General features: G+C 63.7%; 57 protein-coding genes and 1 pseudogene (1 of these 58 only partly in view). 26 read left to right on the forward strand and 32 right to left on the reverse strand.

Annotation, left to right across the window (positions count from 1 at the left end):
• Positions 1–182: 182 nt before the first annotated feature.
• Positions 183–2,348, reverse strand: coding sequence for an MMPL family transporter (locus ACFU4Z_RS22560; protein ID WP_379066052.1), 2,166 nt, complete (start codon positions 2,346–2,348; stop codon positions 183–185).
• A gap of 31 nt (positions 2,349–2,379) precedes the next feature.
• The gene (locus ACFU4Z_RS22565; RefSeq protein WP_379066054.1) at positions 2,380–2,769 is read right to left on the reverse strand and encodes a VOC family protein; all 390 of its coding nucleotides are present in this window, start codon (positions 2,767–2,769) and stop codon (positions 2,380–2,382) included.
• A gap of 211 nt (positions 2,770–2,980) precedes the next feature.
• Between ACFU4Z_RS22565 and ACFU4Z_RS22570 the strand changes: the two genes are divergently transcribed.
• The gene (locus ACFU4Z_RS22570; RefSeq protein ID WP_379066057.1) at positions 2,981–3,895 is read left to right on the forward strand and encodes a LysR family transcriptional regulator; all 915 of its coding nucleotides are present in this window, start codon (positions 2,981–2,983) and stop codon (positions 3,893–3,895) included.
• Positions 3,896–3,950: 55 nt separating this feature from the next.
• Here ACFU4Z_RS22570 and ACFU4Z_RS22575 read toward each other — a convergent pair whose 3' ends face one another.
• Positions 3,951–4,469: an ArsI/CadI family heavy metal resistance metalloenzyme gene (locus tag ACFU4Z_RS22575; RefSeq protein WP_379066060.1), complete on the reverse strand. Its 519-nt coding sequence runs from the start codon at positions 4,467–4,469 to the stop codon at positions 3,951–3,953.
• 98 nt (positions 4,470–4,567) lie between these two features.
• Between ACFU4Z_RS22575 and ACFU4Z_RS22580 the strand changes: the two genes are divergently transcribed.
• From ACFU4Z_RS22580 to ACFU4Z_RS22605, 6 genes are all read left to right on the forward strand, one after another.
• A complete protein-coding gene (locus ACFU4Z_RS22580) occupies positions 4,568–4,921 on the forward strand; it encodes an Rv2640c family ArsR-like transcriptional regulator (RefSeq protein WP_379066063.1) in 354 nt (117 codons plus the stop codon).
• Between the two features lie 207 nt (positions 4,922–5,128).
• Positions 5,129–5,296 carry a hypothetical protein gene (locus ACFU4Z_RS22585; protein WP_379066066.1) on the forward strand — a complete coding sequence of 56 codons (168 nt, stop codon included), beginning with the start codon at positions 5,129–5,131 and terminating at the stop codon, positions 5,294–5,296.
• Between the two features lie 31 nt (positions 5,297–5,327).
• On the forward strand, positions 5,328–6,215 hold the full coding sequence (locus tag ACFU4Z_RS22590) for a GNAT family N-acetyltransferase (RefSeq protein WP_379066069.1): 888 nt from the start codon (positions 5,328–5,330) through the stop codon (positions 6,213–6,215).
• Positions 6,216–7,717: 1,502 nt separating this feature from the next.
• Entirely contained in the window at positions 7,718–8,032 is a 315-nt protein-coding gene (locus tag ACFU4Z_RS22595; RefSeq protein WP_379066073.1) for a type VII secretion target, read from the forward strand.
• Between the two features lie 14 nt (positions 8,033–8,046).
• On the forward strand, positions 8,047–8,913 hold the full coding sequence (locus ACFU4Z_RS22600; protein ID WP_379066076.1) for a hypothetical protein: 867 nt from the start codon (positions 8,047–8,049) through the stop codon (positions 8,911–8,913).
• Between the two features lie 293 nt (positions 8,914–9,206).
• On the forward strand, positions 9,207–9,494 hold the full coding sequence (locus ACFU4Z_RS22605) for a hypothetical protein (RefSeq protein ID WP_379066079.1): 288 nt from the start codon (positions 9,207–9,209) through the stop codon (positions 9,492–9,494).
• Positions 9,495–9,997: 503 nt separating this feature from the next.
• Here the strand turns inward: ACFU4Z_RS22605 and ACFU4Z_RS22610 are convergent.
• From ACFU4Z_RS22610 to ACFU4Z_RS22625, 4 genes are all read right to left on the reverse strand, one after another.
• On the reverse strand, positions 9,998–10,768 hold the full coding sequence (locus ACFU4Z_RS22610; protein WP_379066082.1) for an ESX secretion-associated protein EspG: 771 nt from the start codon (positions 10,766–10,768) through the stop codon (positions 9,998–10,000).
• A gap of 179 nt (positions 10,769–10,947) precedes the next feature.
• A complete protein-coding gene (locus ACFU4Z_RS22615; RefSeq protein ID WP_379066085.1) occupies positions 10,948–12,105 on the reverse strand; it encodes a WXG100 family type VII secretion target in 1,158 nt (385 codons plus the stop codon).
• A 14-nt stretch (positions 12,106–12,119) separates the two neighbouring features.
• Entirely contained in the window at positions 12,120–12,599 is a 480-nt protein-coding gene (locus ACFU4Z_RS22620; RefSeq protein ID WP_379066088.1) for a hypothetical protein, read from the reverse strand.
• 36 nt (positions 12,600–12,635) lie between these two features.
• Positions 12,636–13,208 carry a DUF3558 domain-containing protein gene (locus ACFU4Z_RS22625; RefSeq protein WP_379066091.1) on the reverse strand — a complete coding sequence of 191 codons (573 nt, stop codon included), beginning with the start codon at positions 13,206–13,208 and terminating at the stop codon, positions 12,636–12,638.
• A 1,134-nt stretch (positions 13,209–14,342) separates the two neighbouring features.
• On the opposite strand from ACFU4Z_RS22625, the gene ACFU4Z_RS22630 reads away from it, so the two are divergent.
• The gene (locus ACFU4Z_RS22630) at positions 14,343–14,897 is read left to right on the forward strand and encodes a hypothetical protein (protein WP_379066094.1); all 555 of its coding nucleotides are present in this window, start codon (positions 14,343–14,345) and stop codon (positions 14,895–14,897) included.
• An 832-nt stretch (positions 14,898–15,729) separates the two neighbouring features.
• Here the strand turns inward: ACFU4Z_RS22630 and ACFU4Z_RS22635 are convergent.
• The 12 genes from ACFU4Z_RS22635 to ACFU4Z_RS22690 form a co-directional block, all read right to left on the reverse strand.
• Complete coding sequence (locus tag ACFU4Z_RS22635) at positions 15,730–16,242, reverse strand: hypothetical protein (RefSeq protein ID WP_379066097.1); 513 nt, start codon at positions 16,240–16,242, stop codon at positions 15,730–15,732.
• A gap of 5 nt (positions 16,243–16,247) precedes the next feature.
• On the reverse strand, positions 16,248–16,967 hold the full coding sequence (locus ACFU4Z_RS22640) for a WXG100 family type VII secretion target (RefSeq protein ID WP_379066100.1): 720 nt from the start codon (positions 16,965–16,967) through the stop codon (positions 16,248–16,250).
• Positions 16,967–17,284, reverse strand: a complete 318-nt coding sequence (locus ACFU4Z_RS22645) for a hypothetical protein (protein ID WP_379066103.1) — start codon at positions 17,282–17,284, stop codon at positions 16,967–16,969. The genes ACFU4Z_RS22640 and ACFU4Z_RS22645 overlap by 1 nt, the downstream gene beginning before the upstream one ends.
• 230 nt (positions 17,285–17,514) lie before the next feature.
• On the reverse strand, positions 17,515–17,817 hold the full coding sequence (locus ACFU4Z_RS22650) for a hypothetical protein (protein WP_379066106.1): 303 nt from the start codon (positions 17,815–17,817) through the stop codon (positions 17,515–17,517).
• Positions 17,818–18,090: 273 nt separating this feature from the next.
• Positions 18,091–19,017: an alpha/beta hydrolase gene (locus ACFU4Z_RS22655; protein ID WP_379066109.1), complete on the reverse strand. Its 927-nt coding sequence runs from the start codon at positions 19,015–19,017 to the stop codon at positions 18,091–18,093.
• Positions 19,018–19,715: 698 nt separating this feature from the next.
• A complete protein-coding gene (locus tag ACFU4Z_RS22660; RefSeq protein ID WP_379066112.1) occupies positions 19,716–20,273 on the reverse strand; it encodes a hypothetical protein in 558 nt (185 codons plus the stop codon).
• A 484-nt stretch (positions 20,274–20,757) separates the two neighbouring features.
• The gene (locus ACFU4Z_RS22665; protein WP_379066114.1) at positions 20,758–20,967 is read right to left on the reverse strand and encodes a hypothetical protein; all 210 of its coding nucleotides are present in this window, start codon (positions 20,965–20,967) and stop codon (positions 20,758–20,760) included.
• Between the two features lie 750 nt (positions 20,968–21,717).
• Positions 21,718–22,110 (reverse strand): hypothetical protein, encoded by a 393-nt coding sequence (locus ACFU4Z_RS22670; protein WP_379066522.1) that lies wholly within the window; start codon positions 22,108–22,110, stop codon positions 21,718–21,720.
• A gap of 117 nt (positions 22,111–22,227) precedes the next feature.
• The gene (locus ACFU4Z_RS22675; protein WP_379066117.1) at positions 22,228–22,797 is read right to left on the reverse strand and encodes a DUF3558 domain-containing protein; all 570 of its coding nucleotides are present in this window, start codon (positions 22,795–22,797) and stop codon (positions 22,228–22,230) included.
• A gap of 380 nt (positions 22,798–23,177) precedes the next feature.
• Positions 23,178–23,390, reverse strand: coding sequence for a DUF397 domain-containing protein (locus ACFU4Z_RS22680; protein ID WP_379066119.1), 213 nt, complete (start codon positions 23,388–23,390; stop codon positions 23,178–23,180).
• Between the two features lie 58 nt (positions 23,391–23,448).
• On the reverse strand, positions 23,449–23,658 hold the full coding sequence (locus ACFU4Z_RS22685; RefSeq protein WP_379066122.1) for a DUF397 domain-containing protein: 210 nt from the start codon (positions 23,656–23,658) through the stop codon (positions 23,449–23,451).
• Positions 23,645–24,559: a helix-turn-helix domain-containing protein gene (locus ACFU4Z_RS22690; RefSeq protein ID WP_379066125.1), complete on the reverse strand. Its 915-nt coding sequence runs from the start codon at positions 24,557–24,559 to the stop codon at positions 23,645–23,647. The genes ACFU4Z_RS22685 and ACFU4Z_RS22690 overlap by 14 nt, the downstream gene beginning before the upstream one ends.
• A gap of 335 nt (positions 24,560–24,894) precedes the next feature.
• Between ACFU4Z_RS22690 and ACFU4Z_RS22695 the strand changes: the two genes are divergently transcribed.
• The 4 genes from ACFU4Z_RS22695 to ACFU4Z_RS22710 all read left to right on the forward strand — a co-directional run bounded on the left by ACFU4Z_RS22695 (position 24,895) and on the right by ACFU4Z_RS22710 (position 29,361).
• Positions 24,895–25,269 (forward strand): hypothetical protein, encoded by a 375-nt coding sequence (locus ACFU4Z_RS22695; protein WP_379066128.1) that lies wholly within the window; start codon positions 24,895–24,897, stop codon positions 25,267–25,269.
• Entirely contained in the window at positions 25,269–25,607 is a 339-nt protein-coding gene (locus ACFU4Z_RS22700; protein ID WP_379066131.1) for a hypothetical protein, read from the forward strand. Before ACFU4Z_RS22695 ends, ACFU4Z_RS22700 begins: the two co-directional genes overlap by 1 nt.
• 369 nt (positions 25,608–25,976) lie before the next feature.
• Positions 25,977–26,162, forward strand: a complete 186-nt coding sequence (locus tag ACFU4Z_RS22705; RefSeq protein WP_379066133.1) for a hypothetical protein — start codon at positions 25,977–25,979, stop codon at positions 26,160–26,162.
• Between the two features lie 226 nt (positions 26,163–26,388).
• Positions 26,389–29,361 (forward strand): Helicase associated domain protein, encoded by a 2,973-nt coding sequence (locus ACFU4Z_RS22710; RefSeq protein WP_379066135.1) that lies wholly within the window; start codon positions 26,389–26,391, stop codon positions 29,359–29,361.
• A 127-nt stretch (positions 29,362–29,488) separates the two neighbouring features.
• Here ACFU4Z_RS22710 and ACFU4Z_RS22715 read toward each other — a convergent pair whose 3' ends face one another.
• A complete protein-coding gene (locus tag ACFU4Z_RS22715; protein WP_379066138.1) occupies positions 29,489–29,920 on the reverse strand; it encodes a hypothetical protein in 432 nt (143 codons plus the stop codon).
• A 68-nt stretch (positions 29,921–29,988) separates the two neighbouring features.
• On the opposite strand from ACFU4Z_RS22715, the gene ACFU4Z_RS22720 reads away from it, so the two are divergent.
• From ACFU4Z_RS22720 to ACFU4Z_RS22745, 6 genes are all read left to right on the forward strand, one after another.
• On the forward strand, positions 29,989–30,294 hold the full coding sequence (locus ACFU4Z_RS22720; protein WP_379066141.1) for a hypothetical protein: 306 nt from the start codon (positions 29,989–29,991) through the stop codon (positions 30,292–30,294).
• Between the two features lie 203 nt (positions 30,295–30,497).
• Complete coding sequence (locus tag ACFU4Z_RS22725; RefSeq protein WP_379066144.1) at positions 30,498–31,472, forward strand: DUF6973 domain-containing protein; 975 nt, start codon at positions 30,498–30,500, stop codon at positions 31,470–31,472.
• Positions 31,473–31,510: 38 nt separating this feature from the next.
• Positions 31,511–32,029: a hypothetical protein gene (locus ACFU4Z_RS22730; RefSeq protein ID WP_379066147.1), complete on the forward strand. Its 519-nt coding sequence runs from the start codon at positions 31,511–31,513 to the stop codon at positions 32,027–32,029.
• 88 nt (positions 32,030–32,117) lie between these two features.
• On the forward strand, positions 32,118–32,564 hold the full coding sequence (locus ACFU4Z_RS22735) for a hypothetical protein (protein WP_379066150.1): 447 nt from the start codon (positions 32,118–32,120) through the stop codon (positions 32,562–32,564).
• A 255-nt stretch (positions 32,565–32,819) separates the two neighbouring features.
• Complete coding sequence (locus tag ACFU4Z_RS22740) at positions 32,820–34,064, forward strand: NAD(P)/FAD-dependent oxidoreductase (RefSeq protein ID WP_379066524.1); 1,245 nt, start codon at positions 32,820–32,822, stop codon at positions 34,062–34,064.
• A 320-nt stretch (positions 34,065–34,384) separates the two neighbouring features.
• Positions 34,385–35,083, forward strand: coding sequence for a DNA polymerase beta superfamily protein (locus ACFU4Z_RS22745; protein WP_379066153.1), 699 nt, complete (start codon positions 34,385–34,387; stop codon positions 35,081–35,083).
• A gap of 44 nt (positions 35,084–35,127) precedes the next feature.
• Here the strand turns inward: ACFU4Z_RS22745 and ACFU4Z_RS22750 are convergent.
• Both ACFU4Z_RS22750 and ACFU4Z_RS22755 read right to left on the reverse strand, forming a co-directional pair.
• Positions 35,128–35,247, reverse strand: a pseudogene (locus tag ACFU4Z_RS22750) (UTRA domain-containing protein); the annotation flags it as partial.
• A gap of 158 nt (positions 35,248–35,405) precedes the next feature.
• Complete coding sequence (locus tag ACFU4Z_RS22755) at positions 35,406–36,335, reverse strand: RNA polymerase sigma-70 factor (protein ID WP_379066156.1); 930 nt, start codon at positions 36,333–36,335, stop codon at positions 35,406–35,408.
• Positions 36,336–36,501: 166 nt separating this feature from the next.
• Here ACFU4Z_RS22755 and ACFU4Z_RS22760 point away from each other — a divergent pair, with 166 nt between their 5' ends.
• Both ACFU4Z_RS22760 and ACFU4Z_RS22765 read left to right on the forward strand, forming a co-directional pair.
• Positions 36,502–37,581, forward strand: a complete 1,080-nt coding sequence (locus ACFU4Z_RS22760) for an NAD(P)/FAD-dependent oxidoreductase (protein WP_379066159.1) — start codon at positions 36,502–36,504, stop codon at positions 37,579–37,581.
• A 33-nt stretch (positions 37,582–37,614) separates the two neighbouring features.
• Positions 37,615–38,349: an NAD(P)-dependent oxidoreductase gene (locus tag ACFU4Z_RS22765; RefSeq protein WP_379066162.1), complete on the forward strand. Its 735-nt coding sequence runs from the start codon at positions 37,615–37,617 to the stop codon at positions 38,347–38,349.
• Between the two features lie 84 nt (positions 38,350–38,433).
• Here the strand turns inward: ACFU4Z_RS22765 and ACFU4Z_RS22770 are convergent, their stop codons facing one another.
• Positions 38,434–39,240, reverse strand: coding sequence for a TetR/AcrR family transcriptional regulator (locus ACFU4Z_RS22770; protein WP_379066165.1), 807 nt, complete (start codon positions 39,238–39,240; stop codon positions 38,434–38,436).
• Positions 39,241–39,310: 70 nt separating this feature from the next.
• Between ACFU4Z_RS22770 and ACFU4Z_RS22775 the strand changes: the two genes are divergently transcribed.
• Positions 39,311–40,036: a hypothetical protein gene (locus ACFU4Z_RS22775; RefSeq protein ID WP_379066169.1), complete on the forward strand. Its 726-nt coding sequence runs from the start codon at positions 39,311–39,313 to the stop codon at positions 40,034–40,036.
• A 99-nt stretch (positions 40,037–40,135) separates the two neighbouring features.
• Here ACFU4Z_RS22775 and hutC read toward each other — a convergent pair whose 3' ends face one another.
• A complete protein-coding gene (gene hutC / locus ACFU4Z_RS22780) occupies positions 40,136–40,888 on the reverse strand; it encodes a histidine utilization repressor (RefSeq protein WP_379066172.1) in 753 nt (250 codons plus the stop codon).
• A gap of 203 nt (positions 40,889–41,091) precedes the next feature.
• Between hutC and ACFU4Z_RS22785 the strand changes: the two genes are divergently transcribed.
• The 4 genes from ACFU4Z_RS22785 to hutG are packed head-to-tail and all read left to right on the forward strand — an operon-like array spanning position 41,092 to position 46,404.
• Positions 41,092–42,528, forward strand: coding sequence for a purine-cytosine permease family protein (locus tag ACFU4Z_RS22785; protein WP_379066175.1), 1,437 nt, complete (start codon positions 41,092–41,094; stop codon positions 42,526–42,528).
• A complete protein-coding gene (hutU, locus tag ACFU4Z_RS22790) occupies positions 42,525–44,225 on the forward strand; it encodes a urocanate hydratase (protein ID WP_379066178.1) in 1,701 nt (566 codons plus the stop codon). Before ACFU4Z_RS22785 ends, hutU begins: the two co-directional genes overlap by 4 nt.
• 5 nt (positions 44,226–44,230) lie before the next feature.
• Positions 44,231–45,412, forward strand: a complete 1,182-nt coding sequence (gene hutI / locus ACFU4Z_RS22795; RefSeq protein WP_379066183.1) for an imidazolonepropionase — start codon at positions 44,231–44,233, stop codon at positions 45,410–45,412.
• Entirely contained in the window at positions 45,409–46,404 is a 996-nt protein-coding gene (hutG, locus tag ACFU4Z_RS22800; protein WP_379066185.1) for a formimidoylglutamase, read from the forward strand. Before hutI ends, hutG begins: the two co-directional genes overlap by 4 nt.
• 333 nt (positions 46,405–46,737) lie before the next feature.
• Here the strand turns inward: hutG and ACFU4Z_RS22805 are convergent, their stop codons facing one another.
• The 8 genes from ACFU4Z_RS22805 to ACFU4Z_RS22840 form a co-directional block, all read right to left on the reverse strand.
• Positions 46,738–48,384: an endonuclease/exonuclease/phosphatase family protein gene (locus tag ACFU4Z_RS22805; protein WP_379066187.1), complete on the reverse strand. Its 1,647-nt coding sequence runs from the start codon at positions 48,382–48,384 to the stop codon at positions 46,738–46,740.
• Positions 48,385–48,813: 429 nt separating this feature from the next.
• Entirely contained in the window at positions 48,814–49,767 is a 954-nt protein-coding gene (locus tag ACFU4Z_RS22810) for a hypothetical protein (RefSeq protein ID WP_379066189.1), read from the reverse strand.
• A 398-nt stretch (positions 49,768–50,165) separates the two neighbouring features.
• Positions 50,166–50,375, reverse strand: a complete 210-nt coding sequence (locus ACFU4Z_RS22815) for a molybdopterin-binding protein (protein ID WP_379066191.1) — start codon at positions 50,373–50,375, stop codon at positions 50,166–50,168.
• 371 nt (positions 50,376–50,746) lie between these two features.
• On the reverse strand, positions 50,747–51,460 hold the full coding sequence (locus ACFU4Z_RS22820) for a M24 family metallopeptidase (protein ID WP_379066193.1): 714 nt from the start codon (positions 51,458–51,460) through the stop codon (positions 50,747–50,749).
• A 247-nt stretch (positions 51,461–51,707) separates the two neighbouring features.
• Positions 51,708–52,334 (reverse strand): MBL fold metallo-hydrolase, encoded by a 627-nt coding sequence (locus ACFU4Z_RS22825; protein WP_379066195.1) that lies wholly within the window; start codon positions 52,332–52,334, stop codon positions 51,708–51,710.
• Positions 52,331–53,416: an S-(hydroxymethyl)mycothiol dehydrogenase gene (locus ACFU4Z_RS22830; RefSeq protein WP_379066197.1), complete on the reverse strand. Its 1,086-nt coding sequence runs from the start codon at positions 53,414–53,416 to the stop codon at positions 52,331–52,333. The genes ACFU4Z_RS22825 and ACFU4Z_RS22830 overlap by 4 nt, the downstream gene beginning before the upstream one ends.
• 9 nt (positions 53,417–53,425) lie before the next feature.
• On the reverse strand, positions 53,426–54,595 hold the full coding sequence (locus tag ACFU4Z_RS22835; protein WP_379066199.1) for an NAD(P)/FAD-dependent oxidoreductase: 1,170 nt from the start codon (positions 54,593–54,595) through the stop codon (positions 53,426–53,428).
• Positions 54,596–54,657: 62 nt separating this feature from the next.
• Positions 54,658–55,008 (reverse strand): bifunctional 3-phenylpropionate/cinnamic acid dioxygenase ferredoxin subunit, encoded by a 351-nt coding sequence (locus ACFU4Z_RS22840; protein ID WP_379066201.1) that lies wholly within the window; start codon positions 55,006–55,008, stop codon positions 54,658–54,660.
• Positions 55,009–55,201: 193 nt separating this feature from the next.
• Between ACFU4Z_RS22840 and ACFU4Z_RS22845 the strand changes: the two genes are divergently transcribed.
• Positions 55,202–56,797: the 5' portion of an FAD-dependent oxidoreductase gene (locus ACFU4Z_RS22845; protein WP_379066203.1), read on the forward strand. Its footprint extends 858 nt past the window's final position; the window shows 1,596 of its 2,454 coding nt (coding positions 1–1,596); the start codon lies at positions 55,202–55,204; its stop codon lies off the right edge, out of view.

The raw sequence follows: 56,797 nt of genomic DNA on the forward strand, positions 1-56,797 counted from the left end.
CGCGCGGCGGCGCCCGTGGGGCGGCCACAACACGGCCCGAGTCGCCCCCCCGCCCCCCCCGGCGGGGGGGGGTGGCCCGCCTGGAGGAACCCCCCCCCCCGAGGCGACGGAGATTCTGCTCCACTGCGTCCCATCCACGCGGTCTTCGAGAAGAAGTCGTGGCGGAGCGCTGTGGGCAACGATCAGCGGCGGTTCGTGAGCTGAGGTGTTCTCCAGGTGGATTCGTCGACCCACTCGGCGTCCTCGGTCGGGTACGTCGACTCATCGCCTATCCGGCTCGGCCACCACACCCGGCGGCCCAGCAGTGCCGTGACAGCGGGCGTGAAGAACGTCGCCATGACGAAGGCGGCGATAGCGACGCCCACCGAGATGGCGAAGCCGATCTGTGACAGAACGGTGTTGCCCGCCAACATCATCGATGCGAACGACCCGGCGAGGATGAGGCCCGCCGCCGCGATGGTCGGACCCGTATGCCGCACGGCCAGCGCTGCCGCCTGCTTCGGGTCGTGCCCCTCCTTCGCCTCTTCGCGCAGTCGGGCCACCATCAGGATGTTGTAGTCGGTGCCGAGCGCGACCACGAACATGTACATGATCACCGGGAGCGAGAAGATCAGGCCCGAATTCCCTTGCGCCTGCTGGAAAACCAGCACCGCGGAACCGAGCGTGGCCGCGAAGCCGAGACCGACCGACACCATGAGGTACCACGGTGCGATCGCGCTGCGCAGCAGCAGTGCCAGCACGATCGCGATCAGGATCGCGGCCACCGGGAACACGACGGTGTAGTCATGGTTCATCGCGTCCTTGAAATCGACGAAGACCGAGGTCATTCCGCCGACCACTGCGGTGGCTCCTGCGGGTGCGGCCGCATGCGCGGTGTCGCGCAATGGCCCGCGTACGGTGGCCAGCGCCGCATCAGAGTCGGGTTGTGCGGTAAGGGTCACCTGGAATTCGGCTACCCCGCGATCGCTCGACAGGCGCGGCTCACCCACCTGCCCGACGCCGGGCGTCGCGGCCAGCTCGGTGCGGTAGACGCCCAGCTGCTCATCGGTGAGCCCGGACCCGGATTGCAGGTACACCAGCGACGGCTGGGTCGCCCCCGCGGGCATGCCCTTGAGCAATTCCTTTCCATAGACCGCGGATTCGGAGGTATCCGAGGTCGAACCCGAGGTCAGATCGAAGGTCGGGTGGAAACCGAAGGCGGCCACACCCAGCGTGACGAGCACGCCACCGGAGGCGACGGCGAACCAGGCGGGACGACGTCCGAGCGCTGCGCCGAGCGCGCCGAACAGCAGTCCGCGCGGCTCGCGCTGCCACGACTTCGACGGCCAGAACACCTTCGTACCCAGCAGCGACACGATGGCCGGGACCAGGGTGATTCCAGCCAGCATGGCGACTGCCACCGCAATGGCCAGCGCCGGGCCGAGCGCCCGGAACATGCCGAGCGTGGACAGCGTCAGCGCGAGGAAGGCGATGATCACGACGCCGGCGGCGGAGGTGATGGCCTCGCCGACCCGGGTGACCGCGCTGATCATGGCGGTCTTGGGATCCTCGCCGGCGCGCAGCCGCTCCCGGTACCGGAACATCAGGAACAGGATGTAATCGGTTCCGACACCGAACAGTACGACGGTCAGCAGTGAGTTGACCGAGCTGTCCATCTTCAGATCGAATGCCTCAGCCGCCATGGCGATCAGTCCGCCGACAGTGCTGGAGACCGCGCCGATGGTGATGATCGGCAGCAGCGCGATCACCGGGCTGCGGAAGATGATCAGCAGCAGCACCAGGATCAGCGCGATGGTGGCCGCGCCGATAATGGCCATACCCTTCTCGCTGGACTCGGTCTGATCCAGCAGCTGGGCGGCCGTACCGGTGATCCCGGCTTTCAGGTCGGTACCGTCCACCCGTTCACCCAACGTCTCACGCAGCTTCTTCACCGCGTCGGACTGCGTTTTGTCGGTCGGGTCGGTGACCTTGGCCATCTGCACAGCGATGACCTGGATCATCCTGTTCTCGGCGGGCGGTGTGGCCTGAATGCCGTTGATGCCCTTGATATTCGCGCCGGACAGCTCCCCAGCGATCGCGGTGACGATCGCCGAGTCGGCGGCGGTCAGGGCTGTGTCGTCGGCGCGCTCCACCACGATGAGCGCGGCAGGTGTCACGTCGTTCGGAAATGCCTTCTGCTGGAGGTTCATTGCCTGAACCGATTCGTAATGTGACGGCAGGAAGGCGGATTGATCTGTGGTGGCAGTGAGTGTCGGCGCTGCCGATACGACCGCGATGGCGGCGAGTATCCAGACGGCTATCACCTTCCACGGGTGACGGACGGCAATGCGCCCGAGCCGAGCGAACATGAGGTGAGTCCTTTCGAAGAAATTGGGAAAATCAATGAGTGGTGCCGGCCGGTGGCGACCACTCGGTCAGCTGCACTTCCACACCGTTGGGGTCGGTGAGCTGCAGAATCCATTGCCCGCCGGGCTCACGGCGCAGGGGAACGGTGATCGGTGCGTGCGCTCGAAGCAGCCGGTTCTGCTCGGTGACGATGTCGGTGACCGCGAACGACATCAGCACCCCGGTCGGTCCAGGGCTTGCCGACGGCGGAAGCTCTGGATCGCGCTGCAGCAAAACGACTTCGACGGCGCCATCGTCGCGTTCGAGGCAGGCGAAGTCCTCGCTTGCCACCAGTTCGCGAAAGCCGAGATGGGTCGTGAAAAACCGACAGGATGCCGCGAGGTCGACGACACTCAGCGCGATCGCCGAGCCGACGATATTCATTCCATGGTGCCCTCCTGTGTGAACTGCGTCCGTACGTCCGGACCGCCGCCCGAATCGTCCGACTAGGAAAGTCTCGCGAATTGCGCAGGTCAGAACAATGACGAAGTGCGAATGGTCGGTTAACCCAGAGGTTTACGAACGCACACAGAAGCGCTCGCGCGAACACTGTGCGCATATGTGCGCACAGTGTTGGGCTAGGCTCTCGGCTGCCGTGAGCGAGGAGGATGCGGTGGAGTTGCGTGATATCGAGATTTTTCTCACGCTCGCCGAGGAACTGCATTTCGGCCGCACCGCCGAGCGGTTGCACGTATCGCCCGCGCGGATCAGTCAGGCAATCAAGAAGCAGGAGCGCAGCGTCGGCGCGGATCTATTCGAACGCACCAGCCGCACTGTGAAACTGACGGTCGTGGGGGAGCAGCTTCGCAACGATTTGCGCCCGGTCTATCGAAGTCTGCACGAGAGTGTGGCGCGGGCGCGACTGGCGGCCCAGGGCAAGACCGATGTACTGCGCGTCGGCACGATCAATTCGAACGCATACGAGCTGCGGGCGTTCTGGGAGGCATTCAGAGCCCGGTTTCCGCAGTGGGGCTTGCGGATTCGGCACAACGACTGGTCTGGTCCCTTCGGTCCACTCCGCAACGGGGATATCGACGCGCTGATTGTCTGGCTGCCGGTGGAGGAACCGGATATCGCCATCGGACCTGTGCTGTTCACCGAGCCCAAGGTGCTGCTCATGCCGGTCGGACACCAACTGGCCGACCGTGATTCGGTGTCGATCGAGGAACTGGGCAACTATTCGACCATCACTCGAGGGCTGAGTGTGCCCGACTACTGGGAGAACGAGTATCTACCGTTCTACACGCCCTCAGGTCGAACGGTGGAGAAGGTAGTGACCATCGTCAATCGGGAAGACATGCTGGCCGCGGTCAGTCACGACGGCGTGATCAACACTGCCGCCGAGCACGTCGCCCGCTATTCGACGCGCACCCGCCCCGATGTCGTCGACCTGCCGATCCACGACTCCCCGCTACTGCACTGGGCGCTGGTGTGGCGTTCGGACGCCGAGAACGAGCGGATTCGCGCGCTGGCCAACGTGATTCGCGAGCTCGGTCCGATGGCGTTGTGAGCGAAATCAGCAGAACGGCCCGCTCTGCGGGGACCGGGCCTTTCTGCTGGTGATGTCAGCCGCAGCAACCGGAGCCTGAGGCTACGGCCGCACTCTTAGCCCGGCTGCCGCAGCATGCGCCCTCTTCGGCCGCCTCCTGCGCGGTTCCGCAACACGGGCCTTGCGCGGCTTCTGTATTCGCGGTGGTTTGTGGTGCGGTGCCGAAGGTTTCGCTGTCTGCGAGCACTGTGTAGACCTCCCATCGCTCGCCACCGGGCGCGGTCACCCAGACCTTGTCCTGAGTGGCGAAGCAACATGTCGACGCCATCTCCTCCTCGGTGAACACCCCTGCTTCCGACAGCCGGGCGATCTCGCCGTGCACCTGCTCGCTGGACTCGACTTCGACGCCGAGGTGGTTGATGCTGCCGCCCTTGCCTGGGTTCTCCAGCAGCACCAGCTTCAGCGGCGGCTGCGCGATCGCGAAGTTCGCGTAGCCCGGCTTGCGCTTGGCGGGTTCGACGCCGAACAGCGTCGAGTAGAACTTCACTGCCACGTCTACATCATCGACATTGAGGGCGAGCTGAACACGGGACATGATGACCTCCACCTTTGAGATGTATATCGAATTGGTTGGGATATGACGATCGTGCCCACCTTTTCGACATATGTCAAGACCCTCGGTAGTGTGGGGTTATGCCGAAAGCATTGCCTGTCATCGATATGACCGCGCCCATCTGCTGCGCCCCTGTCGCGGCCGGACCGGTCGACGACCAGGCCGCCCTCGAAGTAGCCCTGCGCCTCAAAGCCTTGGCCGACCCCGCGCGGGTCAAACTCATGTCACTGCTGCTGGCGAAGGGTGAGCAAGCCACCGGACAGCTGGCTGAGGTCGTCGGGCTGGCGGAATCAACGGTCAGCCATCACCTGGGCCAACTCCGCGCGGCCGGGCTGATCGAATCGACTCGGAACGGCATGAGCGTTCAGCATCGGCCACTGCGGAATGCGTTGTCCGCTTTGTGCATTGTGCTCGATCCGAACTGCTGCACCTGACGGGCACTGTCGAGTTCGTTGGTGTGGTCAGGCGGTGGCGGGCAGGCTGTTGACACTATTGATCAAGGCCCGGCCCCCTGTTCGGCGGGGTCGACCGTGCCTGGCCGGTTTGTCGGCCTGCAAGGCATCCGGTGGGTGGGTGTGCGCCGAGCGGTTGCGGTATGTCGGTACTTTCGGCGTGGATTTCGCCGCGACTATCGTGGGGGGATGGGCGTCATGGGCGAGCTGTTTCCGGGCCAAAAGCTGACCGACGAGGGCAGCGAGGACAGCGACGGGCAGACGCATCGTCCTCGATTCGACATAGATCTGGACACCGGCGTGGCGAGGTTGCCGGGGCCGGTTGCGCCGCAACACGCGGACGAAACAACCGAGTAGCCGGGGACCGAGCCCTGGTGGGGAGGCATCCATGTCGCCTGAACTGGGTTTGTTTGCCAGTGCGGTTCTGTCGGCCCGTATCGAGCGCGCTGAACGGTCGCTGATCGAGGAAGGCGCTCGTGCGGCCGCACACCGAGATCCGGGGGAGCGGGTTCTTGTGGTTCCGCTCGGCAGCGGACTCGCGGTGTGGGCGGGTCCGGGTTCGCCTCTGGACAAGGTCGTCGGAGTCGGTATAGCCGACGAATTCACCGACACCGAGTTGGATGCCGTGGAACAGGCTTTCGCCGAGCGTGCCGCGGCGGTGCAATTCGAGGTCTCGACCCTGGCCGATCCCAGCGTTGTCGAACGTCTGACGCGTCGCGGCTATGTGCTGTTCGGCTTCGAAAATGTGCTGGGCCTGCGGTTGGACCAGGGCAGGCAGGCGCACTTTGCCGACCGGGTAGTGGTCTCCGATGTCGGGCCGGAGGAGTTCGAGACATGGTTGAACGTCATCGTCGACGGCTTCGCCGTACCCGATACCCAGGGCATCGCGTCCCACGAGGAGTATCCGCGCGATGCGATCGAACACTCAGTGCGCGACGTCAGCTCGTCGAGTGGCTTCGTGGGTTCGCTCGCGCGGATCGATGGAGTGCCCGCCGGTGGTGCGAGCCTGCGCCTCAGTGACGGCGTCGCCCAACTCTGCGGAGCGGCGACACTGCCGCGGTTCCGTCGCCGCGGCGTGCAGGGCACGTTGCTGGCGAAGCGGCTCGCTGCCGCCGCGGCGGCGGGCTGTGACCTCGCCGTCGTCACCACCCTGCCCGGTTCGAGGTCACAGCAGAATGTGCAGAGGCTGGGCTTCCAGTTGCTTTATGTCCGTGCCATTCTCGTGCATTCGGCGCCGACGGACCGCGATACCGAGGGTGGCGAACCGGCGGGGTAGTCCACGCCGGACCAGGCAGATGGCCACGATGATGGTCCATATCGCCTTGCCGAGGTAGCCGAGGGTTTCACCGCCAGTCGGTTTGCACGACCTCGAACGTGCCCCTGGGGCCGGCTCCGGGCAATTGACTGATTCCGATGGAACCGATCGAGCCGCTGTTGCGTCGAAGACCTATGACGGACAGGTTCGTTGGGTGTCGATGCTGGCACTTCGAAATCGGTTGATGGCCCGGAACACCGGATGAGGAAAAGGAGGGAGACAACTGGCGATTCCAATCCGGGGATCGAGCACCACCTCCAGCAACCCCTGGGGCGCCAGTGAATCCGGTGCGGCCAGGGTACCGGACACCCCGGCGGTGGCGCCGAGTCGACGAACGGGTATGGGCAGGAGAGGATGAGAATGTCTGCACAGCAACGACTTTCACGACGATCGGCCAGTGGTATCTCGATCATGGATGCGCTGAAGCCGTGCCCGCTCCAGCGAAACGTCGACACCCCAGGTCGCACCATCAGGCGGCGGACTTTGACTCCGCCCTGTAGGTCATCCCGGTTGACAATGCGAATAGCAGCCGACAAGATAATCGCTTGCCGGGCCTAGGCCGGGCCGTTCTATCAAACGGGGGTGTTATGTCGAGTCCGACGAATAGTTCGCTGCCCACACCGGCAGTCCGTTTCTGTCGCGAGGTGTTGTCATGACGAACGGGGGATGGTTCAACCATTACGACGACCCAGACGAGTTCTGGGACGACGAGCCTGTGCAGAGTAAGAGGACACCGCCCAATCCCTCCCCTTCTCCGTCGCCTCCACAGAATCCTTCTTCGCCTCCGCGGAAGGTAGTTCCGGCTTCAAAGCCTGTTGAGGCGCAGCCCTGGACTGCAGGTCCGATGTCGAAGTCTGCTGGCGCGGATCAGCCGCAGAGCGAGGCGGGTTCCTCATTTGTCACTGTGCGGGTCGATGGGGGACTCTTGCCGGTACATATACAGCTGAGCCCCCAGTGGCACCGCCATGTGGACGGAAGTGAGGCTGGTGCTGAATTGATGCGCGCATATCAAAAGGCGATTGGGATCTACCTGGGTGAAGCCATCAAATCCGGGAAATATTTTAGCGGAGAATTTCGGCACCCGTCCGCACCTCCTGATCGACGGACTGTCTTGATGCTTTTGCTCGAAACAGCAAGCTGGGCTGATTACCGCGAAACTCAAACTCGCATCTACGCTCGGAACGGTTTCGAGGTGCACGGTCAGGCGCAGATTCAGGGCGCGCCAGTTACCTCGATGCACGCGAACTGGTTTCAAGTACAGTCTATGCGGATATGGCCAGAATGGGCGCGACGGGCCGATCCTATCCAGATTGTCGATGAGGTTCTCTGCTGTGCGAATCGAGTCCGCGAACTTCGCCCGACTTTCAAAATCCGGGGAGACTACTCGAGATATTCAGACGAGGACCTTGAATATCAACATCTTCACCATCGTGAAAATCTAATAGAGGAGCTGGGGGTCTAACATGGCTGCACCGTCGAAGGACGCGATCTCGGTCGCGGTAGCGCAAGTGCGTAGCGCTGCAACCAACTGGGACGAAGCGGCGGCTGCCTTGGAAGAGGCGCGAAAAGCAACCGAGAAAGCAAAATTTGAAAAGCTCGAGGCGGGTGTATTTGCACTTGCCTATGACAAATACAAAGACGCTCCGGATTTTATACGCGATCGCATGGTGGAGGGTATAGCGGTATTCAATGAGATTGCTCAGACTCTGCGCCAGGTGGCAGACACCTATCAAGCCGAGGATGAGCGGTTTGAGCACGAGATCCGTAATCTCTACTGAGGTAGCGCCGAATAATGAGTGAAGATAAGAACCCTCAGACACGTACGGACCTGGGTACGAATATCGAATCTATCAAAACCAAGGCGGCGGAACTTGGTACAAAACCCGATTCGGTCAACGATGCCTTCGGGGATATCGTAAAGTCTGTTCGCATTTCCGGCTGGGGATTCTTCGGTATCGCTGGTGGGCTCAGCGCCGAAGCGGTCGTCGATAGACTTTGGGATGAACGGGATGAAGTACAGAAACACATCAAAGATGCTGGCATCAAACTAGAGGAGCTAATCAAAGGTATTGCAATTCCCGTAACATTCATAGACTACGCCAACACGTGGCGCGATATTGGAAGTGCCATCACTAACGCCGGAACGCAGATCGGTGAGACTTCGCTGAAAGCTCATTGGTCCGGCATTGCCGCTGAATCGTATGATAATTCCCGAACGAGGCAAGAAAGGCCCTGTACGCCGGCGGCGATCCCGGCATCATGTGAAACAATAGCGGCGGCACTGGAGGACGTTGCCGTAAAGACGCTTGAGCTTTATCGTGAGATAGTTGAAGCGATTCTCTCGCTGATCTCCAGTATCGGGGAAATAATTGCTGCCGCCGAGACGGGTCCTGCGGCAGTGTTCCAGACTGCGGCTATCGTGTCGGCCATCGGCAATGCATACAATGCGATTGCCCTGGCCATTGGAAGTATAGCCTCGTCGGCCCAGAACAGCATTATCAATGGAAACAAGATAGCTCAGGCTAGCTCGGACATCGATGGCCTACCGGACAATAAGTGGCCGCCAATGGCCGTCAACGATTCCGCCAAGTTCGATGACGCGACCGTCACTGACGGCTCGAACAAGTGGTCGGTAAATACGGATAGACGGACCCAGTAACCGATATTCACTGAAGATGGGAGCGGCGATTGAGCCAGGCTTCATGGTGCTCGATTTGCACAACCGCAGGACTGATATCCATCGTGCTCATATCTGGGTGCGGAATAACAAACAAAAATCCTGCACAACAAAGCTCTAGCCACACCCTTCGTGAGCAGTGTGATACTACGCTCGGCTTCTTTGGAAAAGACCTCGGAATAACCGATGTAAGTATCGAATATGGGTCCGACAAACCTGAAGGGATAATAGAGCGAGGAGCTACATGCACCATAACGCAGGCATCCTTGGTGGGGGTGGGCCAAACGCGGCTTCGACTGATGTTGCCGAGTGAGACGGACCCTCCTCTGCTCAAAGACGACCCGAGCTATATTCCCCAAACTGGGTACGACGAGAAAGTATGGCTGAAGCGCACCGACGATGCGGTTCGTATCGCCGCCAAGGTTGACGGTTGGCAGGGCACACTCACCATCAACACGGGTTTGATCAAGGCTAAAAACGGTGAACCAAAGTTCAAAATCACCGACCAGCAGATCCGCAACGCATCACAATTCCTCATTGGTTTGACCAGGGACTTTGGGTAGTGAGCCCTTTCATCCTCAGCTGAGAGTCGTTGTCGCCATTGGGGATTGGCGCAGCGTGTCGCCAGCGTGAATGGCGAAGCCCCTAGTAAGCCAGCTGTCGACCGAGACTACTGAACGCCAAGGGCTTCAAATGCTGTCCTACCGGTCCGTGCTGCCGTTGTCATGAACCGAACGACGGGTTCGATCCCCGGCAGCTCCACTCGGAAGGCCCAGTTCATTGGACTGGGCCTTCGCCGTTTCCATCCGTCGGCTGCTGTACGGCCTGCGGGCTGGATGGTCGATGAAGCGCACTATGTTGATCGGATCAGCCAGTCGGGCGCTCAGGCGTGCATTTGATAGCTTCTCCGGTGGAGCTGTTTCCGGGGCAGAAGCTGACCGATGAGGGCAGTGTCGGGCAGGTGCATAGGCCTCGGTTCGACATTGATCTGGATACATACGGGTGGACCGGTCGGCGGAGCGGGGTGGCCGACTAGGGGTTTGTATCCCGATCGGGTGAGTGCCGGTTACCAGCGGTCTTCTTCGGCTTCCCGGATTCGTTGGGTGACGCGGTCGATCCAGTCGCCGAAGTGGGCAGTGAGGTCGCTAGGAGTGGTGGGGCGGACGGTGATGTGTTGGCCGCGGTATTCGGTGTAGCGCCCGTCGTCGCTGATGTCGTGCCATTGCACGGTGTTCAGTGGGTTGGTGAGTTTGTTGACCGGGCCGGTGTAGAGGAGTGCGGATCCGCCGCCGTCCGCGGGGCGATGGAGCAGGCGTTGGTAGCGGTCGCGAGGGGTGTTCCGGCTGATGCTTTCGAGGTGGCCGTTGGGGCGGCCGTACAGGTCGTCAGGGTGGAAGGTGTCCGGTGGTTGCGTGCCGGGTTTGCAGGGTGGCAGGGCACTGGACAGCTGCGCGGTGAGATGGTCGACGGGGAACATGCGGCAGCGGATGGGGCCGATGGAGTCGCCGAAAGTGGCTTGGGCCAGCGACATGGCGCGGTGGTCATTGCGCGCGCCGACGACGCGGTACACGCGCGTTCCGCCCTTGGGATTCTTGTGTTGGGTTGTGCCGCCGAAGACTTCGATGCGCATGGTCGAGGTGGTCAAGGTATGCAGGGCGAGTTGGATCTCTTCGAGTTCGTCGCGGGAGTAGCGCTCGCGCACGGTGACGCGGTGGGCGTCGAAGTCGTCGCGATAGGGGAAGCGACTGGTGAAGCGGAGTGGATTGGGGAACCGGTCATTCGCGGGGCCGAACCAGAGCGCGGCGAAATCGTCGGGCTCCCAAGTCCATTCAGCCATCTAGAGATTCCAATCGGTCGTGCGGGGTGAGTTGTGCTCGGCGCGGTACGGCGAGCAGGAGCGGTGCTCCGGTGTGATCGACGGGATGGGTCGCTGGCAGGATGCGCACGACCCGGGCCGCGCGATCCGTTGCCGCGCGGCCGAGCGAATGCGCCGCCGAACCAGAACCGGCGCAGTGGTCAGTTGCGGGTGGGCGGCGGGGGCGCAACGTCTCCGCCGATCACGCCACCAGGAACGGTAGGCGCGATCTCGCCGATCAGTTCCGCCGTGTTTTCGGCATTGATGAGATAGTCCGGCGTCCCGTGGGTGTTTTCGTCATCGGACTTACCCTTGCCCGCACCAGCGCCCATGCCGCCCATTCCCGGCATGCCTGTTCCGCCGGCGAGTCTGCTGGCCGCGGCCGCCGCTGGATTGGCGCCGGTGGGTGTGCCGGGGACGCCTGGGACACTGCGGCCCGGGCTCGGGGTGCTCGGCGACCCTGGTGTGCCGCCGCCGGGCGAGCCCAGCCCGCTCGGGGTACCAGCAGGCGTGGTCGGGGTGCCGCTTTTGGACGGGTCGAGCGCAGTCGGGGTGGTCGGACTGCTGCTCGGGTCTGTCGAAGTCGGATTGGTGCTGGAGGGGTTGGTGTCCTCCGACGACGGATCGTCGGTCGACTCCTCCTCGGTCTTCTTCTCCTCTTCGGGGTTCTCGTCCGTTTCCTTCGGATCTTCGGTCGAGCCAGGAGAAGTGGGGTTTCCGGAACCGCTGGGGTTTCCCGAGCCATCTCCGGTGCCGGTGGGTTTGGTCGGTTCGGAGATGTCCAGTGGGTTGGTGGGGTTGAGCGCTGTGGGGAGTACCGGGACCCGTCCGTCGAACTCGGCGAACTTTTTCACGTAGTTCTCGAGCATGGCGTTGCGTGCGCCCGCGGTTGCCTCGCTGCGGGTGTGTTCTTCCTCTGTGGCGCGAGGTGGCCAGACGTTCGCGGTCCAGGAGTGGTGATTGGCCTCCGGGATCCCGGTGGCGACGCTGCGGATCGCGTCGGCGGCGGCCTCCATGTCGTTGGACATCTGCGTGATCAGCGGGGTCAGCTCGTGGGCGTCTTTGACGTAGCGGGTGATCGCGTCTTTGGCCTTATCCGCGGCTGAGCCTTCCCATGACTCGGCGATCGAGCCTTGGACCGAACGGGCGAAGGTCTCGAGTCCCTGATCCCATTGTGTGGCCGCGTTGGAATAGTTCATGGCGGCGGAGTGTGCGTTTTTGGGATCCAGTGGCGTGAACGCTTCCTCGATTTCGGTGCGTTCCCAATGGAATACGTTCTCCCCGTGTGGGGGGATTTGGGTGGACTCGTTGCCGGTCAATGGATCGCCTTTCCCTACAGGCCTGGCCAGGAGAAGATCTTCGGCATCGCAGGTTGCTGCTGCGGAAGGTTTGTCTCGAGGTCCCGGTATCGGGCCGCCTGGTCGGTGTCTGCGCTGGTGATGCGTTCACGGACGGTGCGGAACAAGGTCTGGAAGTCCTCGATGACCTTGTAGTGCGACTCCATGACGTCGAACACGCTATTGCCGTTCTCCGAGCCCTTGGACTTCTGTCGCCAGCGGTTCACCATCGTCTTGGCGGAGATCAGGTCCCGTTCTCCCTGCGGGACGAAATCCTCCCCGAGACCCCACTTATCCTGCTTGTAGACGTCAAACATGATTCGCTGAATCTGGCGGATGGCGCCTTTGAAGTATTCGCAGTCGCGGTCGACATAGACGAATTTCTCGAGATCCATCCGGACGGCCAGGCGGCCCTCGCGAGCCTCGGTGATAAGGTTCGCCAACGGGCTCGCTGGAGTCTTGTCATCGTTTGCCATGTGGGTCCCCTCCCAGTTCGGTCCGTGGAGCAGTGGTCAGGCGGTAGCGGGCAGACTCGGCACAACCTTTTCCGCCAGGGCTCGAGCGAGCACACAAGAGTCGGTGCTGCCAGTGTCGCGGTTCGATGGCGGATTGATGAGACTGAACTCGAGGCTTCCGCCCTTCATCTCCACGTTCACCGTGCATGCTTCCTTTATGTGGGGGCCATCGAACTGGAGTGTCGAGATCGCCCGCCTGCCAGCAATGGTGAACTCGGTGGCCTCGGCAAAGTTGCGGCTGCGAATGAGATCTACAGTGAGATTTGTTGTTCGGATGCTCACCGCATATCCATTAGGCCTTACCCAACCGCAGCCGCGCCACTCAACCCCGCCGTCTCCGTCGTTATTGGCGACAATCTTCATGCCCAGCTTTTCCGAGTCCAGCACGCTTTGTGGAATGTCGTTGCACGGGTTGTAGCTGCGCGGTACACCCTCGGCAAGCGATGGTCTCGTGCTCGTCGGGGTTGCTGGCTTGGCGTCTCCACCGGTCGACGGCCCACACCCCGAAAGCAGGACAACAGCCCCAACCGCAAACGCGGCACCGAGCAGTGTGCTTCCCCTGCTGGTCATGTGTTCCTCCCGGTCGCCGGCTGTATCGATGACATCGATCAGGGCCGGCCCGGCTCCCCGCCCCCTGTTCAGCTGGATTGACCGTACCGGCCGGTCAACCAGCGTGCAACCGTCCCCGGGTGGGTTACGGCGAAGTAGGAGGCACGCGCTGCACACACGCAGACCGCGACCTGGATGCCTTCCCAATCAAGGCATTTCGAGATCGATTATGGCGCAATATGTGGCACTTCATTCAAGAGTTCAGTGCATCGATGCCCTGACCTGGACACTGAACTGTGTCCTCATCGAGCCAAGTTCTTGGATTCTGTCAGCGAAAAGTTCAGTGTTCCGAGGGGATCTCAATACCAATAGGGCAGGGTCGACCTTGGCGATCAGAACCCTGAGGTAATCAATCTGCTTGATCGTGGGCCAGCTCGACTTTGGGGCTGGGTCGGTCGTTCACCCCACCGTGCGCAGTGGGCGTCGCGCTCGGCTTTGGGCTGGGCCTTGGCGGCGGGATTGCGATCGGTGCCCTGAATCGCTTCGATCCAACCCCAGCCGGGCGGCCTAATCACTGCCTGCCACAACACAGCGGCGAGTCACATCCCCTTCGAGTGCTCCATCACCAGCAGTAGCAGGGTCGCACTTCACGCCCCTGCCATCGTCAGCGTCGGCAGTTCAACCGCTGTTGCGGCGTCCTCACCGTTGCGCCGCATCTCACGCAGAAGCGGTGCCGACTTCGTCGCGGACATATTCTTGGCCTTCGTCGGTGACGAAGCGTTCGGGTTCGACTGCCCGCAATACATGACCTTCACCCGGATCGGCGACGGCGACGTCGATCAGCGAGACCGAAATCGCCTGGTATGGGCGAAACTGACGTCGCCGGCAACCACGTCTTCATCGAAGAAGTGGTGACGGGCGACCGAGCACCAGAAGAGGTGGCACTCCGGCATGGCGGGTGCCGCCCGTGGCATCCAATTGCGTTGGGCGGCAGGCGCGGTAGGGTCTGCCGTGTCATTCGGGGGAACCTAAGCCCCGACGCGTAATCGAATGGTTGTGACGATCTTGATGGATGCACGTGGGCTTTGCATAGTCGCGGTGAGCGTGGCGGCTCTGGCGGGTGGGCTGACGGGATGCGGGTCCGAGGCTAAGCCAGTGGAGACACCGCTGTTCAGCGGCATATCGGATTCCTGCGCAAAACTGGCGGCACCAGCCATGGACGCCATCCGGCAGTCCACTGGCAAACTCTTCAGCGCGGACGTCGCGTTCGAGGATGAGGGCACCCAGCCCGCGTTGGAGCCCGGCCAGTCGATAAAGATTTGTGGCGCATTATATCTGGCCCCGCCGAAACATGTCGGGACCAATTTGATCATTGCGGCGGAACGCCGCTTCATCACCTTGACGTTCTCGCTCCATTCTGACGATGATGCGGTCGCCTCCGCCAAGCACCAATTCGGTTTCGTCCGTGACCAGGTCAAAGGCCGCGCCACCTCAGGCCTCGGCGACGAGTCACTCGAAGGTGCAAATGGAAGCTCCAAGGTCAACCGCGCCGTCACCGCCTTCCGCAAAAGCAACGCGGTTGTCGACGTGACGGTTTCCGGATTGGACAGTTCGGGAAAGGACGTGGAAGTTTCCGAACTCGAGCCCGGATCACGCTCGATCGCAAGGGCATTGGCTGACAACGTTGGCGCTGCCTTCAACCTCAAGTAACCCTCCGCCGAGCCACAGCTGAGCCAGGCCAGGGCCACGGTGGTGCGGCCCTGGCTACTGTCCGGCGCGGTGTGCCGTTGCGGTGGCGCGGCGGCGGAGCCTCATTGGGCCGATGGCAGTCGAATATTGCGCAATCTGATCTTCGAAAGTTCTTCGCTGGGTGCACTGCGGGCAAGAACGCGTTATCCGGCCGAGTCTGCGACGCCCCGCGCTGCATCCGCGAATGCCGGATTCGCGCGAATAATCACACTGGTCTCATCGGCGATCGGTTGACAGTGAATCAACGCCCGCGCGTCGCTGTACGCGAAGATCGCAAGGATCAAGCCGACCGGAATCCCGCCGGGGAAGGCCGCGAGTACCAACGGAATCGGCACCTGCCCGGGGCCGGTCAGTAGGAACGCGACGACGCTGCCTACCAGCGCAACCGGGCCGATGGCCGCTAGCGTATGTCCCAGGCACCGCAATCGATTCGCACGACGAACACATTTTCCGCACACCGGCCACTCCCCGTACAAGACGGCGGGTACCTCGAGTTTCGGTCTCGCGGTGAGTGTTCGGAGGCCCCGCCACATGTTGCCCGAGAACGAGCGCGCGAGGGAACCGCTTGTCGCCTGTTCGCACCCCCGGCCTGTCCGGATGAACCGAATCCAGGTACCGCGTCGCTCGACCGCGTGCAGTCCGTGTGCACTGCACAAATCGGGCAGCGGTTGCGCCACTTCGAGAACGACATAGTCAGCCGTTGCGTGCGGCGGCCGGACAACCACGGACTCATGATCGCGCCTGGCTCTGGTCGCAATCCGGACATCGACGATGTGAAAGGGTTTGCCGACCATTACTGCAACCAGCCGCCTTTGCGGCGTTCCTCGAAGTAGAGATCGTCTTCATCCGGCTCGTCCGGAATAAAGACCTGTTCGCGATTTGGCTTACGTGTACCTGGAATCACATGTCCGGTCGAGGATTGCCTGATGGTTTGCGGCGGTGCAGGTGCGGACGGACGCGCTGGTGCTTCGGTCCGTGTCACGGCCTCTTCGGGTTGCTGATTGCGGAGTCGTTCGAGTTCTGCCTCACCCAGGCGGGCCAATTCATCCCGCTCGTGTTCGGGCTTGCTGCAGAATTCTTCAATCTTTTCACGGGGCACCTGATCGAACATCTTTGCAAACAATTCGGTTCGACTGAAATCGCGCAGGCTGCTACGGCCCGCGAGAACATCATCCAGCTTCTTTCGCACCTCGAGATCGGCACTCATCGGCCATGACCGGATCCGTTCTAAGGAACTACGCAAACGTCGTGAGAGGCCGATGTCGCCGTGCGCGACATCGAAAATCAACTCGGGTGGTTGTGTCATGGAATTTACGCTCCGGGATGGTCGTAGGATTTGGCTCCCAGTTCGGGTAGCGGCTCCGGGCTGGTCCTGCTCAGAACTCCCCCTCCGGACCAGAGCCCGACTATCAAATCGAATATTCCGGCGATGATTGTGACACCTTTGGTAATATTCTTGTACATCGCGAGCCCGGTGGCTGCCATTGCTGTCAGTGCAGCAGCCCTGGAGACGCCGGTCGGATCGGGATTCGGCCCCATAGCAATAAGTGATTCGATTATCCATATAATCGCCAAATCGGAGAGAAACTGGACAAGATCGGCGAGGAACTGTGCCAGGGTCGACATTGCGTCGGAGGCATTATCCAATATTCTTTGAATTTCATTCAGTCCACTGATCTGCCATTTTATTTGCCCAGCCAAGTTGTGAAAATAGCTTTGGGCTTTGTCTGCCGCATTTCCTTGCCACGAGCTCTCGAGGATGCTGTCCCAGTCCGTCTTGATCGTATCGTGGTAATTCTGGTTGAATGTCGCCAGATTTCCGGCGGCATCGGCCGCCCTGCTGACGGCTTCCCAGTCGCCGGCAATCTGTGAAGCTATCCATTTCGGTACGTCGACGTTGGTCACTTTTTCGATGACCCAATACACCCCTTGGGCGGGCGATGCGTAGTTCCCGCCAAGGACGAAGGCAACCATGTCGGGCACCGCCACCTCGGACTGCGGCTCTGTGAGCGCTTCCTGGGGGCGTGTCATCACTTAACCGCCTTGTACTGGTCGTCCATTTGCTTGGCTCGCTCGAATTCAGTGGTTCGATACATTTGCCCGCTCTTGGTGAGCTCAGTCGAGGATTCGTCGCTCAATCTAGTCAATTTTTCGTAGTTGGCCTCGAGGTTCTGTCGAATCTGATCGACCATCCCTTTGACGTAACCGAAAAGGCGCGACTGCTCCCCGTCGATATCGAAGTAGCTTGTGACATACTTCTTCGCGGCGTCGGATTGACCGGATAGATCCCGCATCGCACTAGCAAATTTATCCAGGTCATCGGGTGTGACTTTAAAATCGTCGGTCATGTGCCCCCTTCTGAGATGCATTCTCTCAATACAACTTTCGTAATCTTACCTTGGAGTCTGTGCGGGCCGCTCGTCGACTGTGACCGCCGAATACCTACGACAGCGGCAGTCCAGCGAGCCGGACTCGGCCGGGGTTGAACCCGACGCGTCGGTGTCGTTTCTACTTGTCGTAGGTGTGCTTTCGAACTCCAGGGTTCGCCCGGGCAGGGGTGGTGCGATTCGGACCGGCATCACGGCTGCCGCAGGCGCGTATGCAACTCATCGAACCGGTTCCCCAGCACCGTGTAGGCCTCCAGCCATCCGCTGCTGGCCGCGATCTCACACAGTGGCCCGGTCGGCGCGAATAGGAAGGAAAGGTCAGGCAACCGGCTCAAATCTTCCTGCCGGATGCGCTGGGCATGATCGGTCAGATCATCCACGAGCTCTTTCTCGTCCGAGTACCGAGATTGCCAGATCAGTTCTTGCGGAGCGTGATTCACGATCGCCAACACCTGATCGAGGATGCCGACGATCTCCACCGCGGCCGACTTCATCCCGCCAGCATGCCATGCCCTACCGGACATCGTTCGCCTGACAACCGGTCAGTGTGTTCAGGTGCCAGGGCCGGGGTCAGCGCTCAGGCGTACGACGGCCGACGTGACGTTTGGACAGCACGCATCCGGATAGCCGGCGCGCACCACAACTACTGCGTGCCCGGCGATTGCCGATGTGGCAGGCCGGTCATCGAATTCGCGCCGCTGTCGATCGACCACGCCTGCCCTGTGTACCTCACCCAGAACCCGAAACCCCGTGGGCGACAGGTTGCGTCAGTGCGCGCCGAGCGCATCGAGGATCATCGGACGCGCCGTCGCGAGCGCCTGCTGCCAGTACGGCCAGGTGTGGGTTCCGTTGACGACGTCTACGCGAGCGGTGATTCCGAGTGCCGTGATCCGATCACGGAACATCTGGGTAGCGGCAGTCGCCATCGCCTCGAGGCCCATCGCATTCACCGTGTTGCCGACCCCGTACGGCAGGTCGAGCGGACCGGGCACGCCATTGCCCGCCCAGACGTATACCGGCAGGCCGCGCAGCGATTCTGCCTGCACAGTGGCGTCGTTGCGAGTCCAGGCAGGGTCCTTGGCCGGGCCCCACATGTCGTCCACGTTGAAGTTGCCCTCGTCCCACATGGCGACGCGCATCGCTTCGCTCCACAGCGGATACGTCGGATGCACGAATCCAGAGAAGGATCCGGCGAACTTGAACTGGTCGCGATGGTGGCCGGCCAGCGTCAGGGCGGCGTTGCCGCCCATGGAGGCTCCGACGATGGCGTTGTTGGTTCGCGATACGCCGTGCCGTTCCAGGAAGGCGGGCAGCTCCTGGGTGAGGAAGGTCTCCCATTTGTACGTCGTCGTCTGACGGTTGGTACTACTCGGCCGGTACCAGTCGGTGTAGAAGCTCGAGTGACCACCGACCGGGAACACCAATGTGACGTTGTCGCCTGCGAACTGGCGCAGCGCGTCGGTGTCGGTCGTCCACTGACTGTGGTCGGCGGGTGCACGGAAGCCGTCGAGCACGTACAGGGCCGCGCTCCCGCCGCGCCGCGCCCACTGCACTTGGACTTTGATCGGCCCCATACTCGACGGCACGAAGAGGTCCTGGTAACCGCCTGCCGGTGCGCGCAATATCGGTGAGTGGACCGGTGCGGCGGTAGCCACAGCCGCTCCGATCGACGACAGCAGCACAGCTGTTGCCATGACAGCGCCGGTCTTCCTCAGCCACCCACGAATTCCCCGCTGGTCCCCAGATCGCGCTGCTCGACCCACCCCGTATACCTCCTCTTTGTTCCCCGGTCGGTGACCGAGGAGACCCGAATTCGACTGCCGTTCAGACCAAGTCGCTGTCCGCGCGCTTGCGGTCCCGTCACGCCCCGGCGCGGAGGGACCATCATAGGTTGTGCCCGTTATCGTTCTCGAGCTGACGCGAACGTGCAGCGCACGGGCGAACTGTCGCCGACGTGTACGTGCGTTCGAGACTCGCTCGAGGAAATGCTGTCCAGAATGTGGAGTTGTCGGTAGTCAGCGGAGTCGTCAACTCTGCCGTCACGCTTCTTCATACCTCGGGTCGAACGCTGTCGTCACCAGTGGGGAGCGCAACCCCGACCTTCCCACTGTCTTGGACACGGACACGGACACGGACACGGACACGGATGCGGGGCGATGGCTCGAGCAGAGGCAACTAGCCTCTGTTTTGAAATTCGGTGAGGGCGGTGTGGCCGCCGTCACCCGTGTTGGGGCCATTGGTTGATGGCGGCGATGTAGACGGTGGCCAGGTAGCGGACGGCGAGTTGTCGTATCTGGTTGCCACGGCACGGTTCTCCTTCAGCTGACCAATACCGCACTCGACCGCGTGAAGCCGCTTGTACCGTTCGGCTACGGTTCGCCAAAGAGGGACATCACCAGCAGAAGCTGTTCCATTCGTCGCGCGGGATGTATCCCTCGCTGGTATCGCAGCAGCGTTCGGCCCATTCACGCGCCACGAACACCGGTCGGGTCAGCACCACGTCACCCGCCCGCTGCGTCCGGATCACCACTCCGAGCAATTCCGAGCCGGGGTCTGCCTGCTGCGAATAGCGCGGTTCCTTGCCCTGCGTGGTGGCGTACTCGAGGAACTGGTCTTCCAGCCGGGATGGCACCTGCGCCACCAGTTGCATGCCCTCCAACGTCACCTGTGGACCGGCAAGGGCATGCACGACAACACACGCCAAGCCGACAGTCTCGTCGAAATAGGTGGTGACCGCTGGCTTGAACGGCTTGATCCCGGCAAGTTCGAACTCGATGCGGGACTCCCTGCTGAAATGGCCTAAAAAGACATGACTCGTGAGGATTCCGTCTACGGCGTCTCTAATCTGTGGAGGAGTCATGCCGAACTGCAACGGCCCAACGTTCACGAACGGAGTGAAGGTCCACTGCGGGCGCTGTGCCTCGTCCAGGATGTCCCATACACCGGCCATGGCCGATACCCCCACATCCGGTCGGAGCGCTCCGCAGCATCGAAGTCGCCGAGCGATCATATCGGTGCCATCAATGCTGACAGTTCCCGATGGGGCCGTCCGGCTCACCGGAAAGGTCCATGGTTCGGAGCTCCGACACGTTGACAGGTAAGGCATTTGCTGGCAATGAGCACGACTACATCGGTTCTCGCCACTTTCATCGGCCATTGATGCCGACTGGACAGCGGCGCAACCTTTCCGGCGTGTGTGAAGCAGCGTTCCGTTCTGGACCTGCTTCCTAAGCATCCACCAATTCACCGAGGGGTGGCGAGTGGTGGATGGTCAGAGAAGTGAAGGAACGTTTGACCGCCAGATGCTCCAGTGCGTCGATCTGGACGTACGCGGTTCATTCACGCAGTGCGCAGGCGTTCGTAGCCGAGCCGCAGCGCGGACCACGGCCGTTCAGCTGCCACTTGTGGTGAATTGGGGCGACGTGGCGGAGTCTCTAGCCGCCGGAGCCGCTGGCCGACAGCGATTCCAGCAGGCAGTCCCAGTGCGGGGCGCCGCCGGGACAGCCAGGGCTGGCGACCGGATCCGACTGTTCGACAACGGGTTCGGCGGGCTGCAGCGGGATGGCCGAAGCCGGCACGACCGCGGCCAAAGGCGCCAGCAGGATTGCGCCGGCAAGCACTCCGGCACGAACGTGGTTACGCATCTATGTTTCCTTTCGAGCGGCGAGGGGAGCCGCCGCCAGGAGACGCTATCGGCGTCGCAGACATTGCGGACAGACCCGGGAAGGTACGCCACCGAAACTGGGGGCTTCGCCGCCGCGACTTTCCTGCCGTCGTCCCCCGCGACCCAGGTGGGTGACCCGTCGGACCAGCCCTCGTGTCGGTACCAGTCGAGGAAGCCCTCGGCAAGATGGTCTTGTACTCAGCCCAGCCCGATCCAGACCATCACCACCACCACCGCTCGCCGCATCCGCACCGACGAGTTCCCGTTCGAGCGCTTCGAGACGAAAAGGCGAGGGTGCCAGCGCCCACGCCCCCGTCATCGCCGAACTGACCGACGGAGCGACGCGCGGCTTCCGGGAGAGCCGTCCTGCAACTCATTGTGCAGGGCCAGTTCGCCTACATCAGCGGCGTTCTCGTCAGCAAGGAGCCCAAGCCGTCGATGCGACCGACTACGGTTGATCCGCTTGCCGCGCACCAGGTCTCGCTCGGCTGCCGGGGAGTATGTGCCTTGTCGGCGCATCTGCCCGGTCCGGGTGCGCGGCACTCGCCCGATACACATGACACCGCATAGTTAGGGTCGACCAGCACCGACAAGCCCGGCCTTTGCTGTCGCTGGCCAGGTGCGCCTTGGTAGTCAACCCGTCACGGGAGCGGCCGATGCCGTCCCCATTCTTTTGCGCGCACCGACACTGCGTCGATCACTGCCCGCGACCGACGGATCGCCTCTTTCTTTACAGGCCTGGCCAGGAGAAGATCTTCGCCTGGGCTGGCGGTTGCTTCGGCAGGTTCGACTCCAGGTCTTTGTATTTGGTGGCCTGGTCGGTGTCTACGCTGGTGATGCGTTCGCGGACGGTGCGGAACAAGGTCTGGAAGTCTTCGACTACCTTGTAGTGCGACTCCATGACCGCGTAGACGCTGTTCTCCGAGCCTTGGGACTTCTTGCGCCAGCGATCGACCATTGTCTTGCCGGAGATCAGGTCTCGGTCTCCCTGCGGGTCGAATTTTTCACCGAGACCCCACTTATCCTGGTTGGAGATCTCGGTCATCTTTCGCTGTATCTTGAGGATCTCGTCCTTGAAGTATTCGCAGTCTCGGTCGATGTAAACGAACTTCTCGAGTTCCATACGCACTGTGAGCCGACCTTCTCGGGCTTCGGTGATCAGGTTGGCCAATGGAGTCGGTTTAGTCTTATCGTCGCTCGCCACGCGGGTCCCCTCCCAGTTTGGTCCGTGAAGCTGTAATCAGGCAGTGGCAGGCAGGCTGGGCACAACCTTCTCAACCAAATCGCGAGCCATGACGCACGAGTCAAGGTTCCCCGTGGTCGTCGATTTCGGGTTGTTCAGGTTGAATTCGAGGCTGCCGCCCTTCATCTCGACATCCACCGTGCATGCCTCTTTGATGAATGGGCCGTCGAACTGACGCGTCGAGATCGCCCGTCTACCACCAACGGTGAACTCGGCGGCTTCGGCGAAGTTGCGGCTGCGGATAAGGTCGACGGTGAGGTTTGTAGCGCGGATGCTCACCGAGTAGCTGCTTGACCGAACCCACGCGCAGCCTCGCCACTTGACCCCGCCGCTCGCATCTCCATTGGCCAGCTCCTGACCGTGCAGCTTCTCCGAATCCAGCACGCTTTGCGGAACGTCTTTGCAGGGGTCGTAACTTCGTGGCACATCCGCCGCCAGCGATGGCCCCGTACTCGTCGGGGTCGCGGGCTTGGCGTCCCCACCGGTCGATGGCCCACACCCCGACAACAGGACAACAGCGCCGACCGTAAACGCGGCACCGAGCAGTGTGTTTCCCCTGCTGGTCATGTGTTCCTCCCGGTCGCCGGCTGTATCGATGACATCGATCAGGGCCGGCCCGGCTCCCCGCCCCCTGTTCAGCTGGATTGAACGTACCGGCCGGTCACCCAGCGTGCAACCGTCCCTTGGCGAGGCTCCGGCGGAGTAGGAGACGCGCGCTGCGAACGCGGACCGCGATCTGAATGCCTTCTCATACGCAGTGTGTCCCTTGACTTTGCACGAGGATGTCGCTGCCGGATTGCGACCTTCAGCCTGGCGGCATCCGTGATCGCGATGCCGTCGAACCGTGTTGCACGGGATGGACTTTCACAGGGGTGGTCGACTGGCGCAATTCGATGTGGGCTCGTCGTACGGAACCACTTGGAGGGTGTTCGGTGTTTGTGTCCGGCTTAGGCGGGGCGGTTGAACTCTCCGTTCGTAACGCCAGCCGTGAAGGCATCCCATTCGCCTGGTATGAAGATCAGTGCCGGGCCGGCCGGGTTCTTTAAGTCCCGCACGCCGACCCTGCCGCCCTCGACCCACGCCACCTCGACACAGTCTGTCTGACCGCTGCTGTGGCTGCTCTTGAACCAGCGGGCACTGGATAGGCCAATGTTGTTCACGCTCAGGCTCCTACGTCGCACGGGCCGATTTGAGGGTGTTCGGTGTTTTGCGTCTGGTTCAGGCGGGGCGGTTGAACTCTCCGTCGGTGACGCCAGCGGTGAAAGCGTCCCATTCACTTGGCGTGAACATCAGTGCCGGACCGGTGGGGTTCTTCGAATCGCGGACGCCGACGCCGCCTGCGAGCCATGCCACCTCCACACAGTCGCTCTGACTGCCACTGTGGCTGCTCTTGAACCAGGGTGCGCCTGATAGGTCAATGCTGTTCACGCTCAAGCTCCTTCGTCACCCGGCGAACTAGCTCCCGGGTCTGTCTTTCATCCAGCGAGGTGGTTCGAATGGCAGCTGCAAGCTCACTATAGAGCCGCACCTCCTCGGGCTTCTCGAGGTAGACATCCTGAGTCGGTCCTCCCTCCATGAAAACAACAGGCGGTTCGACCGGCTCGCCTTTGGCCTTCTGGTCGAACGCGAGGACCGTGAACGAACCGTGCGGCATACCCCAGGTCAGGCCCGCTTCGTAGGGGTGGACCAGCAATGTGACATTGGGCAGCTTCGAGATCTCCGCCAGGTGTCGCAGCTGAGCCGCCATGACCTTCTGGCCGCCGATTGCACGGTGTAGTGCAGATTCATGCAGCAACACTTCGAGCGCGACAGGGCTCACTTTGCGGGTGACGATCGCTTGTCGCTTGCGCCGGTATTCCACCCGCCGGTCGATGTCATCACGGTCAGTGAATCCTGGGTGGGCACCGATCACGGCACGCGCGTAGTCCGCCGTCTGCAACAACCCGGGAATGTGCTCATGATACGTAACCAGACGTCGTGCGGCCGACTCGAGCCCGACGTACATGTTGAATGCGCCGGAGTACAAGCCGCCATACGCGTGGTACCAGCTCTGTGTCCTGGCCATCGCTGCCAAATCGACGGCGGCATCGATGTCATCGGGGCCGACGTCGTAAAGCTCGCACAGGGCGCGAACATCTTGCTTGCGTACCTTCTGGGTCTGTCCAGCTTCGATCCGTTGCAAGGCTGAGGCCGACAGGTCCACCAGCTTCGCGGCGGCGGCGACGGTGAAGCCGTTCGCGTCGCGCCAGTCGCGCAGGAACCGGCCGAGCTGGCGTCGCGGTAGCGTCGAGCTGGGTACGGCGTCGGCGTCGCCATCGATGCTGGTCATGGTCTTCCCCCTTGTCGCGGAAACGGATTGAATCAGTCACGCAATCGGGTCCGTTGTATCGCATTATCGGGTCGGTTCGTGGGGCTTTGGATGAATTCCAATCGGGTACCCGATTTAGCTGACTCTACGCTCGATCGGGTGGTCTGCTTTATCACGGCGTTCGGATGACACCGCAGATCGGAGCCTCGAAGCGGCTCCAAAATGCCGGAACTACAGCGACTTCAGCTCGTGCATCGCGGCTCGAAATCCACTCCCGCGAGCACATAGCGATCCGTTGTCTGCCGGTCACCTGAACGTCTCACATGCCAGCACACCGACCAGGTTCCGGGGGAACCATGACACACACGCAAGCTATCAAGTTGCCGACGACGAGCGACAAGCCGAAAGCCATTGGCTTCGTACGCAATGACGTGTCCGGTCTGGATGCGCCACGCCACGCCACGGACGTTCAGCGGCACGCCCGCATACGCGGCTACCAGTACGTGTACACCGTGCGACCACCGGCCGACGTCGACGACCCGATCGGGTACGTGCTCGGTATGGCGGCCGGACTCGGCGTCGACGTGATCGTTGTCTTCGACCTCGAGCACGTGAACTGCCTGCCCGCGTTGATCTGCGATGAAGGCTTCGACCTGGAAACTGTTTGCCCACAAGGTATGTGGGCGCGGGTCGTACAGCCCACGCCTGGTGTCGAGATAGGGGCCGCGTGATGCGCGAAGGCACGATCGTCACCCCACCGAGCATCTGCGGCTCAGCCGAAGTCGAGCTGGCGCACCGGCAGATGCGGCGACACCGTGCGTGCCGCATCGACCGGTGTGCGTGGAAATGGGTCGCGTACTACACGCTCGTGCACCACGGCCGGATCGCGCCGCAGGAGTTCAGCCCGCGCGAACGCGCCCACCTGCGTGGTGTCGCCTTCCCGGCCGACGCAACCGAACGCTGCTTGCCCGACGGCACACCCGTACCTCAGACGTTCCAACAGGTGCTCGACGGGCTCACGCAACTAGCACTACCGCCGACCTACCCGGGCAATGGCTGCGAGCGGTGAACGGCGCATGGGCACATGGCAAGTAGTGCACAGCATCCTCGCGGTTCTCGGGAGCGGATCGTGCGCCATGGTCGGGGTGGCGTGCGTGTGGCCAGTAGACCAGCCACGCCGCCACCGGCCGGCCCGAGATCGCTGCCCTATCCGGCCGGTCGAATGGCCGAAGGCGTGGACATGCGGCCCACCTGGTCGGCCGTTCACCCTCGCCGACGCCCATCTGGCAATGCAGCTGCACCGGGATCACGACTGCGACCGCAAGCACGCCGCGTTCGACGCACTGGTAGCCGCCGGACGCATCCGACCTGATTCATCACGCCGACATCGACTTTGGGGGAAGCCCTGGTGAACGAGCACGAAAGGCGGTCACGGCCCGTGACACGGCAACCGGATTCGTTTGTGGCGCTCGTGCGTTCCCTCGAGGCGCGGGCCGAGCAGGCCGGGTACCTGCTCGTCCATGCCGAGTATCCACCAGGCGGCTGGACACTGTTGGCTGCCGAAGACGGCGAGCGCATCTACAGCGGCAGCCTGGATCAGATCGATGCGTGGTTGAAGTCGTAGCGGCCGCGAGGCGCCAGGAGAGGGGCCTGGTCGGCTGCGCCGGACGTAGCAAGGACAGGGGAGAGGTCCGCCTTGCTACGTCCGTGCCTGTATGGATTCGGTCATGGCCCCGATCCCGTGGTTCAGCGACTTGCCGCGTCGACCTGTGCGGTACCGAGCAGGGCAGCGCCGCGCTCGTCGTATCAAACACACCCGCTACCAATAACATTCGAGACAGGGAGCTTCGGTGCGGAGTGCGGAGGAGCCGGGCAATGGTTTGTGGCCGCACCAAGCCGAGGCTGTCGAGAAGATCTGCGTCGAGCTGGGTGAACGGGGCCGGGCGACGGCCGTGGCCGCGTGCGGAACCGGTAAGACGCTGATCGGTGCGGAGTGCTCAGTGCGTTTGGTGCCCGCCGGTGCCGTGCTCATCGTGGTGCCCACCCTGGAGTTGTTGTCGCAGACCGCGCTCTCCTACGTGAGTCATCTCGGTTCGGCGGCCGGTGTCATCGCGGCGGTGTGCGGGGACAAACAGGTCACGGATCCGGCGGCCGAGCTGACCAGACTATCGGCCGCAGTCACCACCGACCCCGCGGTGATCGCTGGTTTCGCCGCGCGAGCCGAGCGCGTCACCGTGTTCGCCACCTACGCGAGTCTCCCGGTGATCATTGCGGCGCACGCCCAGAACGGGCTGGGATGTTGGGGTTTGGTCGTTGTGGACGAGGCCCATCGCACTGCCGGAGTGCGGGGGCAGTGGGCGCAGATACACGAGAATCGGCTGGTACCGGCGACGCGGCGGCTGTATCTGACCGCGACGCCACGGATTAGGACGCTCGGCGGCACCGACAGTGTGAGCATGGACGATCCCACGGTGTTCGGTCGGCAGGTGTTCCAGCTGCCGTTCGCGGCCGCGATCGAATCGGGCCTGCTGGCCGATTATCGCGTGGCAGTGGTGACGGTTACCGACGCCGAGGTGGCGAAACTGACCGCCGCGCGCCGGCTTGTGAGCGTCGAGGGGCGCGCGGTGTCGGCGCGGATGCTGGGCATGCAGGTCGCTTTGGTAAAAGCTGTGCGCGACTACGGGTTACGACGTGTGATCACCTATCACGGCCGTGTCATGGCGGCGACCCGGTTCGCCACGGGGTTGGCCGCGGCCATCGACCTGTTGCCCGCGGATGATCGGCCACCGTGGGAGGTGCGCGCCCGCTGGGTCAGCGGGGATATGCCGCCCCAGCACCGCCGTGCCGCGCTGGCAGCACTACAGCACCCCGGCGACTCCACAGTGGTGGTCTCCAACGCCCGCGTGCTCGCCGAGGGTGTGGACGTGCCCGCCCTGGACGCCGTGATGTTCGCCGACCCGCGCGACTCGGTCACCGACGTGGTGCAGGCCGTCGGCCGGGCTTTGCGACGCGGCGGCGAAACGGGAAAGATCGCCACGATCATCGTGCCGATCTTCCTCACCGAGGGCGAGAATCCCCAAGCGGCGCTGGATGGTTCGGATTTCGATACCGTGTGGCGGGTGGTGCGGGCGTTGCGTGCGCACGATGAACGGATCGCCGACTACCTGGACCATCGACGCCAGCTGTCGCGGCCGGGCCTGCCCGAACCCAGGGAGACCGGCTATCTGCCGAACCTGCTGCAGATCGACGGTGCGCCCGCTCGGGTGAGCGATGCGTTCCATCGAGCGATCCTGCTGCGCACCGTGGCGACGACGACCTCACCATGGTGGGAGAACTACGGTGCCTTGGTGTCCTTTCACGCCGAGTTCGGACACGCCGATGTCGCCTACGACTACCGCACTCCCGACGGCTATCAGTTGGGCCGGTGGTTGGGCCGGTGTCGACGCGAATACAAAGCCGCGACACTGCGCGCAGATCGGGTCGCGAAGCTGGAGGCCCTCGGCGTGGACTGGGATCCGTTCACGACCAGATGGGAAACGGGAATAGCCGCGCTGCATCGATTCCGCGCCGAGCACGGACACCTGAGCGTCGCCGCCGACTATCGGTCCGCGGAGGGACACCGGTTGGGTGAGTGGCTGGTGCAGTGCCGCACTCGGCAACGGGCCGGGAAGCTTTCGGCGGAGCGGGTCGCCGAGCTGGAAGCCCTTGGCGTGGACTGGGATTCGCTCGCCGTGAAATGGGAGGCGGCGATCGTGGCGCTGCGCGCTTTCCATACCGCACACGGGCACGGCAATGTCGCGGTGTCGTATGTGAACGCCGATGGCTTCGAGCTGGGGCAATGGCTGCGCAAACGCCGCGAGCAGTACCAGACGGGAACCTTGCCGGAGGAACACATCGCAGCCTTGGAATCTCTTGATGTCGACTGGAATCCGACCATCAGTCGCCACGCGATCCGATGGAAGATGGCATTGGCCGCGCTCGATGCCTATCGGACGCATCATGGTCACACGGATGTCCCGGCCACCTATGTCGCATCGGACGGATTCCAGCTCGGGAAGTGGCTGTCGCGCCGCCGCGAGATGTTCCGCGCCGGGACGCTGCCGAGCGAACAGGCCACCGGGTTGGCCGCCGCAGGCATCGACCTTGCCGAACCGCGATGGAGCCGACGTCTGTGGAACCGGCACCTCGAAGACCTGACCGCGTTCCGCCGCGAGTACGGTCACGCCAACCCTGCCCAGAGGCACACGACGCCAACAGGATTTCGGATCGGCGCATGGATCAGTGGATGCCGAACCAGCTACCGATCGGGCGAACTGACCGCTGCCCAGATCGACGACCTGCATCGCCTCGGCGTCGATCTGGGACCACAGCTCACCGGCGGCACCGCGCACAAACAATCGCGATGGCGGATCGGAATCGAACAGCTCGAGGCGTACCGGAACATGCACGGTCACGCAGACGTCGACAACAGCTACCGCACCGCGGACGGATTCCGCCTCGGTGCGTGGCTCGCGCAATGCCGGCGCGACCATCGCTCGGGCACGCTACCCGCAGACCGCGCCGCCGAACTCGAAACCCTCGGCATCGACTGGCGTGGTCCACGAGAAATAGCGTGGGACAAAGCCATCGCCGCGCTGATCGCCTACCGCGAGCGGCACGGGCACATCGACATTTCCGCGTGTCACGTCACCCGCGACGGTTTCCGGCTCGGCACGTGGATCCGATCACGCCGCAACGACTATCGAACGGGCCGACTGTCCGCGCAAAGAGCGCAAGCCTTGACCGAACTCGGCATCGACTGGCATCCCGCCGGTGGCCGGTAGTCCAGCACGGACACCACCGTTCACGTCACCCAGCCTCGAGCAGCCTGGCCCCGGCGACCTCACGAGCGAGACCACTGAATTCCACAGGAGGCCCGATCCGCCAGGGACCGGGCTATTTGTTGCCCTGTCAGTGGAAATAGCTTCGGTTGCGCCTCTCATTCAGCTCGATCAACTCGTCTTCGCTGAGCTCGTCTTCGTCTGCCGGTGCGGGACGATGTCGCGGTGCGGGCACTGTCGGCGCCGGACGTTCGACGGCGCTCTCCAGCGTCTCCCGCACCGCCTCGATCCGGGGATCCGCGCTGAATTCGGCCAAGCGGTCTCGCACATTGATGCGCGCTTCCTCGAGGGCTTCCCGGGCCAAATCGGTGATCAGTTTCCCGAGTTCGACCCCATACGGCGTGACGCTTTCGTCGATGCGAACCGCGGCCAGGGTCCCGTCCGCGCCCACCTCTACGGTGACTCCATATCGACCGGCGCTGGCCCGATCGGTCAGCAGCGCCCGCCGCACCGCGTCCATCCGGCCGTTGATCGGATCGATGTCTTTACTGTTTGGATACACCGTCGACTTCGCCCTCCACGTGTCCAATACAGTCGTGCTAGCGTAGCTCGCTTCCAGGGGAGGGACGAATGACCGAGCTTTATGTTGATCAACCCGCAGTTGAGGGCATGATCGGTGCGCTGAACCAGTCCCGCGATGCGCTGGCACAGATCCCCACCAGCAGCTTCATCGCCGCGATCGAGCAGGCGTTGCCGGGCTCCGGTCTCGGGCACGCCTTCATGAAGGCAGGCTGGCGAGCGGGAGCGAGCGTGAAGGGCGTCAATGCCCAGCTAACCGAAATCGCGGACAAGGCGGGCATCAGCATCGTCGAGTACAACAACCGCGACCAGACCAATGCCGGTGCGTTCGAGTCTGTCGGCGACGCCCCTCGATGAGTTCGCTACCACCGACAAAGTCGCAGATTCGCAGCTGGAACGTCGCACCCCTGACAGACCAGGGCCTGGAGTGGGGCCGCGGCGTCCAGGCGATCACCGACGAGCACGGCGCCGTCTCACGCCAACTCGCCGATTCTCCTGGCTTCTGGCGCGGGCCTGCGAGCGATGCTATGCGCGACAAAGGCACCGAAGCGCTGTCCTCGATGTCCAAGGTGGCCACTGCCTTTGAAAAGGGCGAACTGGCGAGCTCTCAGATCGCGCAGACCCTCGGCTTCGCGAAAACCGCCGCAGTGAACGCGATCGCGACCGCCGAGGAGCAAAAGTTCATAGTCGCCGAAAGCGGCGCCGTCGGCTACGACGACACGACAGTGGGGTGGCTGCTGAGCTATCCGGACACCTCATGGGTGACCGCAGACTATGTCTTGCGCGCGATCGCGAAGCAACACGAAAGCGACATCGTCAAGGCGCTCCAAGCCGCCGCCGACGCCGCCGAGAACGCCCGCAAATCCATCGAAAACGCCTTCGCCGACGTCCCGATCCCACCCAGTGCGGAACTCGAGCGCATCGTGAACGACTATCAGGTGGCTGCCGATCCGGATGGCATGGTCAAGTGGCCGGAGGGGACGCTCAAAGCCTTGATGGAAGTGAAGAGTTGGGGGGAGTTCGAGCCCAAGGACGTCACCGCGAGTGAGGCCGCGATGCTCGATCAACTCAGCCTTGCCGACAAAATCAAGTTCTACCGCATCATGACCGACGCCGAGGACACGGCGAAAGATCAGTTCGGCGGCGAACAGGATGACCACACCGACGCATTCCGGCACACCTATTGGAATGCGCGGATGACACAAGAGTTCGGCGAGGAATGGACCAAAGAGTACACCTCGAAACATGAAGCAAGGCCGGACAATGCCGCGGTTCGCGAGGCAATGGACCTGTACAACAACGAAGTCGGTCGCAAGATTGCCTTGGCGAACCCGGACGCCAGCCCAGAGGATCTTCAAGGCCTGGTCAAGGACGCTGTTGATCGGGGCGACACAGTCCTGATCGGTCAAGACAAGAATCTGAACTGGACCAATCAGGTCCGAGTCGGGGACAGTGTGAACTCGCAGAAGTTCGATGAGGATCCCGCCTTCCTACCGGGTTCCCCTGTGCCGAACAATCGGCCATCGCCGAAGTGACACACGCTGATTCTGCTATTTCGAAGACACGGAGACACATGCTGAACGTCATAGGCTCTGCCGCTCGACGGGTACTCGGCGCGTTCGGGCTGGCCGCGCTCATCGCTGTCGGTTCGGGATGTAGTCAGTTACCACTCGGCGGCGACAAAGTAGCAGTGGAGGACGAAAATCCTGATTTGGCAGCAGCTTTCAGGCAGATCCTCGATTCGAGAGGTTCCGCAAACCTTGGCGAGATGATGGCTGAGGCCGGCCTACCCGCCGCATCATGGGACCGCATGTACTCCTTCGACTCGCCCAATACCGAGAAGGAACTCAACGCTGCTCTCGGCACTGATGGGCTCAGCTGGGCGAAACTTCCTCAGGATTCCGAGCAGACAACGCAGGTCTTCGTACTGAACGGCAAAGTCGTTCGCGCGTTCAACGACAAGAAGCCGAGACACGGTGTCCGCAACGGAAAATATGCAACTCCAGCTTCCGCCGTACGCGCGGTAGAGGAACCTCGCGGCTACCCGGCAACCGGCACGGTGTGGGTACTCGAAATAGACGAGCTTTCCTAGAGTGAGGCGAGAGACGGCCAGGTCGTGCGAATCAGCACATATACGACTCCTAGGTGGGCGCGGCCTGTGCGGGCTGGCGGCGGTCGTCGTGGTGACCGCAGGATGCCAGTTCGGCGGTGAGAGCGTGATCGTGCAGGCCGAGAATCGGGCTCTGGCAGCGGCTTTCGATCAGGTGCGGGATGCGCGAAATACCGCACGGCTCGGAGATATCGTCACTGGTTCAGGGATTGGGATCGGGGCGTGGGATCGGATGTACAGCTTCTACTCACCGGTGTCCGAGGAAAAGGTGAATGCCACGCTTGGGACCAAGGACCTCGACTGGAAGGGGCTACCACAGGGCTCGGATTCCGCGATCCAGGTGTTCGTGCGGGACGGCAAGGTTGTGTACGCGTTCGACGACAAGGTGCCGCGCCACAGTGTGCACGCGACGAAGTACGCCACGCCCGATTCCGTTGTGCAGACTCGAGAGACCGAGCAAACCGGGCCGCTGTCCAGTGGTCCGGTTCGGGTGCTGGATATCGAGGAATTCTCCTGACAGAAGTCGTGAAGTTGATCCCAGAGCTTTGCAAGAAAGCCGCCCGAGCGCGCGGCGACATGTGCGCGCGGACTTTCGTGGTCGACGACCGCACCACCGGTCGTCCTGCGTGGGGCAACCGGTGGTGGCCGCGCAAACCGTGGGCCGGGTGGCGGCGGATGAGAGAAGCCGCGCACTTCCAGCGCCCCGACCAGCAGCATCAATGATCACGAAGTCCGGCTGGAGTATTAAAATGGCGATGTGCAGCGCGCTGCAGTGACCGATCCTTCGCGTGTCGTGGTTCTCGGGTCCGGGTTCGCGGGTCTGTGGGCGGCGCTCGCGGCGGTCCGGCGGCTTGACGAGCTCGGTGTGGCGGTCGGAACCGTCGACGTCACGATGATCAGTTCCACGCCGTACCACGACATCCGCGTGCGCGACTATGAGACCGATCTGAGCACATCCCGCATCCCGCTGAGCGGTCTTCTCGATCCGGTCGGAATCAAGCACATCATCGGCGAAGTGACGGCGATCGATGCTGCGGCGCGGGTCGTGGAATCCACCGCGGGCGCTCACGGCTACGACCGGCTGGTGGTCGCGTTGGGCAGCCAGGTGGTCAAGCCCGATATCCCTGGCCTGCGGGAGTTCGGTTTCGACATCGACACCCATGACGCGGCGACCAGACTGCAAGCCCACCTGCGCCGGCTTGCCGAGGGCCCCGCTGACCAGGCGGCCGCGACAGTAGTCGTCGTCGGGGCAGGTTTGACGGGGATCGAAGAGGCGACTGAACTGCCCGCGATGCTCGCCGAGACATTTGCCGCGCGTGCCGTCGCACCGCGGGTCATCCTGGTCGACCATAACCCGATGGTCGGCTCGGACATGGGCGCATCGGCGCGACCGGTCATCGAGGCCGCGCTGGCCTACTCCGGGATCGAGACCAAGTTGGGCGTCGGGGTCGTCGCCATCGACGAGCGCGGCGTGACGCTCTCCTCGGGCGAAGTGGTGTCCGCCGCTACCGTCGTCTGGTGTGCCGGCATGCGGGCCAGCCCGCTGACCGCGGACTTCGGGGTCGACCGTGACCGGCTGGGTCGACTCCCCGTCGACGATTATCTGCGGGTCCGCGGTGTGCCCGGGGTATTCGCCGCGGGTGACGTCGCCGCCGCAAAAATGGACGACGAGCATATGTCGGTGATGTCCTGCCAGCACAGCCGCCCGATGGGCCGATGGGCCGGATACAACGTCATCGGCGATCTTCTGGGCGAGTCCGTGAAGCCGTTGCGGATCCCTTGGTATGTAACGGTTCTCGATCTGGGACCGGCAGGCGCGGTGTACACCGAGGGCTGGGACCGCCACGTGGTCGCGTGCGGCGAGGAGGCTAAAGACACCAAGCGCGCCATCAACACTCGTCGGATCTATCCTCCGATGAACCGCGACCGCGACGCATTGCTGGCCGCCGCCGCGCCCGACCTGCAGGCCGCGCCAGAGCACGACCCGAGTCCGCCCATCGACTACCGATCACGCTGATGGATACGTAATCCGACAGAGGCAGCGATCTCGGTGGTGGCGGGTGCCTTCCGCTCAGCACGTGTCTCGCCGCTGCCCGTGCCCTGGGCCACCGGATGCGTTGGTCGTTCCGGCGACACCGGCATCGCGCCCGACGCAGCTACTGCCAGCACCGATCACGATTCAGATCATGATCACGAAGTCCAGTTGGAGTACTCGGGGTGAGAAGGGAATCCGCGATATTCGCGACCTCGTGCGTGTCTACGGCGGATTTATTCGGTGTCGTTTCCGATCCGTGTCACGGATACTCGGCACATTCGGAGGGCGGGGAAGGATGCGCGATGAGCGACCGGAACGATCTGTTGCTGGAGGGCGTCGTCGGATCGGTGGCCTACGGGCTGAACACGACTGAGAGCGACGTCGACTATCTCGGCATCTATGTGGAGCCCACCAGGACCTTCCTCGGGCTGCACCCGCCGACTCGGGATCGGGGTACCCGGCACGGCCGAGATGGTGCGGACGCCACCTATCACGAGGTCGGCAAAGCGATGGGTCTGATCCTGTCGTGCAATCCAACTGTCAGCGAAATCCTGTGGCTCGACAACTACACTGTCGCCACCGATTTCGGTGCCGAGCTGGTGAGCCTGCGGTCGTGTTTCCTGTCGGCGCAGCGAGTTCGGCACTCGTACTTCGGCTACGCGATGGCACAGTTCCGCCGGATGCTGCATCGCCGTGAGACTCAAGGGCTGCGGGATCCGCGGCTGGCCAAGCACGCCCGACATACCCTGCGGCTGCTGTGGCAGGGTTACGAGCTCTATACGACCGGAGTGCTGCCGGTGCGATTGCCCGACCCCGAGCCTTACTTCGACTTCGGCCGCCAGATGATGGAGGAATCCGGCGAGACCGCGGCGAAGGCGCTGATCGCGGACTACGAGCAGAAGTTCGACACCGCGAAGACCGCACTGCGGCAGTGTCCGGACGAGGCTCCACTGGAGGATTTTCTGCAGCGGTTGCGTCGCGCGCATTTGGACAATTGGTGAGCGTCGGGACTGCGCGACGCTTCTTGTCCCATGCCCGAAGCGGGCCGCGCTGACCAGGTCCGACGACGTACCAATAGGCACGATTCGGGCCGCTTGATGCGGAGTAGGCGGCATTCGTCCGCACTCGCGAGGATTGCTTCCACGATGTGCTCGCCACGCTCCAGCGCCGGGTCCTCTCCCCATTCGGTCCGTGAGGCAGTAGTCCGGTACCGGCGGGCAGGCTTGGCGCGTCCTCGTCCGCTCCACGGTGCGGCAAGACCTGCTACGCGAGGACCGGCGTGCAGGTGCCTGTGGTGTTGTCGGTTTCCGCGGAGCTCGGGCCTCAACGGTGCAGCAGGGTTTCGTGTTCCATATGCGACAGCTTCTGCGGATTGCGCACGGAGTAGATCCCGCTGATGAGGCCGGCGTCGATGCGCACCGCCATCACGCTGTCGAGCTCCCCGTCGAGCCGGACGATCAGCGCCGGGTATCCATTGACCTGTGTCGGTTGCAGTGTCGCCGTGGCGCCGATCGTGTTCCAGTAGAGGGCGAACAGTCGAGCCACTCGGTCGGCCCCGACGATGGGCCGCGGTAGGGCCTGTTTGATTCCGCCACCGTCGTTCAGGGCGACGACGTCGGGCGCGAGGATCTCGAGCAGGCGCTGTAGATCGCCGGTTTCGACCGCTCGTTGAAACGCTTCGAGTGCGTCTCGGGTCTGGTCCGAGGAAACGATTCCACGTGGTCGGCGCGCGGCGACGTGCGCCCGTGCTCGGTGGGCGATTTGGCGGACCGCGGCGGGGGTCTTGTCGACGGCTTCGGCGATTTCGTTGTAGGCCAGGTCGAATACTTCGCGGAGCACGAATACCGCTCGCTCGGTCGGTGCGAGTGTTTCGAGCACGAGCAGCATCGCCATCGAGACGCTGTCGGCAAGCTCGATGTCCTCGGCGACGTCGGGGGTGGTGAGCAGTGGCTCGGGCAGCCAGGGGCCGACGTAGGACTCCTTGCGCCGGTCGAGGACACGCAGTCGGCTCAGCGACTGGCGGGTGGTGATCCGGACCAGGTAGGCACGCTGATCCTGCACGATGTCGAGGTCGACGCCCGCCCACCGTAGCCAGGTCTCCTGCAGGACGTCTTCGGCGTCGGCGGCCGAGCCGAGCATCTCGTAGGCGACGGTGAACAGCAGGTTGCGGTGGGCGACGAACGCCTCGGTGGCGGGATCCGAGCGGCCGTCATGAGGTGGTGGCTCGGCCGCGTCCTTTGTTCGCTCGCTCATAGCCGACTCCTGCCTGCTCGTTCTCGACTGTGCCACACACCAGACGCCGGTCCGGCCCGGTTTGTGACACCCGCGCTCGGTGGCGTACGTCACGTGGCCTGCCTGTCACGGGGGTGCGGTCACCAGCGTCTTGTGTTCGTCGAGTTACACCAGACAGGAGGCTGACATGCAGGTTGTAGTAGTGGGCAGCGGCTACTCGGGCACGCTCGTGGCGAACCGGGTGGCCAAGAAGGTGCGGGATGCCGAGATCACGGTGATCAACCCGCGCCCGGATTTCGTGGAGCGGGTAAGGCTGCACCAGCAGATCGCAGGGACAGCCTCGGCAGCGACACCCCTCACGGAGGTACTGCGCGCGGGGATCACGGTGCGGCTCGGCACTGTCGACAAGATCGGCGACGGCGCCGTCGCCCTCACCGACGGCGAGCGAATCGACTTCGACTACGCCTTCCTGGCCGTGGGCAGCACGGTGGCGTCGATGCCGGGAACGGTCCCGGTGGGCACGTGGGAAGGCGCGCAACAGGCTCGCGCGGCGCTGGCGGCGCTTCCTGCGGGCGGTCGGGTGACCGTCGTCGGGGGCGGTGCGACGGGCATTGAGACGGCGGCCGAGATCGCTGAGGCCAGGCCGGATGTGCGGGTGCGGCTGATCGGGTCCTCGGTGGGCGGGGGCCTTTCCGAGGGAGCGCAGCTGCGGATACGCGCCGGACTGGAGCGGCTGACCGTCGATATCGTCGACGATGGGGTGACCGAAGTGTCCTCGGGCACAGGGCAATTCGACGGCGTCGTCCACGTGCGATCGGGAGCGTCATTCACCTCCGACCTGACCCTGTGGGCGATCGTGGCCGACGTTCCCGACCTCGCGGCGCGCAGCGGCCTCCAGGTCGATGTGCGCGGTCGCGCGGTCGTCGACGAATTCCTGCGCAGCGTCAGCGATGAGCGGATCTTCGCGGTGGGTGACTGCGCGGCCGTGCCAGGAGCGCGTTTCGCCTGCTATACCGCTCTGCCACAGGCGATTCACGCGGCCGACAACTTCGCCCGCCTGCGCAAAGGCCGCAAACCCAAACCACACTCCTTCCCGTACTGGAACCGTGGCATCTCTCTCGGCAGGAAGGACGCGGTCGGCCAGTTCACCCATGCCGACGACTCCGTCAGGCGGGCCTACCTCGCCGGCCGCACCGCGGTGGTGCTCAAGGAAATGGGTGCTCACAGCGCATTCTCCACCGCCCGCGCGGGCGTCTCCAGCCTCTGATGAACAACACCCGGACAGGGAAGGACAGTCGTCATGCGTATCGCAGTCTTCGGAGCCAATGGTCCCACCGGCCGCCTGCTCACCGGCCAGGCGCTCGCCGCCGGACATCAGGTCGCCGCGGTCACCCGGCAGCCGGACTCGTTTCCGCTGCACCATGATCGGCTCGACGTCATCGGTGCCGACGTGCTCGATCCGGTGGCGGTCGACGCCGCCGTGGCGGAGCGGGATGCGGTGCTGTCGGCGCTCGGGGTGCCCGCTGGGAAGGAACCGATCAGCACCTATTCGCGCGGTGCGGCCAATATTGTCGCCGCGATGGAACGGCATTTGGTGCGTCGGCTCGCCGTGGTCAGCTCGAGCGGGGTCGACCCGCACTCGTACTCCGACGGCGGATTCCTGTTCAACCGAGTACTGGTGCCATACGTGACGCGGGTGCTGGGTAAGACGCTGTACGACGACATGCGCCGGATGGAATCACTGCTTCGCACCAGTGAACTGGACTGGACGATCGTGCGCCCGAGCGGGCTCTACCACCTGCCGTCGGTCACCGACTACACCCTCGTCGAGGGCCATGCCGACGGCATGTTCACCGCCCGTGCGGACCTGGCCGCGAGCATGCTGGCCCTGCTGGACGACGACCGCTACCTACGCACCGCCGTCGGCGTCGTCACCACCGTCGACAACCCCACCTTGCTCCAGTGGATCCGCCGCGAAGCACTCGCCGGGCTGGGGCCGCGCAGATCACCAGCGGATGGCTCAGCATCGCCATAGGCGGTGCCGTGAGCGCCGCTCTCGCGCTCGTCATCACGGTCAGCCCGGCTCTGCGTCGGTACCGCGACCCCTCGCTGTGAGCTGCTATCGCCGGATGAACGCCTCGATGCCGTCGAGGATCCTCGCGAGGCCGAATTCGAAGCCGTCGAGCGGTGGCTCGTCGGTGAGGTACGCCGGGTCTTCGAGCAGCTCTGCGACCGCGTTCAGGTTGCGGGCGCGCAGCTGCTCGTCCAAGAACAGACGGATCGCGCGGATCGCCCGCCGTTGATCGGGATTCGCACGCCGCAGCGCCGCCGGAGCTGGAGTGTTGCGCTGCAGGTTGGCGCCGTACCGCGCGTGGCTGTCGAGGAGGTACGCACAGTTCAGCATCTGCTGTGCGTCCATGCCGGTCGGTTTGAGGACGGTGATGAGAGCATCGAGCCAGGCTGCGTTGTGCGGTGTCAGCGGGATGGTCGTTGGTGCGTCCAGCAGCCATGGACGCGACAAGAAGCGTTGGAAGAGCTGACGTGACCACAGCGCAGCCTTGTCTCGCCAGTCACCGTCCCGCAGCGCCGGCGGGTCGCCCCAGGCGCGGTCGGCCACGAGCGTGATCAGCTCATCTCTCGAGCTGACATAGCGGTACAACGCGTTGGTGGTCACGCCGACACGACTGGCCACCTTCGGAAGCGAAGCTGCGGCGATGCCTTCGTCGTCGGCCAGTTGCGTCGCGATCGCCACGATCTCCTCGACCGTGTGCGCCGGCTTGGGGCCGCGCCGCCGTCCGGTGCCGACGACACCCCAGGCCGCAGCCAGGCCGGGTGGTAGCGCCTCGGGGGCGGTGTCGGCGGACTCGACCTGCAGTGCGGCATCGCCATCCGCTGCCGCACCTCGGGAGCTCTTGGGTGGGGTCATAGCCGGAATCCTTCCAGAGGCGCATACAAAACAGTAGACGGCATGCACAGTTGTTATTACTGTGCATGCCATGAACACTTCAATGCACGCACAGATTCATTTTCCGGATTCCGCTCGTCGCTGGGTCGGGGTTGCCGCGATCCTCGGCGCCGTCTTCGCGATGGCCGAGCTTTCGCTCTACTTCGTCGTCCCGTCCTGCAACCCCCCGAGGTGCGGCGTCGACACCGGCAGCCTGATGCCGGACTGGCTGATCCTCACCCGCACGCTGTTCAACTTTCTCGCCCTCACGCTGTTCCTGGTCTTCATGACCGGCATCCGGCCACTGATCACGCGGGCAGACGCTCGCTACGAATGGTTCGGTGCGCTCGCCGGCACCGCCGGCGTGGCCTGGACGATCTTCGACATGGTCGCCAAGGGCTTGGAGGGCGGCACCGCGATCAAGACCGCCGCCTGGATCGACCCGACCCGAACCGTTCCCACCTACCTGCTCTACGGCACCATCAGCCACCTGATGCTGCTCGTCTTCGGCCTCGCCTTCGGGTACGCGGTCCTGCGCAGTCGCGCTCTTCCGCGATGGATCGGTTGGTCCTCAATCGCAATCGCAGCCCTGCATCTGGCGGGTGTGCCGTCGATGTTCTTCGGCTACAACTCGTCGCAGTTCTACGCATCCAACGGTTGGGGCGCGGTCGCGATGTTCAACGGCTACGCGGCCATCTGGCTCGCGATCGTCGGTGTCGCGCTCCTGATGAAGAAGACGCCCCCGAGCGTCGAACTCCCTCTTGCCGTTCGAGCATGATCACGCGCGACACCGTCACGGCGCTTCCTGGCGGGAACCCCGCTCCCTGCCTTCCCGGCAGGTGGCTACGGGGCCTTCGGTGTTGCTTCGAGTTGCGGCTCATTGACCAGTGAAGGTGCCTTCCAAGCGGTTTCGCGATCCCGGGTGGACCAGCCGCGCCGCGCTGACCAATCCCCGCGCCGACCACGTCCGCCGACGAATCAATAGGCACGGTTCGGACCGCTTGATTCGAAGGAGGCGGCATTCGTCCGCACTGCCGAGTACTGCTTCGACGATGTGCTCCCCGCGTTCCAGCGGCGCGACTTCGCTCAGATAGTTGTTCGGCGTTTTCCGCGTGAAATCCTGGTCGAGATAGCCGGGGGCTTCGCTCGGGTTGACGTATCTGTCTTCGACCTGAATCGGGGTGTCGTCTTCGAAATGCACCATCAGTGAGTGGAAGACCTTGCCGCGCATCAGATCCTGAATCACCGGGTTGGCCGTGTCGGCGTGCTCCTCGCGCACGTAGACCACCTCGGTGCGATGCCGGTGGCCGCGCCGTTGGATCTCGTCGGCGATGTTCTTCACCTCGAAGAGGGGGGATGCGGTCTTCGGCGGTGCGACGAAGGTGCCGACGCCCATCATGCGCACGATGAGTCCGTCGGCGGTGAGTTCGCGCAGTGCGCGGTTGATGGTCATGCGTGACAGGCCGAGTGCGGCGACGAGCTGGTTCTCCGAGGGCAGCTGGTCGCCTTCGGACCAGTATCCCGAATTGATCTGTGCGACAACGAGATTCTTCACGCGCTCGTAGGCAGGAGCCGATTCGGTTCCCGCGTCGTTGTACAACGCAGCAAGCTCCGCGTCGACGATCGCCACGATTCGAACCCCTATCCATTGACTGCCCGCTGATCATCCCATGTGGTCGGCGCTCGTCCGACAGCGCTTGACACGAGGTTGTCTATACAGGACTATACATCCTGTTCACGGGAAAACGTGAGCCAGCGCACAGTGCGTACGAGAGGGTGGCGCAGCCGCCTCACGTCGCACCAGCCGGACTCGCGGGAAGAGAGACCAGGCCTATGACTATCGACGAACCATCCGAAGTCGTCCTCGCGCCGGAGCGCCGCACCATCGACGTCATCCCCGACGACGAACGGTATGGCTCCCCGTTCAGCCAGTTCACCCTCTGGTTCGGCGCCAACATGCAGATCACCGCGATTGTCGACGGCGCGCTGGCCGTCGTGTTCGGTGCGGACGCGATCTGGGCGATCCTCGGCCTGCTGATCGGCAATGTCCTCGGTGGCGCGGTGATGGCGCTGCATTCCGCGCAGGGCCCGAGGCTCGGGCTCCCGCAGATGATTTCCAGCCGCGCGCAGTTCGGCGTGTTCGGCGCGGTGCTTCCGCTGCTGCTCGTGGTGCTGATGTATCTCGGATTCGCCGCCACCGGCAGCGTGCTCGCCGGTCAGGCGATCAACAAGATCCTGCACATCGACAGCCCGACCGTCGGCATCGTCATTTTCGGCGTGCTCACCGCATTCGTGGCGGTGACGGGATACAAGCTCATCCACGTCGTCGGGCGCATCGCCACGGTCATGGGCATTATCGGATTCACCTACCTGGCGATCCGGTTGTTCACCGAATACGACGTATCGGCCGTGGTGGGCGTCAAGGGCTTCGACATCGCCACCTTCCTGCTCGCGATCTCCCTCGGCGCGGGCTGGCAGCTGACGTTCGGGCCCTACGTGGCGGATTACTCCCGCTACCTGCCGCGCACCACCAGCGCCCGCGCGACGTTCTGGTCGACCTTCGCGGGCAGCGTTATCGGATCGCAGTGGGCGATGACCTTCGGCGCACTGCTCGCGGCGGTCGCAGGCAAGGCGTTCCTCGGCGACCAGGTGGGATTCGTCGGCAAACTCGCCGGGCCCGCCGTCGTCGCGACGCTGGTCTACCTGGTGGTGCTGGTCGGCAAGCTGACCGTCAACTGCCTCAACGCCTACGGCGGCTTCATGTCGATCCTGACCACGGTGACCGCGTTCAACGGTCAATCCAAGGTTTCCAGTGCCGCCCGCACCGCGTACATCGTGGGCTTCACCGCGGTGTCGGTCGTCGTCGCGGTCGGCGCCAGCGCCGACTTCCTCAACAACTTCAAGAACTTCGTGCTGGTGCTGCTCATGGTCTTCACGCCGTGGAGCGCCATCAACCTCACCGACTACTACCTGATCTCGAAAGAGAAGGTGGACATCCCCGCGCTCTACGATCCCGACGCGCGCTACGGCCGCTGGAACGGCACCGCCCTCGCGTGCTACGTGATCGGCGTGCTTGCCCAGATCCCGTTCCTCGCCCAGAAGCTCTACACCGGACCGATCACCGAACAGCTCGGCGGCGCGGACATTTCCTGGATCGTCGGCATCGTCGTCACCGCAGCCCTGTACTACCCGCTCGCGCGGCGCACCAGCAATCCGCCCGCCGCGATGATCTATCCCGCCGATCCAGCGACCACAAGGAGCACTCGATGACCGCACACCCCACGGCTACCTCCGGCGCGCGCCGCGTGTCCGCACCGCGCGGCAGCGAACTCACCACGCTCGGCTGGCAGCAAGAGGGCGCGCTGCGCATGCTGATGAACAACCTGGATCCCGACGTGGCCGAGCACCCCGACGAGCTGGTCGTCTACGGCGGCACCGGCAAGGCCGCGCGGACCTGGGAGGCGTTCGACGCGATGGTCCGCACGTTGAAGACCCTGAAGTCGGACGAGACCATGCTGGTGCAGTCGGGCAAGCCGGTCGGTGTCTTCCGCACCAACGAATGGGCGCCTCGGGTGCTCATCGCGAACTCGAATCTGGTCGGCGACTGGGCGAACTGGGAAGAATTCCGCCGCCTGGAGGAACTCGGCCTGACCATGTACGGGCAGATGACCGCAGGCTCCTGGATCTACATCGGCACCCAGGGCATCCTGCAGGGCACCTACGAAACCTTCGGCGCGGTCGCGCGGAAGCTGGCGGCCTCGGGTCGTGTGCCCAACAGTGACGGCACGCTGGCGGGCACGATCACCTTGACCGCTGGACTCGGCGGCATGGGCGGCGCGCAGCCGCTCGCTGTCACGATGAACGGTGGCGTCGCGATCTGCATCGATTGCGATGTGACCCGCATCGACCGCAGGATCGCCCACAAGTATCTCGACACCAAGGCCGTCGACCTCGAGGACGCGTTGCGCCTGGCCGTCGAGGCGCGCGATGCGAAGCGACCGCTGTCCATCGGCCTCGAAGGCAATGCGGCGGAAGTGTTTCCGCAGTTGCTCGCGATGGCCGCGCCCATCGATATCGTGACCGATCAGACCTCGGCGCACGATCCGCTGGCGTACCTGCCGATCGGCATGGACATCGCCGATATGAAGGCGATGGCGGAGAAGGATCCGGCCAAGTTCACCCACGACGCCCGCGCGGCGATGGCCGCCCAGGTGCGGGCGATGGTCGGTTTCCTCGATCGGGGTGCAGAGGTCTTCGACTACGGCAATTCGATCCGTGACGAGGCTCGAAAGTCCGGATACGACAGGGCTTTCGACTTCCCTGGGTTCGTGCCCGCCTACATCCGTCCACTGTTCGAAGAGGGGCTCGGCCCGTTCCGATGGGCGGCGCTGTCGGGCGATCCGAAGGACATCGCCGCCACCGACAAGGCGATCGTGGAACTGTTCCCGGACAACGAGCACCTGCGCCGCTGGATCGAAATGGCGGGGGAGAAGGTTGCTTTCGAAGGTCTGCCCGCTCGCATCTGCTGGCTCGGCTACGGCGAACGCCACCTCGCCGGGTTGAAGTTCAACGAGATGGTGGCCTCCGGCGAGCTGTCCGCGCCGATCGCCATCGGGCGCGACCACCTGGATTCGGGGTCGGTGGCCTCGCCGTATCGCGAAACCGAGTCGATGGCAGACGGTTCCGACGCCATCGCGGACTGGCCGTTGCTGAATGCCCTGGTGAACACCGCATCCGGTGCGTCCTGGGTGTCGATCCACCATGGCGGCGGCGTCGGCATGGGTCGTTCGATCCACGCCGGACAGGTATGTATCGCGGACGGCACCGACCTCGCCGCCGAGAAGCTGACACGGGTGCTCACCAATGATCCCGGTATGGGCGTGATCCGGCATGCCGATGCGGGCTATGAGCACGCCAACGATGTCGCCAGGGAACGCGGCGTGCGTGTGCCGATGGCCGAGGCCTGAGCGCCATGGGATCCACAGTCCTCACCGGCATCGGCACCCTCGTCACGAACGATCCCGACCTCGGCGCCGGTCCGCTCGGCGTAATCCGTGACGCCGCCGTTGTTTTCGACGAGGGCGTCGTCGCGTGGGTGGGTCTGTCCAGTGCTGCGCCGAGCGCCGATCACGGACACGACCTCGGTGGTCGTGCAGTGTTGCCGGGCTTCGTCGAGAGCCATTCGCACCTGGTCTTCGCCGGTGATCGCGCCGCGGAGTTCGGGGCGCGGATGTCGGGAACTCCCTACGCGGCGGGCGGTATTCGCAACACTATCGCCGCGACCAGGGCCGCCACCGACGACGAGTTGCGCGCCAACACTCGCCGATTGATGAACGAATCGCTGCGTGGCGGTAGCACGACCGTCGAAATCAAGACGGGCTACGGGCAGTCGGTGGAGAGCGAACTGCGCAGCGCCAAGATCGCGGCCGAGTTCACCGACGAAGTCACCCTGCTCGCCGCGCATGTGCCACCGCCGGAATACGCGGGCCGCGCCGACGACTACGTGCGCATGGTCTGCGACGAGATGATCGATGTGTGCGCGCCGCACGCCAAGTGGATCGATGTGTTCTGTGAGCGGGGGGCGTTCGATCGCGATCAGGCGTACGCGGTGCTCACGGCGGGTATGGCGAAGGGGCTCGTGCCGCGCGTGCACGGCAACCAATTGCAGACCGGCCCCGGCGTCGCGCTCGCGGTGGAGCTGGGCGCGGCGTCCGTCGATCACGTCACGTATGTCACCGCAGCGGACATCGACGCGCTCGCCCAGAGCTCGACAGTGGCGACGCTGCTTCCCGGCGCGGACTTTTCGACCCGCAACAAGTACCCGGACGCACGGGCGCTCATCGACGCCGGTGTCACCGTCGCGCTCGGAGCCGACTGCAATCCGGGCACTTCGTACACCACCAGCCTGCCGTTCTGTATCGCCATCGCGGTGCGGGACATGCACATGACGCCCGAGGAAGCGGTGTGGGCCGCGACCGCCGGCGGGGCGCGGGCGCTGCGGCGCGACGACATCGGCGTTTTGCGGCCGGGTGCGCTGGCGGATGCGATCGCTTTGGCCGCGCCGTCCTATCTGCACCTTGCCTATCGGCCGGGAGTTCCACTGATCCAACAGGTTTGGCGCGCCGGTGTTTCGGGCTATACCGCTGATCGATGAGTTTTACGGATAAGGAGACCATGGTGCTACCCATTCCGGTGGCGACTGCTTTCGAGCCGTGGACCGGGCGTGACGACGGCAGTGGGGTGGAGCATCTGCGCTGGCATCACGTGGTGGAGCCGTATGCCGCGCAGTCCAAGCTGGCCTCCTGCGTGTTCATCGGCTTCGCCAGCGATGAGGGCGTGCACCGGAACAAGGGTCGCCGCGGTGCTGCCGCGGGACCACGCGCGCTGCGGCAGGCACTGTCGTCGATGGCGCTCGCCACCCCGATCCGCGCCTTCGACGCAGGCACCGTGCCGGTCGGCGACGACTTGGACGCGGGCCAGCGGGAACTGGGTTCGATGGTGCGCGCCGCCCTCGATGCCGGGCACTTCCCCGTGGTTCTCGGCGGCGGCCACGAGGTGGCCTTGGGCACCTATCGAGGTTTGGCCGATTCGGCACTGCTGACGGTGCACCCGCGCATCGGAATCCTCAATCTCGACGCCCATTTCGATCTCCGATCCGATGAGATTCCCAGCTCGGGCACGCCGTTCCGGCAGATCTTCGATGCGGCGGGCGAGGCGGGGACCTCCGTCGAATACGCGGTGGTCGGTATCAGCCAGCCGAGCAATACGGCGGCGCTGTTCGACGCCGCCGACCGCCTCGGCGTCCGCTATCTGTTCGACGATGAATGCGGTACCGGCAACCTCACCGCCGTACAGGATTTCGTGCAGGACTTCCTCGGCAGAGTCGATCTCGTCTATCTCACTATCGACCTCGATGTGCTACCCGCCGCAGTAGCACCCGGTGTCAGCGCCCCCGCCGCTTTCGGCGTGCCGCTGGAGACGATCCAACTCGTCGCCGATCTGCTCACCGCGAGCGGGAAACTCGCGGTGTGCGACGTGGCCGAGCTCAACCCGGAATTCGATATCGACAATCGCACGGCGCGCACGGCGGCGCGACTGATCCATCGCATCGTCACCAGACATGTCCGGCTACAGCAGCTTCCATGAGGATCGGATGGGCGTTGCCGGCTTTGGGCGGGGTGCTTTCGGGAGCTGCCACGACGCATAGCACGCACATCGGGCGATCGGCCTGCGATGCCGGGCTGTCGAACGACGTGTGAGTCGAGGCCGATATCGAGGCGGTGCTCGACGAATGGAGAGCCACTGGATCAGGCGGGTACGAGTGGGACGTCACGAACGAGGGGTCGTGGCGACCACACTCGAACGGGATTGCCGCAGCATGGGCAGCTCCGGGCGGCAGGGGCTGCGGCAATGATCGACCGCGGCGCGGTCTGTGTCGCGAACGCCGGCTCTCGAGCGGCACAAGCTTCGATCAGCCCGCTATCCGACAGCGATACTCATGGTTACCGCATATTCGCCGCCATCACCGGAGAGTCTTACGACGCGTCGCATCGTCCGTCTGAATAGTTCGGTGAGTTCACGCCGCTCGATACGGATCTTCGCGGTGTCGATGTTATCGTCGGCGTTGAGGTCGTCTTTCTCCCGGCCTTTGACGGTGAGGTCCAGCCAGGCTCCTGGGTCAGGGATTTTGAAGACAACCGGTGACCTGTACTTGTAGACATCTCCGGTGGCGACGTCGTCGACATCGCCAACCCATTGGCTGATACCGATTCCCTGCGCCGGCTTGTAGGAGAGTTGAAAATCGACGGTGTCGTCGCCAATCTCGTCAGTCTCTTCCAGGCAATGGAACTGTTCCAGTTTCAAAGTAGTTGTGCCCAGTGGTCGGCGAACGGTGACATGCAGTTCGCGCACATGAGTCTGTTGTGTCTCGAGACCATAATGATCCGATATGTCTCGACCTGGGCTCGATTGCCACCGGAGCACTTTCGTGTCGCGGTAGAGCGGCCAGTACTGCGGTCCGTGCCAGCTCAGAAGATAGTCGATGCGTTGGCCCCCGCGGCCACGGGTCGAATCGTTCCACGGTAGCGGCGGATTGAATGTGCCCGGGTCGGTTATCTTGTCGAACAGACGGAAATTGTTAACTTTATCCAGTGTGATGCCATCTGTGCCGTCGCCGGTAATTTTCCACAAGTCGAGTGAGTAGTCCAATCGGTCCTTCAGGTCTTGATAGAGGTCTGGATCCAGGGCGTCAGTGTTGAGGTCTCCCATCAGTAACGCGGGGCGCAGTGGACTGCTAAAGGCGTGAACAAAAGAGGCCAGGTGGCGTAGTTGACTCTTCACCTGTTTTCGTGCGGCGTTTTTCCCTCCTGCGTCCGGGTTCTGAGTATGGCTCAGGAAGATGTCGTATTGGGTGGGATGGCCCGGGACCTCAATTCGGGCATGCAGGGCGCCCTTGTTGGCCAACTTGTCGTCGCCTGCACACTGACGGAAGATCGTGCTGTGCTTGAGGACCATCGGATACTTACTCAACAGCAGCAGGCCGCCATCTGATTCGATGTCTGCTTCATCGGGTCCTGTGAGGGCGTGCGGATAGAGGGCTTCCAACTTCGTGTGGATGTGGCGCTTTTCGCTGTCAACAAAAACCTCGCTAAGCCCTACGACACTTGGCTGTTTCCGGCGGAGGTTTTCGATGAGGGCGCTGATCGCTTTGTCCCGCTCGCTCCCTTTATAGGGGTCGCCAACTGGGGTAAGCGGCAGTAATGCCATGTTGTATGACACGAAGGATAGCGGTGCATCGAACTTCCGCCATCGGATCGAACCATGCTCGAAGTGGCTGATACGACCGCCGCCGGATTCATCCTGTTCGTCACTGGTCGGATATCCCAGAAGTCCGCTCTCCCACCCAAGCGATTCCCACTTTTTATAGATGTTTCCATGGATTTCGTGAGCTCCCGTTGCGGGTGACCAATAGATGTAACCGTTCTCGAAGCGTTGGCGCCTGCCTCTATTATCCGGATTTGACAGCTCGCCGCCGACAGACTTACCGAGGAACCCGTCCGGACCCCCTAACTCGGCCCATTTCAACACGATTGGGCCGAGGTTGAGGTTGAAATTTGGAGCGTTCATGTCTATACCTTGCCTAGAGTAAGATTCACTGGCATGAGAGCTCACCTGTTAGGTTCGCTCGTCGTTTAGCGAATGCTGATTGCGGCTGAATGTGATTACCTTTACGGGCTCATCGGCGCCGATTTCGTCGGTTTCAGCGTTGCGTCGAATCTTGTAGACGGACGAGTAGATCATGAAGACTCCTAATAATTTGACATGACAATGTTGTGCACAGACAGCCTGAATTATGGAGTTGCGTCCGCCGTGTTTGCTGCTGGACCGAAACCATCTCCGTTGTGTCGGTTGTCGCGGTTTCAATCCGTAGCGAACGGATGTGCATCATCACGATGCACCGCTTTTTCTTGGCATGGCACGAGTAGCGGACTACTCGAGTTTTGAACCCTGATCCACCGTCGTTGATGTGGATCCGCTTTCATGGGGAGATAAGACCTAGCCGTCGTCGGACTTGGCGCCCAGCTGCGATGACGCGCGAATCGCCATGCTGGAGAAGAGCCTGCCCGAGAAACCGAAGAGCAATGCGACCGCGAGGGCGATCGGCGTAGTCGGCTTATCCCACACGTCACGGAAGATCGACCCGAGCAGATTGACCCGTGCGTCGGACAAGAGGGCGACCAGCAGCAGACCGCCCACCGCGGTCAGCGCGCCGCCGACCGGACTAAGCACCCGAACTCCCCACGAGGACGGCGTATTTCGGTTGGTCAGTGAGCTGACAGTCGGGGCAAGGAACCCGCCGAGCGCACCCAGCAGCATCGTCACCTCGTGTCCGAGAACTATCCCGATCGCGATGACGCCGTCGAGGCCGACGAGCGCGAGCCAGAGCGATACGCGTTGGTGGTCGAATTCGGTAACGAGGCCGGCATCTTCGCGTTCGTGCACGAGCTCATGGGCGCGCTCGATGACGATCCGCTTGCTGTTCGGTGTTGGCGCGTCGTGTAATTGACGACCCAACCGCCCCGCCTCCTTGTCGTCGAGTGCCTGCAATCGGGCGATGATCTGTGCGCCGTATGTCATGAGGTCGGGTTCCGGAACAAGTTGCACGAATCGCCGATTCAGCGCGTTCAAATGTTGCAGATCGGCCGCAAGCTGAGTGAGCGGCGCATCGAAGAGCCACGCGAGCCGCCTACGCATCCAGCCGACAGTCGATCGCCGCTGCGCCGGTGTCGGGCCGCTCAGCTTGTCGAGGGCCGCCTCGATCGTCGCGCGCGCGATTTCCATCGCCTCATCGCGGCTGGATCGCGCCCCGATCATCGTCGCGCGCTCCCGCGCCAGATCCACCTGAGTCAGCAGCAAGCGTTTGCGCGGTCCGGCTATCAGGCCACGGTTGGTGATCATGATGATGACGAGGTAGCCGAGGCATACCAGGACGATAACCAGTGCGTTCACGGCTACCTCCTCGCACACGGGGAGGCGTCCCGCCGCCCCGAATGCTCATGATCCCTCAGTCCGGGTTCGTTCGGCACGTGTTACCGATGACTTGTTATCTCCAGAGGGGAGAGCGGATCACGACAGCCGATCTCGACACCACTCGCCGGGTGCAGTGTGGTCTCGATCGGGTGCTGTCACCGAAGTCGGCCCAGATCAACGTCGATGGAGGCCGCTCGCGCTCGGAGCGGCAGCGGCCGTCGTCCCAGGTGCCGGAGCGGTGTCGTGGTCGGCGACCATCAGCACCATGTCTCCGACAGGGTGTGTCGCGCGATCGGATGTTGCCCGGATTCGTGACCAGAACCAACGGGCGATTACCGCCGAGGACGCGTCGCTTCGGCGGGAAACGTCGCCCTGCTCTACTCGACGCCCAGCGAGACTTCGGTGGACTTGATGAGGACCTTGACCGGCTTTCCCTCGGCGAGTCCGAGGTCGTCGACGGCATCCCTGGTGATCGAGGAGGTGATCTCGTCTCCGCCGGTCAGCCGGATCCGCACGACGGCCATCGCTTCACCTCGGGTGACCGAGAGAACGGTTCCATCGAGCTGGTTGCGCGTGCTCAGTCGCATGGAGGTGAGCATACGCAGCGGGCCGGCGGCTGAGCGGGAACTCCGGCCGGTGTCGATCAGCCGCCCGGCGTTCCCGAATCCAGCAAGTCTTTTGCGGCGCGGAAACCGGGCGCGGTACCGGCCACGCCGGGGCGGCTCGACAGCAACGCTGGTTCGATTCGCGCTACCGCGCGCCTGCTCCTTGACCCGGCCCCGGCTCTGCCTTCGGTTTCACTTGGCTGGTGCCGTGACGCGAGGCGCGGCCGTTGTGAGCCTTGCGTCGGCTGTCGAATCGGCACGTCACCAGTCCGCCCGAAAACCGCGGGCCTCCGGCGTATTCGCGAGCGGGACCGAAGGATGGCTGGGAGAGCGCACGTCCAACGCGCCGCGTGTTACTGATCGAGCGGGCGCACGTCCAACAGCTGCTCGAAGAATCCGCCGATGTTGCGTGCGCGGTCGATGAGGTGGATTTCCAGGATCCAGTGGCATGCGCGGCCGGTCGGGTCGAGGCGTCGCATCGGGGCCGTGGAGTCAGGGGCGACATAGGTGGTGATGTCGGTGCCGGAGATCTGCTTGTGTGGGAACTCCCCGACGAGGTGGCCCGCGATGGGGGCGGAGAATTCCCAGCCTTGCTCGGTGGCGCGGTCGACGATCCAGGCGTAGAGCTGCTCGCCGGTGATGTCGGGGGTGGCGTCGAAGTAGTCGCGTCCCTGCTGCCACAGAGGTTCCAGTGCGTCACGCAGCGCCAGCTTGGCGGGATCGTCGCCGAGGACATAGGTGCGGCCGAAGTCGGCTTCCCACTCGGCGAAGATCGGCCCGAAGTCCAGGAAGCAGATGTCATCGGACTCGATGACGAGATTCGGCGGTTTCGAGGCATAGGGCTCGAGGGTGTTGATTCCCGATCGCACAATGCGCTTGTGCCAGAACCTGCGCGTGCCGAACATCTCGTTGGCCAGGTCACGCACGGCGTCGCTGACTTCGGACTCGGTGGCGCCGGGTGTGATGATCCCGCGAGCGATGACCTCGTCGAACAGGGCCGTCGCTTTGGCCTCGGCGTCCAACAGCGCCGCGATGCGTTCCGACTCCCCGAGGTCCAGTGTCTCCATGAATTCGACCCTAGATCAGCTCGCAACCGAAAGGTCTGCTGTCCTGGGAAGGATGGTATGGCTGGCCAGCCGCGGTTGCGCTGTTTCGGCTCGGGGGTCATCGGGGGTAGTGAAATGGTGGTTGGTTACGAAGGGAGAGCCGCCATTTGACCACGCGAGCAGCACCGGGCTGTCCTCGCCGAGTGGCACATAGCTGCGGGGGTGTACTCGGCAGTTGCCGCAGCCAGGTGCCACTCGCCGGACCCAGTCAGTGACCTCTGGCGATCCAGTCGGCGAGGGCGGGTTTCTCGGCGCCGATGGTGGTGGTGTCGCCGTGACCGGTGTGGACGACGGTTTCTTCGGGGAGGGTCAGGAGACGGTCGCGGATCGAATCGATAATGGTGCCGAAGTCGGAGAACGATCGGCCGGTTGCGCCGGGGCCGCCGGAGAACAGAGTGTCGCCGGTGAAGAGGGCGGCGGCCTCGGGTAGGTGCAGGGATACCGAGCCGGGGGAGTGGCCTGGTGTGTGCAGGATGTCGATGTCGGTGCCTGCCACGGAGATTCGGGGCAGGTCGGCCAGCGAACGGTAGTTCACGTCCGGGTGTGTCATGCGCCAGAGCGGGTCGTCGCCGGGGTGCAGCAGGACCGGGGCGTCGAGCCGTTTACTCAGTTCGGGTGCGACGGTGACGTGGTCGTTGTGGCCGTGCGTGCACAGCACCGCGACGACGTTGCGGTCGCCGACCGCGGCGATGATGGCGTCGGCATTGTGGGCGGCGTCGATGACGAGGACCTCGTCGTCGTTGCCGATCAGCCAGACATTGTTGTCGACGTCCCAGGTGCCGCCGTCCAACGCGAAGGTGCCCGAGGTGACCACCCGATCGATGCGGACGCTCACAGGACGACCACCGAGCGCAGCACCTCACCGGCGTGCATGGCATCGAAGGCCTTCTCCACCTGGTCGAGCGCGATGCGTTCGGTGACGAACCGCTCCAGCGGGAGCCTGCCCTGGTGGTAGAGGTCGATGAGCATCGGGAAGTCGCGTTCGGGCAGGCAGTCGCCGTACCAGGAGGACTTCAGCGCACCGCCGCGGGAGAACAGATCGATCAGCGGCATGTCGAGGGTCATATCGGGAGTGGGGACGCCGACCAGCACCACCGTGCCGGCCAGGTCGCGGCCGTAGAAGGCCTGTTTCCAGGTTTCGGGCCTGCCGACCGCGTCGATGACGACATCCGCGCCGAACCCCTCGGTGAGTTCCTGAATCCGCTCCACCACGTCATCGGTGCTCGCGTTGATCGTGTGGGTGGCGCCGAAGTCGGTGGCCCATGCGAGCTTTCGCGGATCACGGTCGATCGCGATGATCGTCTTCGCACCCGCGAGCCGAGCACCGGCGATCGCGGCATCGCCGACGCCGCCGCAGCCGATGACCGCGACGGTGTCACCGCGGGAGACATTGCCGGTGTTCATGGCGGCGCCGATGCCCGCCATCACGCCGCAGCCGAGCAGGCCCGCGACGGCGGGATCGGCCTGGGGGTCGACCTTGGTGCACTGGCCTTCGTGGACGAGGGTCTTGTCGGCGAAAGCGCCGATGCCGAGGGCGGGGGAGAGTTCGGTGCCGTCGGTGAGGGTCATCTTCTTGCTCGCATTGTGGCTGGCGAAGCAGTACCAGGGGCGACCGCGCTTGCACGCGCGACACTCACCGCAGACCGCACGCCAGTTGAGGATGACGAAATCGCCCGCGGCGACGTGGGTGACGGCGTCGCCGACGGTTTCGACGATGCCCGCGGCCTCGTGTCCGAGCAGGAACGGGTATTCGTCGTTGATGCCGCCTTCGCGGTAGTGCAGGTCGGTGTGGCACACCCCGCAGGACTGGATGCGCACGATGACGTCGTGCGGTCCCGGATCGGGGATCACGACATCGACGATTTCGACCGGCGCGCCTTTGCTACGGGCGATGACGCCACGCACGGTTTCGGACACGAAAACCTCCTACGGAGTTGGGATCGGGGTGAGCCGCTCGATCTGCTTGCGGTACCTGGTGAACAGGCGAGGGTTATCGATGGCGAACACCGCCACCGGCGCGCCATCGCGCTCGTAGAGAGCGGTCAGCGACCGGGTCGACGGGTCGCCGTCGACGAAGCGGATCTCGTCGGTCGGCCGGCAAGCACCCGCGAACTGCAGCATTCGTCCATACTGCCGCGACCAGAAATATGGCGCGGCGGGAGGGCGTTGCGGTGCGCCGAGAATCGCCGCCGCCGCGATACGCGCCTGGACCGTCGCATTGGTCCAGTGCTCGGAACGGTGATGAGCGCCGGATGTTTCGTCATAGCTGCGGGCGCAGTCGCCGATGGCGTAGACGCCGGGCATCGACGTTCGGCAGTGCGAATCGGTGACGAAACCATTGTCGATGTGCACGTCCGAGTCCGCGGCCCATTCGGTATTGGGCACGGCGCCGATTCCGATCACCACGGCATCGGCCGACAGTACGGTTCCATCGGTCAATTGCACCGCATTCACGTGCTCGTCGCCGAGGAATCGGTCGACAGCGACACCGGTCAGTAATCGGACGCCGTTCGCGTCGTGCATGGACGCGCACAATGGCCCGATATGTGGACCGAATACCGCGGTGAGCGGATCGGAGCACAACTCGACAATGGTGACCGCAATGCCCATAGCGGCTGCGGTGGAAGCGATTTCGGAGCCGATCAGACCCGCGCCGACAATGGTCAACGTGCGCGCCGCGCGCAGCGAATGGCGGATCGCGTGCGCGTCGTCGACCGTGCGCAAGGTGTGCACGCCCCGCAACGCTCCGACGCCGGGCAGGGTTCGGGCGCGGGCGCCGGTGGCGAGTACGAGCGAGTCGCCGGTGAGCCGGGTGCCGTCGTCCAGCGTGACGCCGGGTCCGGCCGCGGTCATGCCGAGCCCGACCGCGTGCCGCCCGAGCAGCCAGTGTGCGCCGGTCGTGGATTCGTCACCCAACGCGAGGTCGACATCCTCACGGAGAAACTCCTTGGACAGCGGCGGCCGATCGTAAGGCGGATGTGGTTCGTCGCCGACGACCGTGATGCTGCCGTCGTGGCCGTGTTCGCGCAGGGCGTTCACCAGCGAGAACCCCGCCAGCGACGCGCCGACGACCAGCACCGAGCTCGCGCTGCTCACGACTCCCCCTCGCTGACGCCCGGCTCCGTCGTGCGCACGACCTACTGACCCGGTCCGCTCGCTCATGACGGCACCGCGGCGACCATGACATCGCCGTCGACCACGCGCACCGCATAGGTGCGGACGGGGATCTTCGCCGGTGGCCCGGATACCGCGCCGGTGCGTAGGTCGAAGCAGGATTCGTGCAGCGGGCATTCGACCATGCAGTTCTCCACCCAGCCGTCCGCCAGTGAGGCGTCCTGGTGGGTGCAGGTGTCATCGATCGCGAAAAGGCCGTTCTCCGTGTGGAATACGGCGATCGGGGCGCCGCCGTCCGGTTGCACTGTCGCGACTTCGCCGATCGGCAGGTCTTTCAGATGCGCGACGAACAGGTCCGTCGTGGATGTCGCCGGTCGCTGCACAGTCGATTCCATGAGCCCTCCAAGTTGCTGATAGCGCAACAGTGATCGCAGTACGCAACAGTGTGGGCCGGTTTGCGGTCGTCGTCAACCCGGAAGCCAATTTTTGAACGATTGGTTTCCAGCGGTTGACACGCGCCGGAATCGGGTTGACCATTTGTTGCGTAATGCGATTGCGTTGCGCAGTAAGCAACATCGGAGGCATGCCTTGGCTCACCCGAAAGTTGTCATCATCGGAGCCGGAATCGTCGGGACATCGCTCGCCGATGAAATAACCTCACGCGGTTGGACCGATGTCACGGTGCTGGAGAAAGGTCCGCTGTTCGTTACCGGCGGATCCACTTCGCACGCGCCGGGATTGGTGTTCCAGACGAACTCGTCCAAAACAATGACGGAGTTCGCGCGCTACACAACCGAAAAGTTTCTGGCGCTCGATCATCCGGACGGCTGGGCGTTCAACCCGGTCGGTGGACTCGAAGTGGCCACCACCTCGCAGCGCTGGCAGGACCTGCACCGCAAAGCCGGCTGGGCGCAGTCTTGGGGAATCGAAGGTCGCCTACTCGAGCCCGCCGAGTGCGCCGCGCTGCACCCACTGCTCGATGTCGACCGAATCGTCGGCGGATTTCACACTCCGACAGACGGTTTGGCGAAAGCGCTGCGCGCCGCGGAGGCGCAGGCCCGACTCGCGACAGCCCGCGGCGCGGTGTTCCGCCCGCACCAGGAAGTGCTCGGCATCGTGGCACGTGGCGGCCGGGTGGCCGGGGTGGAAACCGCCGACGGTGTCATCGAAGCCGACATCGTCATCTGCGCGGCCGGATTCTGGGGCGCCGAAGTGGCCAAACAGGTCGGCCTCGTGGTGCCGCTGGTTCCGATGGCGCACCAATACGCCAAGACCGGTCGGATCGGCGCACTCGAGGGCCGCAACACCGAACGCGGTGAGGCGAGTCTGCCGATCCTGCGGCATCAGGACCAGGACCTCTACTTCCGCGAGCACCTGGACCGGATCGGTATCGGCTACTACGGGCACAAGCCCATGCCGGTGGACATGTCCACGCTGGCTGCCGTGACGACGGGCACGGCGATGCCGTCCATGTTGTCGTTCACCGACGAGGACTTCGCACCCGCATGGCACGAAAGCATGGAACTTCTTCCCTCGCTGGGTGATTCGAAGGTGGAGGAGGGTTTCAACGGGATCTTCTCCTTCACCCCCGACGGCTTCTCGATCATGGGCGAGCATCGGGACCTGGCCGGTTTCTGGGTCGCCGAGGCCGTGTGGGTCACCCACTCCGCGGGCGTGGCCAAGGCGACGGCCGAGTGGATCATCGACGGCGCGCCGCAGACCGATGTGCACGAGTGCGACCTGTACCGCTTCGAGGACGTCGCCCGCAGCGACCGTTTCATCATGGAGACGAGTTCACAGGCGTTCGTCGAGGTGTACGACATCATCCATCCGCACCAGCACCGAACCGCGCTGCGTGGACTGCGGACGAGCCCATTCTTTGCCCGTCAACAGGAACTCGGCGCCTACTTCTTCGAGGGCGGCAGCTGGGAGCGACCCGCTTGGTATGAGGCCAATGCCGAACTGGCACAGCGCCTTCGCGACGACGGCGTGATCTTCCCCGAGCGTGACGAGTGGTCGAGCAATTTCTGGTCGCCGATCTCCATCGCGGAAGCCCACTGGACCAGGCAGCGGGTGGCGATGTACGACATGACGCCGCTGACCCGCTACGAAATCGCGGGCCCCGGCGCGCTGGAACTGTTGCAGCGGCTCACGACGAACAATCTGGACAAGAGCGTCGGCTCG

Source organism: Nocardia sp. NPDC057440 (assembly GCF_042802915.1).
GTDB lineage: Bacteria > Actinomycetota > Actinomycetes > Mycobacteriales > Mycobacteriaceae > Nocardia.

Coding starts and splice junctions, on each gene's coding strand:
- ACFU4Z_RS22560 (WP_379066052.1), bottom strand. CDS start 2,348: ATGTTCGCTCGGCTCGGGCGCATTGCCGTCCGTCACCCGTGGAAGGTG.
- ACFU4Z_RS22565 (WP_379066054.1), bottom strand. CDS start 2,769: ATGAATATCGTCGGCTCGGCGATCGCGCTGAGTGTCGTCGACCTCGCG.
- ACFU4Z_RS22575 (WP_379066060.1), bottom strand. CDS start 4,469: ATGTCCCGTGTTCAGCTCGCCCTCAATGTCGATGATGTAGACGTGGCA.
- ACFU4Z_RS22580 (WP_379066063.1), top strand. CDS start 4,568: ATGCCGAAAGCATTGCCTGTCATCGATATGACCGCGCCCATCTGCTGC.
- ACFU4Z_RS22585 (WP_379066066.1), top strand. CDS start 5,129: ATGGGCGTCATGGGCGAGCTGTTTCCGGGCCAAAAGCTGACCGACGAG.
- ACFU4Z_RS22590 (WP_379066069.1), top strand. CDS start 5,328: ATGTCGCCTGAACTGGGTTTGTTTGCCAGTGCGGTTCTGTCGGCCCGT.
- ACFU4Z_RS22595 (WP_379066073.1), top strand. CDS start 7,718: ATGGCTGCACCGTCGAAGGACGCGATCTCGGTCGCGGTAGCGCAAGTG.
- ACFU4Z_RS22600 (WP_379066076.1), top strand. CDS start 8,047: ATGAGTGAAGATAAGAACCCTCAGACACGTACGGACCTGGGTACGAAT.
- ACFU4Z_RS22610 (WP_379066082.1), bottom strand. CDS start 10,768: ATGGCTGAATGGACTTGGGAGCCCGACGATTTCGCCGCGCTCTGGTTC.
- ACFU4Z_RS22620 (WP_379066088.1), bottom strand. CDS start 12,599: ATGGCAAACGATGACAAGACTCCAGCGAGCCCGTTGGCGAACCTTATC.
- ACFU4Z_RS22625 (WP_379066091.1), bottom strand. CDS start 13,208: ATGACCAGCAGGGGAAGCACACTGCTCGGTGCCGCGTTTGCGGTTGGG.
- ACFU4Z_RS22635 (WP_379066097.1), bottom strand. CDS start 16,242: ATGACACAACCACCCGAGTTGATTTTCGATGTCGCGCACGGCGACATC.
- ACFU4Z_RS22640 (WP_379066100.1), bottom strand. CDS start 16,967: ATGACACGCCCCCAGGAAGCGCTCACAGAGCCGCAGTCCGAGGTGGCG.
- ACFU4Z_RS22645 (WP_379066103.1), bottom strand. CDS start 17,284: ATGACCGACGATTTTAAAGTCACACCCGATGACCTGGATAAATTTGCT.
- ACFU4Z_RS22650 (WP_379066106.1), bottom strand. CDS start 17,817: ATGAAGTCGGCCGCGGTGGAGATCGTCGGCATCCTCGATCAGGTGTTG.
- ACFU4Z_RS22655 (WP_379066109.1), bottom strand. CDS start 19,017: ATGGCAACAGCTGTGCTGCTGTCGTCGATCGGAGCGGCTGTGGCTACC.
- ACFU4Z_RS22660 (WP_379066112.1), bottom strand. CDS start 20,273: ATGGCCGGTGTATGGGACATCCTGGACGAGGCACAGCGCCCGCAGTGG.
- ACFU4Z_RS22665 (WP_379066114.1), bottom strand. CDS start 20,967: ATGCGTAACCACGTTCGTGCCGGAGTGCTTGCCGGCGCAATCCTGCTG.
- ACFU4Z_RS22670 (WP_379066522.1), bottom strand. CDS start 22,110: ATGGAACTCGAGAAGTTCGTTTACATCGACCGAGACTGCGAATACTTC.
- ACFU4Z_RS22675 (WP_379066117.1), bottom strand. CDS start 22,797: ATGACCAGCAGGGGAAACACACTGCTCGGTGCCGCGTTTACGGTCGGC.
- ACFU4Z_RS22690 (WP_379066125.1), bottom strand. CDS start 24,559: ATGACCAGCATCGATGGCGACGCCGACGCCGTACCCAGCTCGACGCTA.
- ACFU4Z_RS22695 (WP_379066128.1), top strand. CDS start 24,895: ATGACACACACGCAAGCTATCAAGTTGCCGACGACGAGCGACAAGCCG.
- ACFU4Z_RS22700 (WP_379066131.1), top strand. CDS start 25,269: ATGCGCGAAGGCACGATCGTCACCCCACCGAGCATCTGCGGCTCAGCC.
- ACFU4Z_RS22720 (WP_379066141.1), top strand. CDS start 29,989: ATGACCGAGCTTTATGTTGATCAACCCGCAGTTGAGGGCATGATCGGT.
- ACFU4Z_RS22725 (WP_379066144.1), top strand. CDS start 30,498: ATGTCCAAGGTGGCCACTGCCTTTGAAAAGGGCGAACTGGCGAGCTCT.
- ACFU4Z_RS22730 (WP_379066147.1), top strand. CDS start 31,511: ATGCTGAACGTCATAGGCTCTGCCGCTCGACGGGTACTCGGCGCGTTC.
- ACFU4Z_RS22745 (WP_379066153.1), top strand. CDS start 34,385: ATGAGCGACCGGAACGATCTGTTGCTGGAGGGCGTCGTCGGATCGGTG.
- ACFU4Z_RS22755 (WP_379066156.1), bottom strand. CDS start 36,335: ATGAGCGAGCGAACAAAGGACGCGGCCGAGCCACCACCTCATGACGGC.
- ACFU4Z_RS22760 (WP_379066159.1), top strand. CDS start 36,502: ATGCAGGTTGTAGTAGTGGGCAGCGGCTACTCGGGCACGCTCGTGGCG.
- ACFU4Z_RS22765 (WP_379066162.1), top strand. CDS start 37,615: ATGCGTATCGCAGTCTTCGGAGCCAATGGTCCCACCGGCCGCCTGCTC.
- ACFU4Z_RS22770 (WP_379066165.1), bottom strand. CDS start 39,240: ATGACCCCACCCAAGAGCTCCCGAGGTGCGGCAGCGGATGGCGATGCC.
- ACFU4Z_RS22775 (WP_379066169.1), top strand. CDS start 39,311: ATGAACACTTCAATGCACGCACAGATTCATTTTCCGGATTCCGCTCGT.
- ACFU4Z_RS22785 (WP_379066175.1), top strand. CDS start 41,092: ATGACTATCGACGAACCATCCGAAGTCGTCCTCGCGCCGGAGCGCCGC.
- hutU (WP_379066178.1), top strand. CDS start 42,525: ATGACCGCACACCCCACGGCTACCTCCGGCGCGCGCCGCGTGTCCGCA.
- hutI (WP_379066183.1), top strand. CDS start 44,231: ATGGGATCCACAGTCCTCACCGGCATCGGCACCCTCGTCACGAACGAT.
- hutG (WP_379066185.1), top strand. CDS start 45,409: ATGAGTTTTACGGATAAGGAGACCATGGTGCTACCCATTCCGGTGGCG.
- ACFU4Z_RS22805 (WP_379066187.1), bottom strand. CDS start 48,384: ATGAACGCTCCAAATTTCAACCTCAACCTCGGCCCAATCGTGTTGAAA.
- ACFU4Z_RS22815 (WP_379066191.1), bottom strand. CDS start 50,375: ATGCGACTGAGCACGCGCAACCAGCTCGATGGAACCGTTCTCTCGGTC.
- ACFU4Z_RS22820 (WP_379066193.1), bottom strand. CDS start 51,460: ATGGAGACACTGGACCTCGGGGAGTCGGAACGCATCGCGGCGCTGTTG.
- ACFU4Z_RS22840 (WP_379066201.1), bottom strand. CDS start 55,008: ATGGAATCGACTGTGCAGCGACCGGCGACATCCACGACGGACCTGTTC.